The sequence below is a fragment of the Rhodoligotrophos appendicifer genome (genome assembly GCF_007474605.1).
Classification (GTDB): domain Bacteria; phylum Pseudomonadota; class Alphaproteobacteria; order Rhizobiales; family Im1; genus Rhodoligotrophos; species Rhodoligotrophos appendicifer.
The window spans coordinates 1-47634 of record NZ_VHKL01000020.1 but is presented as its reverse complement, the minus strand read 5'-3'; the positions used below and the strand labels follow the sequence as shown (position 1 = coordinate 47634).

The 47634-nt window shown below is 63.2% G+C and carries 46 protein-coding genes and 2 pseudogenes; 40 read left to right on the top strand and 8 right to left on the bottom strand.

Features of this window, described 5'->3' with window-relative positions:
• Positions 1-63 precede the first annotated feature (63 nt).
• From FKM97_RS25680 to FKM97_RS25660, 5 genes are all read right to left on the bottom strand, one after another.
• Positions 64-669 carry a DUF4391 domain-containing protein gene (locus FKM97_RS25680; RefSeq protein WP_144295310.1) on the bottom strand — a complete coding sequence of 202 codons (606 nt, stop codon included), beginning with the start codon at positions 667-669 and terminating at the stop codon, positions 64-66.
• The gene (locus FKM97_RS25675; RefSeq protein ID WP_144295309.1) at positions 666-3938 is read right to left on the bottom strand and encodes a helicase-related protein; all 3273 of its coding nucleotides are present in this window, start codon (positions 3936-3938) and stop codon (positions 666-668) included. Before FKM97_RS25675 ends, FKM97_RS25680 begins: the two co-directional genes overlap by 4 nt.
• 1 nt (position 3939) lies before the next feature.
• Positions 3940-5160, bottom strand: coding sequence for an ATP-binding protein (locus FKM97_RS25670; RefSeq protein ID WP_144295308.1), 1221 nt, complete (start codon positions 5158-5160; stop codon positions 3940-3942).
• Positions 5161-5541: 381 nt separating this feature from the next.
• Positions 5542-7407, bottom strand: a complete 1866-nt coding sequence (locus tag FKM97_RS25665; RefSeq protein ID WP_205015308.1) for a type II toxin-antitoxin system HipA family toxin — start codon at positions 7405-7407, stop codon at positions 5542-5544.
• Between the two features lie 145 nt (positions 7408-7552).
• Positions 7553-8260 carry a hypothetical protein gene (locus FKM97_RS25660; protein WP_246105272.1) on the bottom strand — a complete coding sequence of 236 codons (708 nt, stop codon included), beginning with the start codon at positions 8258-8260 and terminating at the stop codon, positions 7553-7555.
• Positions 8261-8490: 230 nt separating this feature from the next.
• On the opposite strand from FKM97_RS25660, the gene FKM97_RS25655 reads away from it, so the two are divergent.
• From FKM97_RS25655 to FKM97_RS25530, 27 genes and pseudogenes are all read left to right on the top strand, one after another.
• Positions 8491-9438 (top strand): ArdC family protein, encoded by a 948-nt coding sequence (locus FKM97_RS25655; protein WP_144295306.1) that lies wholly within the window; start codon positions 8491-8493, stop codon positions 9436-9438.
• On the top strand, positions 9435-10001 hold the full coding sequence (locus FKM97_RS25650; protein ID WP_144295305.1) for a hypothetical protein: 567 nt from the start codon (positions 9435-9437) through the stop codon (positions 9999-10001). The genes FKM97_RS25655 and FKM97_RS25650 overlap by 4 nt, the downstream gene beginning before the upstream one ends.
• The gene (locus FKM97_RS25645) at positions 9938-12073 is read left to right on the top strand and encodes a ParB/RepB/Spo0J family partition protein (RefSeq protein WP_144295304.1); all 2136 of its coding nucleotides are present in this window, start codon (positions 9938-9940) and stop codon (positions 12071-12073) included. Before FKM97_RS25650 ends, FKM97_RS25645 begins: the two co-directional genes overlap by 64 nt.
• A gap of 101 nt (positions 12074-12174) precedes the next feature.
• Positions 12175-12652, top strand: a pseudogene (locus FKM97_RS25640) (hypothetical protein).
• 197 nt (positions 12653-12849) lie between these two features.
• The gene (locus FKM97_RS25635) at positions 12850-13266 is read left to right on the top strand and encodes a hypothetical protein (protein WP_144295303.1); all 417 of its coding nucleotides are present in this window, start codon (positions 12850-12852) and stop codon (positions 13264-13266) included.
• The gene (locus tag FKM97_RS25630) at positions 13259-13903 is read left to right on the top strand and encodes an antitoxin of toxin-antitoxin stability system (RefSeq protein WP_144295302.1); all 645 of its coding nucleotides are present in this window, start codon (positions 13259-13261) and stop codon (positions 13901-13903) included. The genes FKM97_RS25635 and FKM97_RS25630 overlap by 8 nt, the downstream gene beginning before the upstream one ends.
• Before the next feature lie 128 nt (positions 13904-14031).
• Positions 14032-18387, top strand: a complete 4356-nt coding sequence (locus tag FKM97_RS25625; protein WP_144295301.1) for a strawberry notch family protein — start codon at positions 14032-14034, stop codon at positions 18385-18387.
• Positions 18388-19425: a DUF7146 domain-containing protein gene (locus FKM97_RS25620; protein WP_144295300.1), complete on the top strand. Its 1038-nt coding sequence runs from the start codon at positions 18388-18390 to the stop codon at positions 19423-19425. It abuts the gene before it with no gap.
• 339 nt (positions 19426-19764) lie between these two features.
• Positions 19765-20700 carry a DUF2493 domain-containing protein gene (locus FKM97_RS25615; RefSeq protein WP_144295315.1) on the top strand — a complete coding sequence of 312 codons (936 nt, stop codon included), beginning with the start codon at positions 19765-19767 and terminating at the stop codon, positions 20698-20700.
• A 164-nt stretch (positions 20701-20864) separates the two neighbouring features.
• Positions 20865-21419 (top strand): hypothetical protein, encoded by a 555-nt coding sequence (locus FKM97_RS25610; RefSeq protein ID WP_428977951.1) that lies wholly within the window; start codon positions 20865-20867, stop codon positions 21417-21419.
• A 551-nt stretch (positions 21420-21970) separates the two neighbouring features.
• On the top strand, positions 21971-22372 hold the full coding sequence (locus tag FKM97_RS25605; RefSeq protein ID WP_144295299.1) for a single-stranded DNA-binding protein: 402 nt from the start codon (positions 21971-21973) through the stop codon (positions 22370-22372).
• A gap of 592 nt (positions 22373-22964) precedes the next feature.
• Positions 22965-23132 (top strand): hypothetical protein, encoded by a 168-nt coding sequence (locus FKM97_RS26485; protein WP_170241146.1) that lies wholly within the window; start codon positions 22965-22967, stop codon positions 23130-23132.
• Between the two features lie 216 nt (positions 23133-23348).
• A complete protein-coding gene (locus FKM97_RS25600) occupies positions 23349-23597 on the top strand; it encodes a helix-turn-helix domain-containing protein (protein ID WP_144295298.1) in 249 nt (82 codons plus the stop codon).
• A gap of 132 nt (positions 23598-23729) precedes the next feature.
• Positions 23730-23993 carry a DNA -binding domain-containing protein gene (locus FKM97_RS25595; protein ID WP_144295297.1) on the top strand — a complete coding sequence of 88 codons (264 nt, stop codon included), beginning with the start codon at positions 23730-23732 and terminating at the stop codon, positions 23991-23993.
• Positions 23994-24110: 117 nt separating this feature from the next.
• Entirely contained in the window at positions 24111-24335 is a 225-nt protein-coding gene (locus FKM97_RS25590; RefSeq protein ID WP_144295296.1) for a transcriptional regulator domain-containing protein, read from the top strand.
• A gap of 67 nt (positions 24336-24402) precedes the next feature.
• Positions 24403-24882: a DUF2285 domain-containing protein gene (locus FKM97_RS25585; protein WP_246105271.1), complete on the top strand. Its 480-nt coding sequence runs from the start codon at positions 24403-24405 to the stop codon at positions 24880-24882.
• Positions 24883-25017: 135 nt separating this feature from the next.
• A complete protein-coding gene (locus FKM97_RS25580; protein ID WP_144295295.1) occupies positions 25018-25299 on the top strand; it encodes a helix-turn-helix transcriptional regulator in 282 nt (93 codons plus the stop codon).
• Positions 25300-25309: 10 nt separating this feature from the next.
• A complete protein-coding gene (locus FKM97_RS25575) occupies positions 25310-26431 on the top strand; it encodes a replication initiator protein A (RefSeq protein ID WP_144295294.1) in 1122 nt (373 codons plus the stop codon).
• A complete protein-coding gene (parA, locus tag FKM97_RS25570) occupies positions 26428-27066 on the top strand; it encodes a ParA family partition ATPase (RefSeq protein WP_144295293.1) in 639 nt (212 codons plus the stop codon). Before FKM97_RS25575 ends, parA begins: the two co-directional genes overlap by 4 nt.
• Entirely contained in the window at positions 27063-27329 is a 267-nt protein-coding gene (locus FKM97_RS25565; RefSeq protein WP_144295292.1) for a ribbon-helix-helix protein, read from the top strand. The genes parA and FKM97_RS25565 overlap by 4 nt, the downstream gene beginning before the upstream one ends.
• Positions 27326-27844 (top strand): DUF2840 domain-containing protein, encoded by a 519-nt coding sequence (locus FKM97_RS25560; protein ID WP_144295291.1) that lies wholly within the window; start codon positions 27326-27328, stop codon positions 27842-27844. The genes FKM97_RS25565 and FKM97_RS25560 overlap by 4 nt, the downstream gene beginning before the upstream one ends.
• Complete coding sequence (locus FKM97_RS25555) at positions 27841-28386, top strand: S26 family signal peptidase (RefSeq protein ID WP_144295290.1); 546 nt, start codon at positions 27841-27843, stop codon at positions 28384-28386. The genes FKM97_RS25560 and FKM97_RS25555 overlap by 4 nt, the downstream gene beginning before the upstream one ends.
• A gap of 68 nt (positions 28387-28454) precedes the next feature.
• Positions 28455-28793, top strand: coding sequence for a DUF736 domain-containing protein (locus tag FKM97_RS25550; RefSeq protein WP_144295313.1), 339 nt, complete (start codon positions 28455-28457; stop codon positions 28791-28793).
• Positions 28794-28796: 3 nt separating this feature from the next.
• Entirely contained in the window at positions 28797-29582 is a 786-nt protein-coding gene (locus tag FKM97_RS25545; RefSeq protein WP_144295289.1) for a lytic transglycosylase domain-containing protein, read from the top strand.
• 250 nt (positions 29583-29832) lie between these two features.
• Positions 29833-31602 carry a relaxase/mobilization nuclease domain-containing protein gene (locus tag FKM97_RS25540; protein WP_144295288.1) on the top strand — a complete coding sequence of 590 codons (1770 nt, stop codon included), beginning with the start codon at positions 29833-29835 and terminating at the stop codon, positions 31600-31602.
• A 44-nt stretch (positions 31603-31646) separates the two neighbouring features.
• Positions 31647-33638: a conjugal transfer protein TraG gene (locus FKM97_RS25535; RefSeq protein WP_144295287.1), complete on the top strand. Its 1992-nt coding sequence runs from the start codon at positions 31647-31649 to the stop codon at positions 33636-33638.
• 8 nt (positions 33639-33646) lie between these two features.
• Entirely contained in the window at positions 33647-34099 is a 453-nt protein-coding gene (locus tag FKM97_RS25530) for a ribbon-helix-helix domain-containing protein (RefSeq protein WP_144295286.1), read from the top strand.
• A gap of 321 nt (positions 34100-34420) precedes the next feature.
• Here FKM97_RS25530 and FKM97_RS25525 read toward each other — a convergent pair whose 3' ends face one another.
• From FKM97_RS25525 to FKM97_RS25515, 3 genes are all read right to left on the bottom strand, one after another.
• Positions 34421-35083 (bottom strand): transmembrane anchor protein, encoded by a 663-nt coding sequence (locus FKM97_RS25525; RefSeq protein ID WP_144295285.1) that lies wholly within the window; start codon positions 35081-35083, stop codon positions 34421-34423.
• Between the two features lie 16 nt (positions 35084-35099).
• Complete coding sequence (locus FKM97_RS25520) at positions 35100-35774, bottom strand: HupE/UreJ family protein (protein WP_144295312.1); 675 nt, start codon at positions 35772-35774, stop codon at positions 35100-35102.
• 104 nt (positions 35775-35878) lie between these two features.
• Entirely contained in the window at positions 35879-36256 is a 378-nt protein-coding gene (locus tag FKM97_RS25515) for a hypothetical protein (RefSeq protein WP_144295284.1), read from the bottom strand.
• A 93-nt stretch (positions 36257-36349) separates the two neighbouring features.
• Between FKM97_RS25515 and FKM97_RS25510 the strand changes: the two genes are divergently transcribed.
• The 13 genes and pseudogenes from FKM97_RS25510 to FKM97_RS25450 form a co-directional block, all read left to right on the top strand.
• Positions 36350-36625 (top strand): metal-sensing transcriptional repressor, encoded by a 276-nt coding sequence (locus FKM97_RS25510; RefSeq protein WP_144295283.1) that lies wholly within the window; start codon positions 36350-36352, stop codon positions 36623-36625.
• On the top strand, positions 36625-37944 hold the full coding sequence (locus tag FKM97_RS25505; protein ID WP_144295282.1) for an MFS transporter: 1320 nt from the start codon (positions 36625-36627) through the stop codon (positions 37942-37944). The genes FKM97_RS25510 and FKM97_RS25505 overlap by 1 nt, the downstream gene beginning before the upstream one ends.
• A gap of 23 nt (positions 37945-37967) precedes the next feature.
• Positions 37968-38408: a YqaA family protein gene (locus tag FKM97_RS25500; protein ID WP_144295281.1), complete on the top strand. Its 441-nt coding sequence runs from the start codon at positions 37968-37970 to the stop codon at positions 38406-38408.
• A 5-nt stretch (positions 38409-38413) separates the two neighbouring features.
• Positions 38414-39124, top strand: a complete 711-nt coding sequence (locus FKM97_RS25495; RefSeq protein WP_170241147.1) for a HoxN/HupN/NixA family nickel/cobalt transporter — start codon at positions 38414-38416, stop codon at positions 39122-39124.
• Positions 39125-39585: 461 nt separating this feature from the next.
• The gene (trbB, locus tag FKM97_RS25490; protein ID WP_144295280.1) at positions 39586-40569 is read left to right on the top strand and encodes a P-type conjugative transfer ATPase TrbB; all 984 of its coding nucleotides are present in this window, start codon (positions 39586-39588) and stop codon (positions 40567-40569) included.
• Entirely contained in the window at positions 40566-40898 is a 333-nt protein-coding gene (locus FKM97_RS25485) for a TrbC/VirB2 family type IV secretion system protein (protein WP_035102145.1), read from the top strand. Before trbB ends, FKM97_RS25485 begins: the two co-directional genes overlap by 4 nt.
• A complete protein-coding gene (locus tag FKM97_RS25480; RefSeq protein WP_144295279.1) occupies positions 40898-41179 on the top strand; it encodes a VirB3 family type IV secretion system protein in 282 nt (93 codons plus the stop codon). Before FKM97_RS25485 ends, FKM97_RS25480 begins: the two co-directional genes overlap by 1 nt.
• Positions 41180-41193: 14 nt before the next feature.
• Positions 41194-43634, top strand: a pseudogene (gene trbE / locus FKM97_RS25475) (conjugal transfer protein TrbE).
• Positions 43631-44404, top strand: a complete 774-nt coding sequence (gene trbJ / locus FKM97_RS25470) for a P-type conjugative transfer protein TrbJ (protein ID WP_144295278.1) — start codon at positions 43631-43633, stop codon at positions 44402-44404. The pseudogene trbE and the gene trbJ overlap by 4 nt, the downstream one beginning before the upstream one ends.
• Positions 44405-44424: 20 nt before the next feature.
• Positions 44425-44721: a putative entry exclusion protein TrbK-alt gene (gene trbK-alt, locus FKM97_RS25465; protein WP_144295277.1), complete on the top strand. Its 297-nt coding sequence runs from the start codon at positions 44425-44427 to the stop codon at positions 44719-44721.
• A 2-nt stretch (positions 44722-44723) separates the two neighbouring features.
• Positions 44724-46082, top strand: coding sequence for a P-type conjugative transfer protein TrbL (gene trbL, locus FKM97_RS25460; RefSeq protein ID WP_144295276.1), 1359 nt, complete (start codon positions 44724-44726; stop codon positions 46080-46082).
• Positions 46082-46765 (top strand): conjugal transfer protein TrbF, encoded by a 684-nt coding sequence (gene trbF / locus FKM97_RS25455; RefSeq protein WP_144295275.1) that lies wholly within the window; start codon positions 46082-46084, stop codon positions 46763-46765. The genes trbL and trbF overlap by 1 nt, the downstream gene beginning before the upstream one ends.
• The coding region (locus tag FKM97_RS25450) for a TrbG/VirB9 family P-type conjugative transfer protein (RefSeq protein WP_144295274.1) at positions 46762-47634 on the top strand (873 nt) is incomplete at its 3' end. The genes trbF and FKM97_RS25450, both read left to right, overlap by 4 nt.

Genomic DNA, 47634 nt, shown 5'->3' with positions numbered 1-47634 from the left:
CCAGCCTAGCCAATGGACGGCTTTTACTCCGCCCGCACCGCCATCACGTCGGCGCTCCATGGCCTAATTTGTCACCGCCCTGCACACCCGATCGAGCCGGACCTTGATGCGATCGACCTCACGGGTCTTGGCGCGGATCGCTTCCATCCGTGCCACACGTGCCTGAATATCCTCGTCTGCCGCAGCCTGCGCCGGCATCAACGCGGTGAGCATCTGTTCGTAGAGAGCGCCAAGATTGAGCGCGATGGGGAGCGGCGACCGGGTGGTCGCCTCCTCCGCCCAATTGGTCTCGAAATACTCGCTCACCACCCATTTCGCGGAATCCGCCTCGCTCGGCCGCTTGAACGCAGCGACGGCTTTCCGCTTGCCCGACCAGCTCAGCTCGAAAATCAAGGGAAACGGAATGGCGCGATCGATAGCGCGCAGCACGTTGAGGTCCAGATCCGCCCGCCGCAAGCTGATGGTGAAAATCTGGATCTCCGAAACGGAGCGCGTCGCCGCCAGATTTATCGTCTCGGGCGCCAGTTTGTACTTCCAGACGATCTGGTCGACCTGGGTGATGAACAGGTCTTTCAGCGCTGCGCCTGCGCCAGCGTGTTCATAGATCTTGTTCTTCGGGACCACGCGCCCGAAGGCGGCGCCCTTGGGATAATCGAAGAAAGCTGTCACCCCGCCGCCTCCTCGATCACAAGGAAGGCGATCAACTCGAAATCATCGAGCCCAGCGATGGTGTGAACCAGAGCCGAGGTACGTCCGCCGCTGAACAGGCTGTCGAGATCCTTCTCTTCTTTCACGTCGATCATGGACCGGATCGCGGCGCTCAGAAGGTTTGAGCAATGCTCCATTTTGCGCCCGTCCTGCGTGCGCTCGTTGAACAGGCGGCATACATCCTGGACGGGATCGGGACGGCCCTTGCAGCTTGAACGGATCAGATCGAGCAACCGTTTGACCTGGGTGTGGTCCGCCACGATCTCGCCGTTGTCGCCGATATAGACGAGATAATAGGGGTGCAGGCGGTTCTGCTGATTGACGTTCACGCTGTCGTGGATGTTCTTCAGCGCGAAAATCACGCCCGGCGTCAGACCCATAGCGGGGTTCGCCGGAACCAAGGCGTGCATGCCATTCGGCAGATGATCCAGCGCGCCATTGGCCTTGATGTAATTCAGGAGATCCATCCGGAAATCATTGAGGCCGAGGTCCGTGATCGAAACCCCCGTTCGCACATCCTCAAGCTCGATCACCTCTTCCTGAAGGCGCTGAAGCTGTTCCTTGCGATAGGCAATATCGCTGCTCTTGGACGTGAGGACGTTGTCGTCGCCAGTCGCCGTCACGTCGGCGATCATCATGCGGTTTTCGACCCGCTCCCTCAGGTTGATATACTCATCCAGCGAGATATCCGGCCAATAATTGACGAGCTGGATCTGGCTATTCGGGGAGCCGATGCGGTCGATCCGCCCAAAGCGCTGGATGATGCGCACCGGGTTCCAGTGGATGTCGTAATTGACCAGAAAATCACAGTCCTGAAGGTTCTGGCCTTCCGAGATGCAGTCCGTACCGATCAGGATATCGAGTTCGGCAGGCTCCTCGGGCAGGATCAGGTGTTTTTCTTTGGACCTCGGTGAAAAGAGCGTGAGGACCGACTGAAAATCATAGTTCTTTTTCAGCGTGGTTTTCGGCGTGTCCGAACCGGTTACCTTGCCCGTATGAATGCCGTTGGATTGCAGGAGAGCCGGCGCAAGGTGGGCATAAAGATAGTTCGCCGTGTCGGCGAAGGCTGTGAAGATGATGACCTTGCGGTTCCCCGGATTGAGCGGCTCGGCAAGCTTCTCGGCAATAATGCCCTTCAGATGCTGGAGTTTCGCATCGTCCTCAGGGCCAACCAGCTCCATGGAGGTAATCAGCTCGCGGATCAGAAACAGATCCGCTTCCAGATCGTGCTTCCAGGACGGCACGTCCATGTCCGACAGGCTGATCTGGACCTTCTTGCCGACGGTAAACTCGTCGACACCGCCCAGATCCTCATCCTCATCGTTCAGGGAAACGTCGGCCAGATAGTCGCTGACGGTCTGGGAACCGCCGGAACGCTCAAAGCCGGCGATGGCGTCCAACGTCCGGGCGATGTTTCCACTCAGCGCGCGAAGCGTGAGCCGAAATGCCTCTACCGAACTTTCGAGGCGTTTTAGAAGGTTCGTGGTCATAAGCGCCTGCAGACTGCGCTCGCGATCTGCCTGACGCAGCTTGCCTCGCCCACCTTCCACCTGGGTGTCGTAAATCTCTTCGTATTTCCGCAAACGGCTCGGCAGGATGTAACCGATAGGGGCGTACACCGCGAGTTTCAGCACCGAGAGACGCGCAAAAATATCATTGAGCCCGAGCACGTCAGGCCGGTGAGTAATCGGGCACTGATATGACAGCGGCTTGCGCCGCTGCGGGAACTTGCCGATGTCCTTGGTGTCGTAAAATGTCTCAATATGCTTGCGTGACCGGGCAATCGTCACCGCATCGAGCAACTCAAAGAAATCAAAATCCAGAGCCTTGAGGATCGCCGATGCCGTGCGCTCTTCGGGCGGCAAATCGGTCCACGCATTGAACGCCTTCTGGGCGCGGCGGAAAATCTCCTCAACGCCCGTCTTTGCCTTCAAATTCTTGCTGAGAGACTCAGACTCCCCCTCATAGGCCAGGGCCAGCTGGTTACGCAGGTCATTGAAGCGATTGTTGACCGGCGTTGCCGACAGCATGAGAACCTTGGTCTTCACGCCATCGCGGATCACCTTGTTCATCAACTTCTGATAGCGGGTCTCCCGGTCCTTATAGACATCGTTGTTCCGGAAATTATGGGACTCGTCGATGACCACGAGATCATAGTTGCCCCAGTTGACCCGGTTCAGCGGTATGCCAAAGGACTCTCCCGACGTGCGCGACAGGTCGGTATGACAAAGCACGTCGTAGTTGAGCCGGTCCTTGGCAAAAATGTTGGTCTTGAGGTTGGTGTTGTAGTTGCGCCAGTTGTCCGCCAGCTTCTTGGGGCACAGCACCAACACGGACCGATTGCGCAGCTCATAGTATTTTACGACCGCCAACGCGGTGAAGGTTTTGCCCAGACCGACGCTATCGGCAAGAATGCAGCCATTGTGCGTTTCCAGCTTGTTGATGATGCCGGTCACCGCATCGCGCTGGTAGTTGAACAATTTGTTCCAGACCTGGCTGTCTTTATAACCCGTCAGATCATTCGGTAAGGCATCCTGATCGAGATCCTCCAAAAACTCCTGGAAGATGTTGTAGAGGATCTGGAAGTAGAGGCGCTCAGGTGAATTTTCCTGATAGACAGACTCGATATGATCACAGATCGCCGAGGTGACATCTTTTACCTTTTCGGCGTCACTCCATATCTGGTTGAAGAGCTGGAGGTAGACATCCGTGTGGCTGGGCTCATCGACGCGGGTAACTAGGTTCGATACCGCGCTGCCTTTCTGATACCCGAGGTCCACCGCCGTGAAGCCGCTGATCGGCATATAGGCTGCACCCCCCGCATCAGCCGCGACGTGCATGAACTGCTGCATGGGAGAATTAGTCGAATTCGACTTGAAACGAGCCTTCTTGCGAATCCAATCTGCGCATTCCCGCGCGACGGCGCGCTGCGTCAGCTTGTTGCGTAACTGGATCTCGAACTCCGTCCCGTAGAGGCTGCTCTCCCCACCCGCCTTGGGGATGAAAAATTCGCGCCGCTCTTTGCGAAGACGGTCCGTCACCTCAGTTGGAACGAATGTCGGGGCCGTGAAGATGAAGTGCAGGCTTTCGACCTTGGAAAGCTCTGATTTCAGGGCTTCAAACGCATAGATCGAGAAGCAGGATGCCGCGATCTTCAATCGGGAGCCCTTGCCGATAGTGGCTTTGAGATCGTCGCCGAGCAGCTGCGAAGTGTTGTCGATGATTTTCATCTTATCTCCACAAGCAGGATAGGGGCGCAGCGGCCAGCTTGTCACCGAAGGGCACGAGATCGGTGCTGTCGTAGAGCACCACGCCGTAGGCGAACCGTTCCTTGCACGCCTCTGCCAAGGTCCGCAGCCCGCCGAAATCGCTCGACTTCACGGTCGCTGACGCCTTGATCTCGATCCCCACGATCATGCCGTCATCGCGTTCCAGCACGATGTCCACCTCGCGCATCTGCTGGTCACGGAAATGGTAGGGCGTCAGTCGTAGATCCGACGCCGTCATGAGCTTCAAGACTTCGGAGAAGACGAAGCTCTCCAGTAGCGAGCCGAACACGTCGCGGCTCGCCCGCACTCGTTCGAAGCTCAAGCCGCGCGCCGTGGCGAGCAGGCCCGAATCGAGGAAGTGCAATTTCGGTGTCTTGGCGATCCGCTTCAACGCGTTCGTGTACCAAGGCTGCAATGTCGCAACGAGGAACACCTGTTCGAGCAGCGCGACATATCGCTGGCCTGTCTTGTAGCTGACATTGATGCTCGAACCGAGCTGGGAATAATTGACCAACTGCCCCGAATGCTCAGCTAGAAGTCGAACGAATTTTGGCAGTTCGGTCAGCTTCTCGATCTCGGCAATGTCCCGAAGGTCGCGGGTTAGCACCGATGTCAGATAAGACCGCGCCCAATCCTGACGACGGCGCTCGCTCTCGCGGGCAATCACCTCTGGAAATCCGCCCAGCAGCGCAAGTTGGACAAGATCATCGCCAACGACCGCCTGCTTGTCGCCCTCCAGCTTTCCCGCGAAGAGACGTTCTAGGAAGGTCGACGGCCCGCCCGCTATTTCCGCGCGGGAGAGCGGCAGCATCCGAAGGGTTTCGATCCGGCCCGCCAAGCTGTCGGCAACGCGCGGCAGGGTAAGCACATTGGCAGAGCCGGTAAGCAGGAAGCGCCCGGGGCGATAGTCCTCATCGACCGTCTTCTTGATCGCCAGGAGGAGGTCGGGCGCGCGCTGGATCTCGTCGATGATGGCCCGGTCCAGACCACGAATGAAGCCGCTCGGATCGGACCGGGCGGCTTCAAGTACCGTCTGGTCATCGAGAGTGATGTACGTCCGGCCCGCTTCCCCTATCTTCCGCACAAGCGTTGTCTTGCCGGCACGGCGCGGTCCCACGATCAGCACCACCGGGGTATCTGACAGGGCTTCCTCGACCCGATGCTCCACAAATCGTTCGTACATTCCGACTCCTGATGAGCAGAACTATCGCTTATGATAATTAGAAGTCAATGGCTGGATAATTAGAACTTTCTTTCCTGCCATCTAGAACTCGAATTATAGGGAATGTCTTCCCCCTACGGCGAAGCCGTGGACTCGCCGCCCCTTCGGCGGGGGCGAGTCCACGGCCTCGTTGAGAGTGCGGAACGATTTGCCGTAACGGTTTGAAAGCTGGAGAAGGGGTCTCCGGCGCCCGTCATGGAGATTGACCCATGAACATGCAGTTTCTCGACGCGCGCCGGGATGCGAGCGGCGGCTAACCACCGAACGTGCAGGAATCCTGCTTCCACCTTTTTCTTTCCGAAGATCTGCCCGATATCTGCAATCGTCTGCCCAACGAACTTTTCAGTTTTGCCAAGCGAATGTCGCGCATCGATCCTCGACGAGGGCGGTCACCTTGTCTTGCATAGTCTTCGCCACCGCGGATTCGACCGCGAACGCAGGCAGGCGCAGCGTCTTGGCGCGCTCGGATAGTTTCCCGACAAGTTCGCTCATAGCCGCCTCGGCGTCACCGATCGTCAGACCGATCGTCCGCGCCAGCGCGAGAAAGTCCTGGCGCGTCAGTCGGTCATCCTTACCGTTCAGCTTCAGGGCCATTCGATCACCGCTGAGTCCTGGAAAAACGCGCGTGGTGACAGCGTCATAGAGCGGCGCGAAACGAACCGTCGTGAAGGCCTTGGCGCCAGCCTCAGCCGTCTTGAGCATGGCGAGGTTCTTCAGGTGCATATCGCCATCGGCAATCAGCCAGGCAAAGACCGCACGACGAAACAGGATGTCAAGGTCCGCAGCCGGTTCGGTTGAGAGCGGGCGCAACCCCCGCGCCATGCGCTCGATCGTGCCATCATATTTTGCCGAAGGTGGAAGATCTAAGATGGAACAGAAGTCCTCCATCGCGAGACGACGATCGTCCTGAGGGCCGCGCCGGATATCGAACCGTTCGACCACCAACGCAGGCGACATGCCGTCGGGCATCTCGATCAGGGCCGCGTCGGGCACCTCGAACCCGGCGGCGCGGCCAAGTTCCAGACAAAGCCACTCGACGATCGGCAGCATCTCGAAGCCTGCCGTCCCTGCGGGCTTGAGAATGTGGGAAAAGGCCTGGTCGATGGCCGGAACGAGAACGCCATCCGGCGTCAGGCTCATCGGCGCCTTGATCTGGACGCCCGACAGGCGTGGCGCTTCGGCCCGCGCGAAGATGCGTGCTAGGTTCTGTTCGAAGGTCTCCTCGATCTCGCCCCGCGCAGGTCCGGCGTACACGCCTGTGAAGTGGCCCGCATCGAGGAAGTCTGCGAGTGGGGTGGTGAGAACATCGGCAGGCAGTGTCGCCAGTTCCTCGCTGTCCTCGACGATGATGATGTTGGACATGTAGCGTCGGCCACGCCGCAACGCCTCGCGTTCGTCGCGCTCATGAAGGACCTGGGCAAGCCAGCCCTCCGGCAGCAGCGACTCGATAAACGCCGGCAGCTTGCCTGGCGTCGTCTCGCGCACCAGCGCCGGACCAACGCGTCTCTGAGCCTTCCAGCGCCATTCGAAACCATCATGGATCAGGCGACCAAGCGGTTCACCGTGCCAGGCGACCAGGAGATCGAGCGCCGCCTTGTTGACGGGAACCTTCGCCCCGCCGGGTTGGGCCAACAGGAAGCGTTCGGCGCCCTCTCCCTCACGATACCATTCATTCTCACGCGCCAGCGCCCAGACGGCGTCAGCCGCCGCGCGTGGCGTTCCATGCTCCTCCACCAGCCGGGTCGCCATTTGGGCGCGCATTTCGACGGTGACGGCGCTGGCGTGTTCGCTTCGCAGGCGGAAGGCTTCGAGGAAGCGTTGGCGTGGCGAGGACGCGGCGACGCGCAACTCTCCCAGATCGTCACCAATCACCGCAATCGCTGTCGAAGGGTACGCCGGGGCTTGGTTCTGAACGATCTCGAGCGTGCGTAACCGCGTGCGCTGGTTGCGGCGACCACTGATGAACAGGCGCCCGTCTGGCGTGGGCGCAAGCAGAACCGCGCTTGCGGACGAGAGATAGGCGTTGGGATAGAGGTAGTGGGCGATACGGATGGTATGGCCCAGGATGGTCACCTCAGCGTCGCCATCATGATCGACATAAATGCCCCGGACGAGCTGGGTCAGCTCTCCAGCCTGCGCGCGCTGATGCGCCCGCTTGGCATCGATCGTCTCTCCCACCAGATGGATAGCCACAGGATTATCCCGCATTTCAGATGAGCGTTAATCGCACATTGGGGGCGATCAGTCAAGAATTATCACGCATCTGAAATGCGTGATAATTCTCGAATTGCTGTTAGCGTCAGCGCCCGGCACCCGGCACCCGGCACCCGGCGACGGCCCCATTCTTACAGCTTTAACCTATAACAGACATTGGCTGCACATCCCTGACCTCGCCACGGCTTCCGACCAGCGCTATCTCGATGCCGGCCAGCGCACAGCGCGGCGCCAGTCGTTCGGCCAGGCGCAAGGTGCTTTGCGTGAAAGGTACGACGGCGACCTGACGCCCTTGTGATGGTGTCGCCATCAGCATGCCGACCGTCTCGCACAGGCCCTTAAAGAGCCGGGACACCTGACCCGAATGCCTGGTATTGATGATCCCGCCTTTGCATTCGGCGGAAATGACCTGGTTGCCGACCTCCGCAACCACATCCCCCAGACCCGACTCGGGGTTGACGGTGATCTCCTGGCCCGCAGCGTTCCGATATGTGCCGCCGTAGCTGGTGCTGCCGATGCTCGAAATCTTGGTGAAGCCTCGCCGGACCAGCCAACCAGAGAAGTCAAATTGTTTGCCATGTTCGCCATCGGGATGGACGCGGACGTGGCGGGTATCCTGCGTTCGCAACAGGTGCATCGCATAGGCGACCATCACCGCGCCTTCATAAAGATGGTGTTCATGCTCGCCATCGGATTTTCCGATGCGGTTGGGCGGCGGCGAAAGCGCTGTGACCAGATCTTCGAAGTCCACAGTTTCCCTCCAGCGGGTTGGAATATCTGATTGACTGAGAGTAATCTGCATCCAGCAGCTCAATCGCTCAAAGAATACCAGAAACGTATCAAACACCAGTATTTCGCCATGCCTCTATTCGGCCAGAAGCTGGAATGAAATTGCCATAGGCACTAGGTTTATTGAGGGGAAAGCCTTCCCCTGCGTCCGAGCCTCTCGTCTCCATCGACCCCTTCTGGGGGCCGGCGGCCCCGCAACGCCCCGCTAGAGTGAGAGTGCGGACAGGGTTTTCGTGACGGGTTGAAGGTCGGGAGAGAGGCTTCTGGCGCCCGTCGCGGAGAACCGCGATGTCCAAAAACACCACTCGCGCTCGCACTGGCACGGACAGATCGAGCCTCTACGACGACATCACCAACAAGATCATCGGCGAGCTGGAGGCCGGGCGCGTACCCTGGGTCCAGCCATGGAGCACCGCAGCGGCGAAGGCGCCGCTCGCCATGCCGAGAAATGCCGCCACCGGCCGCCAATATTCGGGGATCAACGTCCTGATCCTCTGGGGCGCGATGATCGAACACGGCTTTCCCGGGCAGGGCTGGCTGACGTTTCGCCAAGCGCTATCTCTCGGCGGCAATGTCAGGAAGGGCGAGCACGCCACCACCGTCGTCTACGCTGACCGCTTTGTGCCAAACCATGAGAAGAAGCGCGCGCGTGACGCTGGCGAGGAGGCCCAGGCGATCCCGTTCTTGAAGCGCTTCACCGTATTCAATGCGGCGCAATGCGATAACCTGCCCGAGGACATCGCCGCCGTTGCGCCACCGTCGCTGCCGGGTTTGATCGAACCCAGGGTCGAAGCCCTGATAAAGGCCACCGGCATCGACCTCCGCATCGGCGGCGACCGCGCCTTCTACGTCCCAGCCCACGACTATGTGCAGTTGCCGCCGCCACAAGCCTACTTTGAGGCGATCAACTGGCACCGGACGGCGCTACACGAACTTGGACATGCCAGTGGCCACCATACGCGGCTCAATCGTGATCTGACCGGCTCCTTCGGCTCGAAGAAGTACGCCTTCGAGGAGCTGATCGCCGAGATGAATGCTGCCTTCTGCTGCGCCTCACTCGGCATCGCACCGACCGTGCGTCACGCCGACTATATCGGCTCCTGGCTGGAGGTGCTGCGCGAGGACAACCGATCGATCGTGCGCGCTGCCTCGCAGGCTAGCAAGGCTGCGGACTATCTCCTCGGTTTCTCGCCGGGCCTCGTCGCCGCGGAAGACGATCAGCGGGAGGCAGCATGATGGCCGCTCACCCGCCAGGTCGGCACCTCCTCAACAATGCGCTCGGCTTCGCCGCCGGAGCGCGCCACGCGACATCGATGCCCGAACGTCACGCCGGTCAAGTCGTGCTGCAAAGCCTGGGGAACGCGATCGAGCTGTCCCTCAAATCGATCCTGCAGACGCACGGCTGGAGCGACGATCGCTGCCGGCGCGAGATTCGGCACGATCTGGTGAAAGCCTTGGCGGCGGCTGAAGATCTCGGCTTCCGGCCGAGCGATCCGGCGCTTGCGCCGTTCATCGCCCTGCTATCGCCCTTTCATCGAAGCCACTGCATGGCCGTGCTCGCCGCCTGCACATCGCAGGCGGCTTTCTATGAACATGGGGTCGGAATGACCGAGCAGTTGCTCCGCGACATCGTCCTGTGGCTGCCGAGGCATGAGAGTGAGAGGAGTGTGGGGTTTTTCGTGACGGGTTTGAGACGAGAGAGAGGCTCTCGGCGCCCGTCGCGGAGATTACCCCGATGGCTACTGCTGTTCAGAAAATCACCCTGTCGTCCTCGCGCGACATCCCCTTCAACAAGCTGATCCTCAGCCAGTCCAACGTCCGCAAGGTCAAGGCCGGCGTGTCGATCGAGGAACTGTCGCAGGACATCGCCCGGCGCGGCCTGCTTCAGGGCCTCAATGTCCGGCCCGTCGTCGATGCCGATGGTAATGAGACCGGCATGTTCGAAATTCCCGCAGGCGGCCGCCGCTACCGGGCGCTCGAACTGCTGGTGAAGGCCAAGCGTCTGGCGAAGACCGCGCTCGTGCCCTGTGTCGTGCGCGAAGCCGGCAGCGACATCCTCGCCGAGGACGATAGCCTGGCCGAGAACATCCAGCGCGCGCCGCTCCATCCCCTCGATCAGTACCGTGCGTTCCAGGATATGCGCCTCAAGGGCATGTCCGAGGAAGACATCGCCGCGGCCTTCTTCGTCCCGGTGAACGTGGTGAAGCAGCGCCTGCGTCTGGCATCCGTCGCACCCTCGCTGCTCGACCTCTACGCCGAGGACGGCGTGACGCTGGAACAGCTCATGGCCTTCACCGTCAATCCCGACCATGTCCGCCAGGAACAGGTCTGGGACGCGATCAAGGATTCGTGGTCGAAGGAACCCCACCAGATCCGGCGTATGCTGACGGAAACCACGGTGCGCGCTTCCGACAAGCGGGCGCAGTTCGTTGGTCTGCCCGCCTATGAGGGCGCCGGCGGCATCGTGCTGAACGACCTGTTCCAGTCCGACGATGGCGGCTGGCTACAGGATGTCGGCCTGCTCGACCAGCTCACGGACGACAAGCTGAAGGCGGAAGCCGAGGCGATCGGCGCGGAAGGCTGGAAGTGGGTCGATGCCAGGATCGAGACGCCTTACGGCCACGGTCATGGCCTGCGCCGGCTGATCGGCACGACCACGCCCCTGACCGATGAGGAACAGGCGACGGTCGATGCCCTCACGGCGGAATACGAGGCGCTGGAAGCCGAATACGCCGAAGCCGAGGAATATCCCGACGAGGTGGACGAACGAGTCAGCGAGATCGAAACCGCGCTCGCCGCCTTCGAGGAGCGCCCCGTCACCTACGATCCGGCCGAGGTCGGTCGCGCCGGCGTGTTCATCAGCATCAACCGCGAAGGCCGCCTGTCGGTGGATCGCGGCTTTGTCCATCCCGAGGACGAAGCCCCGCTGGTCGTGGAGGACGGTGAGGATGGCGAAGGAGCCGCACCGGACGGGGCCGCCTCTTCGATCCCGGCCGTGCAGCGGGCGGTCATCACCGTCGGCGGTCAGGCGGCCGAACCCGAAGAAGAGGAGGAAGATAGCGCGATCAAGCCGCTGCCCGAACGGCTGGTCTCGGAACTGACGGCGCACCGGACACTGGCACTGCACGATGCGCTGGCGAACAACCCTCACGTCGCCATGACGGCGTTGCTGCATCGGTTGGTGATGGAGCGCTACCACTATTCCGCGCCGAGCGGATGCCTGGAAGTCATCGTTCGTCATCACTTCTTCTCGGCCCAGGGCACGGACCTGAAGGACAGCCCGTCCGCCAAGGCCATTGCCGCGCGCTATGAGGATTGGAAGGCTGATCTTCCGACCGACGACAACGCCCTATGGAACTGGATCGCCGCACTCGACGACGCCAGCCGCATGGCTTTGCTCGCCCATTGCGTCGCCTATGGGGTGAACGCCCTCTACGAGAAGCCGAATCCGTTCAGCGGCAGCGGCCTCTCGCAGCACGGGCTTGATCAGCGCCTGTCCCAGGCCGACCGGCTCATGCGCGCTACGGGTCTCGACATGGTCGAGGGCGCAGGATGGCGGCCGACGGTCGAGAACTATCTCGGTCGCGTCACCAAGCCCCGCATCCTCGAAGCCGTGCGCGAAGGGGCTGGTGAACGGGCAGCCTCGCTCATCGAGCACCTGAAGAAGGGCGACATGGCCAAGGAGGCGGAACGCCTGCTAGCCGATACCGGCTGGCTGCCCGAACCTCTGCGGTTGTTCGAGGAGGATCAGGCGCCAGAGGATGTTGACGCACAGGACAACATCAAGGCGCTGCCCGACTTCCTCGCCGGTGACGACGACGAGACCGACCATCCCGAGGACGAAGCGGCCCATCTGATTGCGGCCGAATAAACCTCATTAGCGGGGCGGCTCCGGTCGCCCCGCTCCTTTTCCCTCCCTTCCATCCAGGTTCGGCATTCGCCGGGCCTTTCTCGTTTCTGGAGACTGAATCCATGTCCGCACACATCGTCCATGACACCGCGCCGCTTGGCTCGCTGATCCGCTATACCGATGGCACGCCCAAGCCTCCGGCGCGGTTTTCCAAGAAACTCGCCGCCTGGGAACGCCGCAACGGCGTCGGCCGGCTGGTGAAAACCGAAGCGGGCTCGCGAGCGGCCGACCTATTCCTCACCGGCTTCCATCACCCTGCATGAGGGCAATTTCGCCAGCGGCGGCGTCATCCTCGTGACCGTCATGCGCACCCATTCGGTCGATAGCGATCTGACCTTCGAAATCGCCGAACGCCCGACCATCGGCATGGTGCGCGTGCTTCAGGATTTTGGCGGGAACAGCGAGTTGCTGCACTTGGCCGAAAGCCGCGAAGCCGCCGCGTTGTGGCTGGCCAGGAACAGACACGGCAATGCCCGCCTGGAGGGCGTCACCGCCGATGAGGTCGGCGCCGATGTCGTTGAAGGCCGGATCGCTGCCTGACCACCCCCCCCCCCCACAATTGCCATCAATCTGGCCCGACCTCCCCGCAGGAGTGTCGGGCTTTTTTGTTTCAGGAGGTCCGGCGGTGACGCAGCAGCTTGAGAGGAAGAGGAACGCCGGGGCGGGTTTGAGCCGGTTGGGGTCAAGAGAGAGAGCTCCCCGGTTCGGCCCGATCCTGCTCTCCGAAAGCCCCTCTCATGGCCGACTATTTCACCCATTTTTCGTGCCTGCTCGATGTCGGTACGCCCGGCAATGCCGCTCGCGCACTCGATCTCTACAACACCCTGTCCGAGGAAGGCGCATCGGAAGACCCGCCCTCGGATGGTTTCCTGCTGTCGATCCAGCCCGAGCATGGCGGCACACAACTCTGGATGCGCGATGACGTGACCGGCGATCCCGAGCGCCTGATCCAGTTCGTCAAAATCTGCGCTGCCGAATTCAGTCTGACTGGCCGCTGGGGCTTCCAATACGCCAACACCTGCTCGAAGGCGCGCGTCAACGCCTTCGGCGGAGGTGCGCACGCTCTCGACCTCGCCACCGGCGAGACCATCGCCTGGACCTATACCGATGGCTGGCTGGCCGAAATCCTCGACGGAGGTGATCCCGATGCCTGAGATCATCGAAACCACCGTCTATCGCCTCGACGAACTCTCCGATCCGGCGAAGGACAAGGCCCGCGACTGGTATCGTGAGGCGTCCAGCGACGATGACTGGCAAGAGTTCGTCTATGAGGATTTCGAGACGATCTGCGAAACCCTCGGCGTTCGCCTTAAGACCAGGCCGGTTCGCCTTTACGGCGGCGGGACACGCCAGAAGCCGAGCATCTACTTCAGAGGTTTCTGGTCGCAGGGTGATGGCGCCTGCTTCGAGGCCTTCTATTCCTATGAGAAGGATGCTTCCGCCAAGATCAGGTCGCACGCGCCGCAGGATAGCGAGTTGCACCGCATCGCCGATGCCTTGCAGGCGATCCAGCGGCGAAATTTCTACCAGCTTCACGCCGAGGCCAGCCATCGCGGTCACTATTACCACGAATACTGCATGTCGATCTCGGTCGCGCGCGACAGTCCGACCTATCAGGACATGACCAAAGATACCGAGGATGCTGTGATCGAGGCGCTGCGCGATCTGGCCCGCTGGCTCTACCGCCAGCTCGAACGCGAATACGAACACCAGACTTCGGGTGCCGTCGTCGACGAGATCATCGCCGCGAACGACTACACCTTCACGGCGTCAGGCCGACGCTTCGGCTGAACGCCGGGGAGGCATCGTCTATGACCGCGCCTTGAGAGGAAGAGGCCGGCCGGAAGGGGTTTGAGCCGGTGGGGTCGAGAGAGAGCACCAGCCGGTTCATCCCGCTTCGCTCTCCTTGAGGTCTCCCTATGTCTTATGCATCCGCCGCCGCGCCCCTTCCGGCTGCGCCAGTTTCTGCCGCAGTCGATACGGCCTTCGCTGTTCACCAGGCTGCCCTGCTCCTCCTCCCCCATCTCGAACGCGGCAGCCGCATCGACGCCATCATCCTGCGCAGTGCGATGGAAACGGCCTTCGGTGCGTCCGACGCCTCAGGCGCCTGGGGCTGGAAGACCGCTTATGAAGCCTGCGAGGCGGCGACCGTGCTGTTCCTGCGCAGATACGGAAAGGCGCTTTTCCGTAAAGCCGGGTCGCAGGCCGCCAGCCTGCCGCTTCTGACGAAGATCGCCGGGCTTCTCCCCACCCACACGCGCCGTTCAGAAGAGAGCCAGACCTTCCAGCAGTTCTCCACACCGATCCCGCTCGGGCTGATCGCCGCGACGGCCGCCGCCATCACCCCCGCCGACCGGGTTCTGGAACCATCGGCCGGGACGGGCCTGCTCGCCATCCTGGCCGAGATCGCCGGCGGTTCGCTCGTGCTGAACGAGTTGGCAGAAACCCGCGCCGATCTGCTGTCCCAGCTCTTTCCGGCCGTTGCCGTCACCCGCTTCGACGCGGCGCAGATCCACGACCATCTCGCGCCTGGCATCGTTCCGACCGTGGCGCTGATGAACCCGCCATTCTCGGTCATGGCGAACGTCTCCGGCCGGATGGCCGACGCCGCCTATCGCCATGTCGCCTCGGCGCTGGCGCGTCTGGCTGATGGCGGACGGCTGGTGACGATCACCGGATCGAGCTTCGCACCTGATGCGCCCGCCTGGCGCGGCGCCTTCGTCCGGCTTCAGGACCATGGCCGCGTGGTGTTCACCGCGTCCATCGACGGCTCGGTCTATGCCAAACATGGCACCACCATCGACACGTGGCTGACTGTGATCGACAAACTGCCCGCAGACGATCCGGCCGCCTTTCCAGAATCGCCGGGGATCGCGCCCGATGTCGCCACCCTGATTAGCTGGATCGGCGAGCATGTTCCGGCGCGCTTGCCGGTCGATGCTGCGGTCTCGGTTCCTGTGGTGGCGCCAGCCGCCGCACCGCGCACCGTTCGCGGCTATCTCGCCCGCGCCGCCGCATCCTCCCCCGTCCGCACCGTCACGGAACCCGAGGGCGTCGAACTCGCCTATGACACGATCGACTGGACGCCCGCCGAGGACGGCCGGATCACCGATGCAATCTATGAGGAATACGGATTGCAAGCGATCCGTATTCCCGGCTCTGCGGCCCATCCGACCAAACTGGTGCAATCGGCGGCCATGTCCTCGGTCGCGCCGCCCAAGCCGAGCTACCGGCCGAGGCTTCCCGCCAACATCGTCACCGACGGCCTGTTGTCGGACGCCCAGCTGGAAACCGTCATCTATGCCGGCGAAGCTCATTCGGACTTCCTCGCGGGATCGTGGACGCTGGACGAGACCTTCGATGTCATCTCTGCGGCGCCCGACGACGCACCGAACGCCGTCCGCTTTCGCCGGGGCTTCATGCTTGGCGACGGCACCGGCGCTGGCAAAGGCCGCCAGTCGGCCGGGATCATCCTCGACAACTGGATGAGAGGGCGCCGCAAGGCCGTCTGGATCTCCAAATCCGACAAGCTGCTCGAAGATGCGCAACGCGACTGGTCGGCGCTCGGCATGGAGCGATTGCTGGTCACGCCGCTGTCGCGTTTCCCGCAGGGCAAGGACATTCGGCTGCCGGAAGGCATCCTGTTCACCACCTATTCCACGCTGCGCTCCGATGAGCGTGGCGAGAAGGTTTCGCGCGTCCAGCAAATCGTCGAATGGTTGGGCTCCGACTTCGATGGAGTGATCATTTTCGACGAGAGCCATGCCATGCAGAACGCCGCCGGCGGCAAAGGGGAACGCGGCGATGTCGCCGCCTCGCAGCAGGGTCGCGCGGGCTTGCGGCTCCAGCACGCCCTGCCGAACGCCCGGATCGTCTATGTCTCGGCCACAGGCGCGACCACGGTTCACAATCTCGCCTACGCCCAGCGGCTCGGCCTCTGGGGTGGTGAGGATTTCCCGTTTTCGACGCGCGCGGAATTCGTCGAAGCCATCGAAGCGGGCGGCGTTGCGGCGATGGAGGTGCTGGCCCGCGATCTTCGGGCGCTCGGACTCTATACGGCGCGGTCGCTCTCCTATGATGGTGTCGAATACGAACTGGTCGAGCACCAGCTCACGCCGGAACAGACCCGCATCTATGATGCCTATGCCGGGGCGTTTTCAGTCATCCATAACAATCTCGACGCCGCCATGCAGGCCGCCAACATCACCGGCGGCGGCGATGGCGGCTCCGCCACGCTGAACCGGCAGGCCAAGGCCGCCGCGCGTTCCGCCTTCGAGTCGGCCAAGCAGCGCTTCTTCGGTCATCTGCTCACCAGCATGAAAACTCCGACGCTGATCGCCGCCATCGACCGCGATCTGGCAGACGGTCATGCCGCCGTGATCCAGATCGTTTCCACCGGCGAGGCGCTGATGGAACGCCGCCTGGCGGAGCTTCCCGCTGAGGAGTGGAACGACGTCCGCGTCGACATCACGCCCAGGGAATATGTGCTGGATTACCTCGCCCATTCCTTCCCGGTGCAGCTCTACGAGCCGTTCACCGACGACGAGGGCAATTTATCGTCGCGCCCCGTCTATCGTGACGGCCAGCCGGTCGAAAGCCGCGAAGCCGTCGCCCGCCGCGACCGGCTGATCGAGAAGCTCGCCTCTCTGCCTCCCGTTCCGGGGGCGCTCGACCAGATCATCCAGCGCTTCGGCACGGACATGGTGGCGGAAGTCACGGGCCGTTCGCGGCGGATTGTCCGCAAGACCAGCGTTGGCGGCATCGACCGGCTTGTGGTCGAGAACCGGGCCGGCTCCGCCAATCTCGCCGAAACCGCCGCCTTCATGGACGATCAGAAACGCGTACTGATCTTCTCTGACGCAGGCGGCACGGGACGCTCGTATCACGCCGATGTCAACGCGAAGAACCAGCGGTTGCGCGTTCACTACCTGCTGGAGCCGGGTTGGAAGGCCGATGCCGCCATTCAGGGGCTGGGCCGCACCAACAGAACCAACCAGAAACAACCGCCCCTGTTCCGGCCGATTGCGACGAACGTGAAGGCGGAAAAGCGCTTCCTTTCGACCATCGCCCGCCGTCTCGACACGCTGGGCGCAATCACGCGCGGCCAGCGCCAAACCGGCGGACAGGGGCTGTTTCGGCCCGAGGACAATCTGGAATCCCACTACGCGCGTGACGCGCTGCGCCAGCTTTATCTCCTGCTGGTACGCGGCAAGGTCGAGGGTTGCTCGCTCCAGATGTTCGAGGACGCGACCGGTCTGAAACTCATGGACGATACCGGCATCAAGGACGAGTTGCCGCCGATCACCACCTTCCTCAATAGGCTGCTGGCGCTGACCATCGAACTGCAGGACGTGCTGTTCACTGCCTTCGAGCAATTGTTGAACGCCAAAATCGAAGGCGCCATCGCGTCCGGAAGCTATGATGTCGGGCTGGAAACGCTGCGTGCCGAGAGCTTCGTCGTCACCGACCGCCAGACCATCCACGTCCATCCCGGCACCGGGGCCGAGGCCCGGCTGCTGACCATCACGCAGCGCGAGCGCAACCGTCCGATCATGCTCACGGAAGCCCTCGACCAACTTGCCGATCCTCGGGCGAAGCTTCTCATCAATGAGCGCTCCGGCCGCGCCGCCGTCCAGATCCCGACCACCAGCGTCATGCTCGACGATGGCGAAATCGAGCGGCGCGTCCGGCTGATCCGGCCGATGGAAGCGCACAACGTCTCCATCAGGATGATGGACGAGACCCGTTGGGTCGAGGCTGACCAGACTGCGTTCACGTCGGCGTGGAATGCCGAGGTCGCCGAGGTGCCGGAGTTCGTCGACAGCACCATCCATGTCGTCAGCGGCCTGTTGCTGCCGATCTGGAAACGCCTGCCGAATGAATCGACGCGGGTTTACCGGCTCCAGACCGATGACGGCGAGCGCATCGTCGGCCGCCGTGTTTCGCCCGCCTGGGTTGCCGGTGCGATGGCCGCCGGCACATCGACGCTGACGCCCGACGCCGCCTTCATGGCGCTGTTGGACGGCAAGACCATCATCGACCTGACCGAAGGACTACAGCTTCGGCGCAGTCGCGTCATGGGCGCCAACCGTATCGAACTGTCGGGCTTCACCGACGTCATGCGCGACCGCCTTTCGGCCTACGGGCTGTTCCATGAGATCATCTCGTGGAAGCTGAGGATGTTCATCCCCACCGACGCTTCCGGCCCTGCCATCCTGGCCAAGGTGCTGGAGCTCTATCCCGTCCAGCGCATCGGTGAACGGGAGGCGGCATAGATGGCTCGCCATGACGCCGCCGAACTCGCAATCTGCCTCGGCCGACAGGCCGAGGCAGTGTGCAAGCGCTATCTGTCAAACGGCCATCGTGAAGGCCGCTACTGGCTGGTTGGTGATGTGCAAAACAGCCCTGGCCGCTCGATGTTCGTGCGCCTGACGGGACCGGAATCCGGCAAAGGCGCGGCGGGCAAATGGACCGATGCGGCGACGGCTGAACATGGCGACCTACTCGACGTCATCCGCGAGAGTTGCGGCCTCATCGACTTCAAGGACGTCGCTGACGAAGCCCGTTCCTTCCTCAGTCTGCCAAGGCCGGAGCCTGATCCGGTTCCCCGATCCCGGCCCAGGACGGCGCCGACAGGATCACCGGAGGCAGCACGGCGTCTGTTCGCCATGGCCCAGCCGATTGGGCGGACAGTCGTGGAAACGCATTTGCGGAAACGTGCGATTACGGCATTGCAAGAAACCGGAGCCCTCCGTTTCCACCCGCGCTGCTACTATTGGCCCGAGAGGCATGATCCCCCCGAAATCTGGCCCGCGATGATCGCTGCCGTCACCGACCTTGACGGCGTCCAGACCGGCGCGCATCGCACCTGGCTTTTGCCCGATGGCAGCGACAAAGCCCCGGTCGAAACGCCGAGGCGAGCGATGGGCAATCTCCTGGGACACGGCGTCCGCTTCGGTGTGGCACAGGATGTCCTGGCGGCAGGCGAAGGAATCGAGACCGTACTGTCGACCCGCTCGGGTCTGCCCCATATGCCGATGATGGCGGCGCTCTCTGCGGCGCACCTCGCCGCCATCCAGTTCCCGGCGACGCTACGGCGGCTCTATATCGTGCGCGATTCCGATCCAGCGGGAAATGGTGCGCGAGATCGTCTGATCGAACGAGCGAGAGACGTCGGGATCGAGGCGGTTGTCCTGTCGCCAGTGCTCGGGGACTTCAATGAGGATCTGTGCCAGTTCGGCATCGATGCACTACGGGCGGCCTTGCGGGTTCAGATCGTGCCTGAAGACGTCAGCCGGTTTTTCGCGGCGTGAGGCGGCATCGGTCACGTCGGAAATGAGGCGCGCAGCAGCCCAAACCTGCCATATGCGGTGATGGTGTTGTCCTGATGTGCCGGAGGGGCCGCCGCCCACGGCCTTCTGAGAGGGCGATCGAGCCGTCAAACGGCCCTGACCGGCAATGGCTGCGTCCGGCTATTTTCCGCCGCGCCCTATGGGCGCTTTGCATCGCGAAGCAAAATAGCCGGTCTGCGCCATCCAGCGCTTGAGGCTTGGCCCTCCGCTTCGCTGCGGGTGCAGGTCCGGGCCGCCCGACAGCTTTCGTCGCCTGCGAAGGCCGCGATGAGCGCGGTCGATCCGACGAAGGCAAACACCATGATGACCGAATATGATGACGCAGGTTTCGAGCCGCCGCACACTTCATCCCCTACCGATCACCTCCTCACCGAACTCCAGCTCTACGGCTACCGTCCGTTCGAGGATGAACCCGACCCAAGGCCGCTTCCCGAAGGCAATGCCGTCGCTGGCGCCGTCGCCGACATCTTCGACGCCCTGATCGTCACGCTCAGTGATACCCGCCTCGAACCCGACCTCGACGAACTGCTCTGGTCAACTGTCAATCTCTTCCACCGCGCCACCGCCCGGATCGAACGCGACCTGGACGATAACGAGCAAGCCCAGCGTCGCGGCCAGCGGGAACAGGATGGCTCGGAGGTAAAGTCCGTCGAGCTGGAACGCCTGACAGCCGAGGGACAGACCTTCATCGAGCGGCGCAACAGCATGGAACTCTTCCGCGATGTCGCCGCCGAACAGTTCGAGCGCCACACCGGATCGGCATGGCGGCCGCGCTCAGGGTCGATGGTCAACCACCGCAATCTGACCTCGGCGATGATCGACTCCAGAGACTTCCTCGCCGCCAAACGTCGGGCGGAAACCGAGGTGATGCTGCCCGCCGGTCCCAAGGTCGCCTTCACCGGCGGTCTCGACTTCAACGATCATCACCTGATCTGGGCCAAGTTAGATCAGGTCCATGCCAAGCATCCCGATATGGTGCTGCTGCACGGTGGATCGCCGAAGGGAGCCGAGTTGATCGCGGCGAAATGGGCCGACACCCGCAAGGTTCCGCAGGTTGCCTTCAAACCCGACTGGACGAAGCACGCCAAGTCCGCGCCCTTCAAGCGCAACGACGCCATGCTGGATGTCCTGCCGGTCGGCGTTCTCGTCTTCCCGGGAACCGGGATTCAGGAGAACCTCAGCGACAAGGCCCGCAAGCTCGGCATCCCGGTCATGAAGTTCGACGGCGGCGCGTAAGCGCCGCCGCTCGGCGGCTGTTTCAGCCGCCTTTACTTGACTACTCGATCACATTCTGGCTCAAATATAGCATCCTTGCAGAAACGGCGAAGTAGCATAGTCGCAGGCGGAGCGTACCCTCTGGCAACCTGTCGTGACCCTCAACCGTTCATGTGGAGGCTTCCATGACGCTGATCCTGCTTGCTGTCTCTTTGTCGATTGCGCTTTGCGTCATCGCTTATAACTTCGCCATTCATGCCTTGCCCTTCATGGTGGGGCTGACTGCGTTCCAGTTTGTCTATGGAACCGGCGCCGGTCTCCTGATGTCGGGTTTCGCCACCATCGGTGCAGCGCTGCTTTCCGTCGCCTTGGTTATTGCCGTTCTGGGATTTGCGAAGAACCCGGCTTTGCGGCCCATCGCGCTCGCCATCTTCGCCGTGCCGGCCGCTATCGCGGGATATGCGCTCGTTTATGGCGTCACGAAAAACGCCATCGATTCGACCATCGCGCTCAACCTGCTCGGCGGCATTGGAGGCCTCTTCATCGGCATTGCGGCGATGCTCAATCTACGCCCTCGGATCTGCCGTCCTCTCGCGCTGAGGCGGCGACCACGATTCGCCGTTTCCATGGAAAATGCCACGGCGGCAAACGCGATCAAGCATCCCGACTCCCCCTCGGAAACGGAGATTGCAGCGTCAGATCAACGGCGTTTGTCACTCTTGGTCTTGCCCGGAAGCTGAACATCATCTGTCGTAGTCGACCATCGACGCAGACAAGATCGTTATGCTGCTGGTCAATCCCTTGTGCCGTGATGGCCGGGGGCAGAGAACCACATTCCTTCTCGCGTACAGGCGTCGTCAAAGAGCGATTGAAGGGAATGCGGCGCCTTTCACCTTCTCCCTGACACCCCCTTCTGCCGTCCCGTGACCCTGTTCTCCATGAAGGCGAAGCACGGCGCGTGAGGATGAATGACATCCCGTTGCCGAAGGCGCCGCAGTTCCGGTGTCGTGTCTCGATGGCGGATGCCGGCAAGGGCGAAGGTTCCGCTGATCGCCCCGATTGGCTTTGCCGCAGGACTTATCCCTCCGACTGACTGATCCCCTAAGCCCGTTCAGTTTCCGCCAGCAACCCCTGTGAACCGGGCCGAGTTGGCGCTGAAGCGCCTGCCCGCACCACCCCACTTCTTCGGGGTTCGCCCTGCGCATTCGCTTCGGTGCAGTCGTCTCCCGACGGTCTTGGCCGGGTCTCGTCGGAGGGACGGTCCCTCGGGCTGAAGCAACGGAGACATCAAATGCAGAACATCGTCATTCTCGCCGGCAACATCGGTCAGGAACCCGAAACCCGCACCACCCAGGGCGGCACCGGCATCACCCACTTCACGCTGGCCACCTCGCGCCCCCGCTACTCCGAAGGCAAGGTGGTCCGGGACGAAAACGGCTATCGGGTTCAGGATACCGAATGGCACCGCATCACCTCCTTCAACGGCCTCGGCAAGACGATCCAGCAATATTGCGAGAAGGGTATGAAGGTTCTGGTCCGCGGCCGCATCCACTACACCAAATGGACCGACCAGCAGGGCAACGACCGCTACGGCTGCGAGATCATAGCCGAGACGGTGGATTTCCTCAGCCGGGCCAAGCAGACCGAGAGCAACGACGGTAAGTTCATCGACGACAATGACATCCCGTTCTGAGCCGGAGCCCGAAGCCCGGCGGCACAAGCCGCCGGGCTTCTTTCCTGTTCTCGGCAGATCGCAGATACGCGAGGTCATCAAGCCAGCACTGCGAAAGCTATCGACTTCCGCTCACCACGGCTCCGCCAGACTGACACCCGCCGTGAAAAGGGTCGCAAGCCGCCCGTCATACCAAAATGATCCTCGAAAAAAGCGCGACTGCGCGCATGGCCGTATGGTCCTCACCCTCTCAGCGAAAGTCTGACGCTCATTGTATGGCACGGCCGGTCAAAGCAGCGGCAGGGATCACCCGTCTCAGTCTCTGGGGCAGTGAAGAACGACGACCGACTATCAGGCGCTGAGAGCTGAACACCGGCGAAAGCGTGAGCAAAGAACATCACCAGCTCCTGTGGTCGAAGCCCCAACCCCGCTCTTAAAGACGCAATTCCTTGGTTTATCTCAGGGCTATTGCCCTCAACCCATGAAGGGTCCGCTACGCGAGCGTGCGGCCTCTTTGGCTACGCCTGCGAGGTGATCGCAACCCGGAGACAAACACTTCGGGCGCCTGTCGAGCGGGGGATGGTCCCCCGACTCCAAGACAGGAGCCGGAACAATGTCCTTCGCAGATGCTCACGCTTTCGCCTTCAGCCTGGCCGCCACCCTCATGGTCTCCATCGTCATCTTCCGCGCCGGAGACGGCACCATCGGCGTGATGCCCGCCTGCGAATATGACGGCGAGGACGACACCATTGTCGATGAGCTGGACCCTTTCGCCCCTTAAGGGGCGAAGGCCATACGGCCATGCGAAAGTCACCACAGGCTTTCGCCGCTGACATTCGTCAGCATGAACACGCCTTTCCAGGCGACCGAATCAGTCGCCTTTTCGGCCGTTCGTCGGCAGGTTCAAACGACGATTTCGGGTCGCTATTCGTCCATAAGCCGACTATAATAGTCGTTTTCGTGGCGTGCGTTCTGATGTCTGTGGAGGTGATCATGCATGATCACCGCCCGACAGACACGGGCCGCACGCGCGTTACTCGGCTGGAACCAGGAGACGCTCGCTGACAAGGCCCTCGTATCCCTGACCGCGCTCAAGCGTTTGGAGTCGGTCACCGATCTGCGCGTGCATGAAGGCACCCGCGATCAGGTACGCAGGGCGCTCGAAGCGGCGGGCATCATCTTCCTGTCCTCCGGTCGGCGTGAAGGCGTGATGGTGGATGATGAGGTGGCAGAGATCAGACGATAGGCTTTCAGAGCTCATGTCGGCATGTCCGACCCGCAACACCTGTTGCCCTGGACGCACCATCTCTCCAGCATGTTTCTGCGATAAGCCGCCACTCACATCCATTGTGGAGACGACAACCTGCGTCAAGCCAACATGACCACGCTCCAATTTCTCGATGAACCACCATCAAGCCCGGCCTTGACCGAATACGACCGCGCGCATTTCAAAATCTATATGCGCCTCCTCGACGCGCAGGCCGATGGTGCAGACTGGCAAGAGGCCGTGAGCGTGCTCTTCGGCATTGACCCCGAGCAGGAACAAAAACGCGCCCGACATATCCACGATACCCATCTGGCTCGCGCGCACTGGATGACCGAACACGGCTATCGGCAACTGCTGCGCGGTCGCCCGAACTGACGAGGTGTTGTCGCGGTGACAACACCTGTTGCCAGCGCCTCGGCTTCACGCGCGCTCGACTCTCTGGAATCAATTCCCGTCTGACCTGTGTATCTGTCAGTATTGGGAGTAGTGTTCATGGTCCCCGATACATCTCGGTGGAAAACAAGTCCCGACTACGACTTCATGGACGATCTCAGCGTCGGTGATCTTGCATGGGAATGCCTGCGCCGCAACGAGACCTACCAAACAGATTATTCAGGGCTGTTGAAATCAGAGCAGGCTGACCAGCCATTGCCGCAAGCGTTGCGCCAACGCTGGGGGTTGCGATTTCGCCGCCCGCCCCAGTCGCAGCAGCCATGAAGAGGCCGTCTTCTGGGCCCCGGAGGCCGATACCAGCACCCTCCACCTGACCCCTGCACCTTCGCCTGTGGGCGCTTCGCCCAAAAGCCAATCGGATCTGCGCGAGACCATCCGGCGCGACGCGCCAGAGGGCACGCACCTGCAACTCGCGATGCTTTCCCCCGCAATCCATGTCATCGTTTTGGCGTCACCTAAGGTCGGCCAGCCGCTCGCGGCGATAGTGCCGCTCGACGCCGACGGCCTTGACCGCATTGCGGCGGTCGACCGGCTGTGGCGAAGCCTCCACCACCTGCCGGTGCCAGTCGACGTACGCCTGACCCAGCAACAACGCCGCCGCCTGAAGCTGATGCTGCGCGCCGCCGATGGTCGCATGAACCATGCAACCTATCGAGAAATCGCTGATGCAATCTTCGGCGCCGCCCGTGTTGCCGACGATCCCTGGAAGACCTCGGCGTTGCGCGACGCCACCAGGGATCTTGTCCGCGACGGCCTCGCCATGATCGCAGGGGGCTATCTCAAATTGCTCCGCCATCGTCGGCGCTCCTGATCGAAGGCCCACCCGAGGGGGGAGAATTAGGCTTCCCCAAGATCCCCCTCCCTCTTCGCGGTCCTACTTCGCCACCTTGGCCCTCGTCCGCCGCTGACAGTCAGCGGCCCCAACGAACCCCACGGAGGCCCTCTCATGTCCCCCAATCTCGCCGGATTGCCGCCGCGCTATCTGCGCACGCCTGAAGCCGCCCGCTTCCTCGGCCTGTCCGGCCGGACGCTGGAAAAGCACCGGACCTATGGCACAGGCCCGGCCTATCGCAAGCTGGGCGGCCGCGTCGTCTATTCGATCGAGGATTTGCAGGCCTGGGCCAACCGCGGCGCCGTCACCTCGACGTCCGATCCGTCCGGCTCGGTCCTGCCCGCGAAACGCCGCGAAGACCACGCGCCCGAGCGCGGCGCGCGTTCGTATCGTTGAGGAGCCGTAAATGTCACGGCGTCGCCTCATCACCTCCAGCGAGCGGAGCAAGCTCGATCCCTTTATCGTAGCCACCGGCGACGCCAGCCCGCGCGATCAGCGCGACCTCATGGAACGGCCCTTCTTCTCGCTGGCCAAGGCCAAGCGCGTCGTGCCGATCCTCTATGAAACCGGCGACGTCCGCGTCGAGGTCTTCGCCGTGCCGGAACATGGCATGGCGACCATCTGGGATGCTGACGTGTTAATCTGGGCCGCCAGCCAGATCGTTGAGGCCGAAAACCTCGGCCTCAAGACATCCCGCTTCCTGCGCTTCACACCCTACCAGCTCCTCATGGCCACGGGCCGCGAAACCGGCGCCCGTGACTACCGGCTGCTGAAGGGCGCGCTGTCGCGCCTGCAATCCACCTCCATCCGCACGACCATCCGCCACGGCGAACATTGGCGTCGGCACCAGTTCTCCTGGATCAACGAATGGGAGGAACTGACCCGCGCCGACGGCCGCGTCGAGGGCATGGAGTTCGTCCTGCCCGACTGGTTCTATCGCGGCGTCATCGACCGGACATTGGTTCTGGCCATCGACCCTGCCTATTTCCGGCTGACCGGCGGCATCGAACGCTGGCTCTACCGCGTTGCCCGCAAACACGCCGGTCGCCAGCCGAACGGCTGGGTGTTCGAGATCCCTCATCTCCATGAAAAGTCCGGCAGCCTGGTGCGGGTTTCCGACTTCGCCCTCCAGCTCCGGCGCATCACTATCCGCCAGCCGCTGCCCGGCTATCGTTTGCGCATCGAGCGCCAGGGGCCGCGTGAACTGCTTAGAATCTTGCCCGCAGAGTTTTCCACAGGGCCTGTGGATAAACCTGTGGAAGCGCTCGGGACTTCGCACGCAAACGGTATCGGGACTTCACACGCAGCGCCATCGGGACTTCGCACGCACGGATCGCAGCTAACCCTCTGGCCCGAAACGGCGATTCCGACCCTTAACTTAGAGTCTAACCCAGAATCTAACTCTTCTTTTGTAGATGGCGCTGTGAACAACAGCGGCGGCGGGCGGCCAAACGGGTCTATTGCACCGATCCAGACCGATGACACCATCCGCCTGCGCGATGGCCGCGAGTGCGGGAGCGCCCGATGATCGTGGCGCTCCTCAATCAAAAAGGTGGTGTCGGCAAGACGACGCTCGCCCTGCATCTGGCGGGCCAATGGGCCAGCGAAGGCAAGCGCGTCACCCTGATCGATGCCGATCCGCAAGGCTCGGCGCTGGACTGGTCGCAGCAGCGGGCACGTGCGGGCCTGCCACGCCTGTTCGGCATTGTCGGCCTGGCCCGCGACACCCTGCATCGCGAAGCGCCCGAACTGGCCCGCGACGCCGATCACATTGTCATCGATGGACCGCCGCGTATCGCCGGGCTGATGCGCTCAGCACTTCTCGCCGCCGATCTGGTGTTGATCCCCGTGCAGCCGTCACCGTTCGACGGCTGGGCCTCCGCCGAAATGCTGGCGTTGATCACAGAGGCGCGCATCTACCGGCCCGACCTTGCTGCCCGCTTCGTGCTGAACCGCTGCGCCGCCCGCACCGTCATCGCCCGCGAAACGGCCGAGACACTGGCGGATCACGATCCGCCGTTGCTTGCGGCCACCATCGGCCAGCGCATCGCTTTCGCCGACTTGGCGCAAACCGGCCGCCTCGTCTTCGAGGCCGATGCCGACAGCATGGCCGCGCGCGAGATCGCTGCACTTGCCACCGAGGTCGGGAGGCTGTCGCCATGACGAAGCCGCCGCGAAAGCGTGGCTTCGCTGCGCGGCCTGCCGATCCCGAACACTGGATCAAATCGTCCGGCGCCGCCGCGGCAGCGCCGCCGTCGTCACCAGCGAAGGACGGCGCATTCACCGCCCGGCTGACGGTCGACGTCACGCCGGACCTGCGCGGCCGCATCAAGATCGCAGCCTTTCAGCGTGGGACGACTGTCGCCGACATGCTGCGCGAGCTGCTCTCGCGCAAATTCCCACCACCATCAGGAGACCCCTCATGACCGGAAACGCGGCTCCCCGCGTGCGCGGCGGCCCGTCACCGGCCAGCCCCGCACCGTTCACCACCCTCGTCGAACTGACGTGGATCGAAAGGAAGATCGAACACTGGATCAGGTTCGGTCGAGAGAGCTGCGACCAGATCCTCGACCGCAGGCGGCGCGTCGTCGGCTTTGCGCCGAACAGCCTGTTCGCGTTCGTCCGCTGGGCGTCAAATGACTACGGTACGATCATCTCACGCGTCGACATCGTGCGCGCCATTGGTCCCGGCGAGCCGTTCCAGACGCTGCCCTTCGTGCGTCCAGGCGGCGAAATCCTGCTCAAGATCGACGGCTGGCCGAAGGTCGAACGGGTGCTGCAACTGATCGACGCCATCGAGGCGATGGGCCTCGATCCGGTCGATGTCGCACCGGACTATTGGCGGCATGTTCACAACCGACTGACCGCCAGTCACGAGCCGCGCGCATATACCGCCGAACAGCATCAGGCGTGGCTACTGCGGCGGAGGGCGGAACCATGAGCCGCTTCATCTGGGCCGTGGCGACGTTCATCGCCACCAGCGGCGTCGCCGTCTCCACCTGGATAGACGCCCCGACCAAGCTCATCTGGAATGCGTCGGCCAGCACGCCGATCGGGTTCTACATCGTCGAACCGGTGGGACATCTTGAAGTCACCGATCTGGTCGCCGTCGATGCGCCCGAACCGATGGTGAGCTTCCTTGACGACGGGGGTTATCTGCCCCGCAACATGCCGCTCCTGAAGCGCGTGCTGGGTCTTCCCGGTCAGACCGTCTGTCGGACGGGCGTCGCCATCGCCGTCGACGGGATCGAGATGGGAACGGCGCTCGAGCGCGACCGCATCGGTCGACCGCTGCCGGCCTGGCAGGGCTGCCGTGTGATCGCCGACGGCGAAATCTTCCTGATGAACTGGGAAGTCCCCGACAGCCTGGACGGTCGGTATTTCGGCCCGATCCCGTCGGTTTCGATCATCGGTCGCGCGGTTCCGCTGTGGACCGACAATGACGGCGAAGGCCGCTTCGAATGGCGCGCGTCAACGCGGTGAACGCCACGCCTGCGGCGGGCGCACCGCTCGCCGCCAGCTCTCCCACCGCAACAGGAAGGAACCAACCCATGCCGCAGATCGGTCAATTCACCCGCGAGGAGACGGGTTTTATCGGGCGCATCCATACGCTCACTCTTTACCGCGAACTCACCATCGTTCCGGCCGAACCATCGGACGCCGAGAACGCGCCGGACTACCGCATTATGCACGGCGGTGATGACGATGCACCGGAGATTGGAGCGGGCTGGAAGCGCACCGGCGAGAAGGCTGGCGACTATGTATCACTGCTGATCGACGATCCCGCTTTCGCTCAGCCATTCCGCGCCAACCTGTTCCAGAACGGCGACGATGAAACTTCATGGTCGCTACACTGGAACCGCCAGCCCAAGCGCAGCGAGCGGGAGTGACCGATGGGCCTCCCTCGCACAAGATCCGCCAACACCATTGCGACCGGACGGCTTCCCGCCGTCCGGCGCAGCGCCCTCCTTCTCCTTTCCGGCCTTCTTCTCATCGTCACGCCGCCAGTTGTCACACAGGCGCAGAGCGTGCCGGTGACGCGATCGTCGACGGCCGATCCGCATGCCGCCTTCGTCACCGAAGCCTCGCAGCGCTTCGGCATTCCCGAGCACTGGATACGCGCCGTTCGCCGCGTCGAAAGCGCCGGTGACGTGCGAGCCATATCGTCGGCGGGCGCGATGGGGCTGATGCAGGTGATGCCCGCGACCTGGGCCGAATTGCGCGCCCGTTATCGCCTCGGCAACGACCCCTACGATCCGCGCGACAACATCATGGCGGGCACGGCTTACTTGCGTGAGATGCACGACCGCTACGGTTCGTCGGGCTTCCTCGCGGCCTACAATGCCGGTCCCGGTCGCTACGAGGAATACCTCGCAGGCCGCCCCCTCCCGGCAGAAACCCGCGCCTATGTCGCCACGCTCGCGCCCCTTGTCGGTGCGGGCGAAATCGCTCCCGACAATTCTGGTGCTGTCGTTGTCGCTGCCGTCGATCCGCATGTCTGGCGGCGCGCGCCGTTGTTCATCGCGGGCTCGGACGGCCCATCTTCTGCCATTCCCGTGCAGACTGATGCCGCTTCTGTCGACGCTCCGGCTGCAACGACTGTGCGCGACGTTTCGGGGATATTACCGCAATCGGGCAGCCTGTTTGTCGCCCGATCAGGTGCAGGAGGCCCGCAATGACGGGTTTCGCGGTGTGGCGCAGCGTGGCGTGCTTTTGGAAAGGAGGTGCGGGATGGCAGGGGTGGAGACAGGTAACGACAGGCATAGGGCAAGATAAAAGCGGCATGTCCACCGTCGCCCAAGTCTTTGACTTGGCTTGGTTTTTGGCGTGCCGGTCGGTCGGGAGCAGTGCCGCTGATCGCGTTTTATTTAATGATTACAAGGTTGTTTCCGGCACTGTGCCCGTCTTGGCCTGCTGGAGGGCGCGGCCATGAGCGAAGGCGACAGCGACTTCAATGTCCGGCCAGGGCGCATCAAGAGCACACGTGGCGGCAAGCCCAAGAGCTTCATCAATCAGGTGCTGCGCGCTGCGAAGAAGGCTGGTCACACCGGCAGCGGCGGGGTGTCACGATCTGTCGGCGGGACAGCGGCGCGTGGCCGTTCAACCTTCGGGCGCGGCCGCAACACGTTCAGCCGCAACCGCCTGTTTGGCAGCAACCGCCGTGTCGTGGTCACCGCCCGGATCGCCCGCCACTCCGGCAAGGCGTTTCGCTCCGCCCCGCTCTCGGCGCACTTGTCCTATCTGAAACGCGAGGGCGTCACCCGAGACGGGGAAAAGACGGTGATGTTCGATGCCGGCAGCGACCGAGCCGATGACATAGCCTTCACTGAACGTTGCAAGGATGATCGGCATCATTTCCGCTTCATCGTCTCGCCCGAAGACGCCGGCGACCTGACCGACATTCGCGCCTTCACCCGCGATCTCGCCAGCCAGATGCAATCCGATCTCGGCACGAAACTCGACTGGGTGGCCGTCGATCACTGGAACACCGACAACCCGCACGTCCATCTGATCGTGCGCGGCGTCGACGAAACCGGCGCAGACCTCGTGATCTCCCGCGATTATATCAGCCGGGGGCTGCGTTCCCGCGCGGAGGATCTCGTCTCCATCGAACTCGGCCCCAAAGCCGAGCACGAAATCCGCAACGCGCTGGACAAGGAAATGATGGCCGAGCGCTGGACGCGGCTCGATGTCGAAATCCGCATCGCCGCCGATGAGACCGGCTTCATCACCCTGCGGCCCGAAAACCCCGGTGCATCCGATCCCGAACTGCGGCGCCTGATGGTCGGCCGCCTTCAGCATCTGGAAAAAATGGGCCTCGCAGCACCTGCATCACCGGGCGAATGGATGGTCGGGCTGGAGGCCGAGCGATCCTTGCGCGATCTCGGCATGCGTGGCGACATCATCAAGACCATGCACCGCGCCTTCACCGAGCGCGGGCAGGATCGCGGTGTCGCCGACTATATAATCGACGGCGGCGCGGCAGGGACGCCCGTCATCGGCCGGCTCGTGGACAAGGGCCTTCAGAACGAACTGACCGGCGAAGCCTATGCCGTGATCGACGGTATCGATGGCCGCGCCCACCATGTTCGTTTCCGCGGCGTTGAGGCGTTCGAGCATTCCCCGCCCGTCGGCGGCATCGTCGAGGTACGCCGCTTTGGCGGCCCCGACGATCCGAACCCGACAGTGGCCCTGGCCGGCCGTTCCGATCTTGACCTCAACCGCCAGATCACGGCGCCGGGCGCCACCTGGCTCGATCATCGTCTGGTCGAGCGTGAGCCGACCTCGCTTGCCATGGGCGGTTTCGGGCGCGAGGTCCGCGACGCCATGACGGCCCGCGCTGACCATCTGACCGAGGAGGGCCTCGCCCGCCGTCAGGGTCAGCACATCATCCTGCAGCGCGATCTCCTCAAGACACTGCGTCAGCGCGAACTGGATGCGGTCGGCGCGAGGCTCTCGACCGAGACCGGGTTGCCGCACATGAAGGCACAAGCCGGCGAGCATGTAGCCGGTATCTATCGCCAGCGCCTGACGCTCGCATCCGGCCGTTTCTCCATGATCGACAACGGATTGGGCTTCCAGCTCGTGCCTTGGACCCCACCGCTCGAAAAGAAACTCGGCCAACACATCGCCGGCGTCGCCAACGCTAGTGGCGGCATCGACTGGAGCCTTGGCCGCAAACGCGACCTTGGCTTGTAGCGCCGGGCACGGACTTCAACAGCAACGAAGAAGGGACAACGCCAATGTCCGCGACCAAAATACTCTGGGGCCAAATCCTCGTCGTTTTCCTGATCGTCCTCATGTCGATCTGGGGCGCGACACAATGGACGGCCTGGCAGCTTGGCTTTCAACCTCAGCTCGGTACGCCCTGGTTCGAGCTGGCCGGGATACCCGTCTACTACCCGCCGATGTTTTTCTGGTGGTGGTATGCCTATGAGGCCTATGCCCCCGGGATTTTCAACATCGGCGGGATCATCGCCGCATCCGGTGGCTTTATCGCCATCACTGTCGCCATTGGCATGTCGGTGTGGCGGGCGCGCGAAGCCAAGACCATCGCCACCTATGGCTCGGCCCGCTGGGCGACCCCCGCCGAAGTGAAGGGCGCAGGCTTGCTCGGTCAGGATGGCGTCGTTCTCGGCAAGCTTGAGCGCGACTACCTCCGCCACGATGGCCCGGAGCATGTTCTGTGCTTCGCCCCGACCCGCTCCGGCAAGGGCGTTGGCCTCGTCGTCCCCACCCTGTTGACCTGGCCCGGCTCTGTCGTCGTTCACGATATCAAGGGCGAGAACTGGCAGATCACCGCAGGGTTTCGCGAGCTTCATGGCCGCGTGCTGCTGTTCGATCCGACCAACACCAAGTCCGCCGCCTATAATCCACTGCTCGAAGTCCGGCGCGGCGAATGGGAGGTCCGCGACGTTCAGAACGTCGCCGACGTGCTGGTCGACCCGGAAGGTTCGCTGGAAAAGCGCAACCATTGGGAAAAGACCAGCCACAGCCTTCTGGTCGGCGCGATCCTGCATGTCCTCTATGCCGAACCCGACAAGACGCTGGCCGGTGTCGCTGGCTTCCTGTCGGACCCGAAGCGGCCGATCGAGACGACGCTGGCGGCGATGATGACCACGCCGCACCTCGGCGAGAAAGGCCCGCATCCGGTCATTGCCTCGACTGCGCGCGAGCTGCTGAACAAATCAGACAACGAGCGATCCGGCGTGTTGTCCACCGCCATGTCGTTTCTCGGCCTTTATCGCGATCCCGTCGTCGCCGAGGTGACGAGCCGCTGCGACTGGCGCATCGCCGACCTCATCGAGGACGAGCGACCCGCCACGCTCTATCTCGTGGTGCCGCCCTCAGACATCTCCCGCACCAAGCCTCTTATCCGCCTGGTGCTCAACCAGATCGGCCGCCGCCTGACCGAGGATCTCCATACCAAGAGCCGACGGCATCGCGTCCTGATGATGCTCGACGAGTTCCCGGCGCTCGGCCGGCTCGATTTCTTCGAAAGCGCACTGGCCTTCATGGCAGGCTACGGCCTCAAAGCCTTCCTGATCGCGCAGTCCCTCAATCAGATCGAGAAGGCTTATGGCGCCAACAATTCCATTCTCGACAATTGCCATGTGCGCGTCTCGTTCGCCACCAACGACGAACGCACTGCAAAGCGGGTGTCAGACGCACTTGGCACCGCCACCGAGATGAAGGCGATGAAGAACTATGCCGGCCATCGCCTGTCACCCTGGCTCGGGCATCTCATGGTCTCGCGCTCCGAGACCGCGCGCCCGCTCCTGACGCCGGGCGAGATCATGCAGCTTCCGCCCAACGACGAGATCGTTATGCTGGCGGCGACCCCGCCGATCCGGGCCAACAAGGCGCGGTACTTCGAGGACAAGCGCTTCAACGAGCGCCTGCTGCCGCCGCCGGACCCGAGCAAGACCATAAGAACCACTCGGAAAGACGCCTGGACGGAGTTGAAGCCACAAGGGCCAGATGCTGCCCTGTTGGCTGAGATCCAGAAGGCGGAAAAGGACGCCGCCAACGGTGGACTGCGCCGTGAGCCGGAACTGCCCGACCACGTCGCCATAGCCACGGAAACTACGCCGCCCAACCCCTCCGCTGAGTTTGACATCGTGATGGATGACGAGCCTGAAGATGCGGTCCGGCAGTCTCGGGCCCTGCGCCAGCACATGCGCGGAGTCGCTCGGCAGATCGCCATGGACCCCAACGACAATATGGACCTGTGAGGAAGCCCATGCGCGATCGAATGAACGTCTATCTGCCCTCGGACCTGATGAAGGGCATATCCGAACTGGCTGAACGAAAGAAGCTTTCACGCTCCGCCATCGTCGAGGCGGCCGTCGCATCATTCCTGTCGCCCGATGGCGCCGACAAGCGGGAAGCCGCATTCGCTCGTCGCCTCGACAGGCTGTCGCGACAGGCGCAACGCATGGAGCGCGATCTCGGAGTAACCGCCGAAACTCTGGCCCTGTTCGTCCGATTTTGGCTGACGATCACACCGCCGCTTCCTCCCGACGCGCAATCCGCCGCGCAAATCAAAGGGCGCGAACGCTATGAGGGCTTCGTGGAAACGCTGGGTCGTCGGCTGCAGAAAGGACAGAGTTTCCTGAAGGAAATCCCCGATGACGTAACCGGAACCGGTCAAACGGTCGAGCCTGAAGAAGAGCCAATCGATCAGAATCTCTGACTTCCGGCTGACACCGGCAGCACCTGGAAACAATTCCGGATCGTGTCGAAAATTTCAGGGTCTCCCGCGACAAGGGAAGGTAGCGGTTGGGGTGGATTCCTGCCCAACCGCTTCTGGGCAGCGTAACTGGAAACCCCGCCATTTAGGTGGCGGCGCACCTCGACGGCAACGCGCCCGATCTTCGCCGTTCCAGCGAGCATCTCGCGATACCAAAAGCGGTCGTTCTCTTGCAAGGCTGCTCGACCAGACGCGACAAGCGCCTCGCAACGCGAGCGCGACCCGGCCGGACCTATATGGCCCGACCGGCCGTAACATGGCTGCCTACATCATCCGCTTGATTTCGGAATAGGCACCGTTGGTCTTCAGCGTCACGGTCACGGGAGCGTCGGTACGGTTGCGCCAAAACCAACCGTGATTGCCATCGAACGCCGCCTCTAGAACCCCCTCGTCGTCGGCAACACCGCGGCCCTTCTCGTAGGAGATGTTCTCGCCGCCGCCGTCGCCGTGCGTGTCGAAGTTCACCGCCGCTCCGTTCGCGGTCCAGGCGAAATTCGCCTGCGCGCCCTTGACCATGACGAGCTTGATCTCCGCCCCTTCGCCGGGCGCGAGTGTGACGGACATCTCGTCGGAGCGCGTTTCCTGCGCCTGCGCTCTGCCAACGAGGAATTCGGCATAGATGCGATCGAGAAGGCCTGAGCCCTGCAGCGGCTTAGCCGGAGAAGGCGCAGGTGCGAACGCCGGCACGACATTCGGTTGGTCGCGAATGCGGTCCTGCTCGGCTTCCTCGGCGAGCTGCGTCTTGATCTCGCCCATTTCGGTCAGGCGGAGCAGCCGGCCCGCGCCGGTCGGGTCGATCCCGTACTCGGAAGGCAGGACGATAGCGACGAGGATCGCGGCGGCCGCAAAGATCGCAACGGCTGTGGACTTGAGCAGTTGCGCCGAAGTCGGCAGTTCGGCGCGGGTGGGCGTATCGGAATTGTACATGGGAGATTCTCCTTGGTCAGGCGACGAAATAGCCGGTGAGCTGATATCCGATCAGCACGAATCCGGCGGTCATCATGAGGACGTTGGCGGTGTAGGCGTGTTTCCAGAAGCTGTCCGTGCGCCGCCAGTACCCCATCATGATGAGGATCATGGCGAGCGCGATGAGCTGGCCGATTTCGACGCCGACATTGAAGGCGAGCAGGTTGGGCAAGAGCCCCTCCTGCGCGATATCGTATTCCAGGATCTTGGTCGCCAGACCGAGGCCGTGGAAGAAGCCGAAGATCAGCGTCGCAAGCTTGGTGTTCGGCTGGTAGCCGAACCAGCGCTGATAGGCGCCGAGGTTGTCGAGCGCCTTGTAAACGACCGACAGGCCGATGATGGCGTCGATCAGGTAGGAACTGACGTTCCACCCGAACCATACCCCAAGGATCATCGTCGTCGAATGGCCGATCGCGAACAGACTGACATAGATCGCGATGTGTTGCAGCCGATAGAGGAAGAAGACAACCCCGAGCAGGAACAGGAGGTGATCGTAGCCGGTGACCATATGCTTGGCCCCCAAATACATGAAGGGGATGAGGTGGATCCCCGTGATCTCCTGGATGTAGCCCTTGTCCCCCTCGGCGACGGCGTGAGCCGCGGCGAGGCCGGTGGACAGGAGCATTGCCAGGACGACCGACAGGATGGCCATCGGAAGGACGAACGGTGCGCGCGCGGCGAACCGTCCGCCCTCAGGCGGATAAAGTGTCATGTGATCGTTCCGCGATTGCGTGAAAATGTCGGCCGAAGCCGGATTCAGCTTGTCACGCGTCGCGGAGGTCGGTCGCCCGGTGGATTAGACAGGGAGGCGACCCGATCGTCCGGCATTCCAGTTCCGAAATCCCGGGGCGATGCCAACCGAAAGCCGATCGATACGGCGGCGCTCGGCGTGTCGTGGCTGTGGTCACCGACATGGAAGCGATCGTGGTCGTGGCCGGACGGCGCGGAGGTTTGCTCGTCGTCGTCATGCGAATGGCCATGGTGCTCGTGTGAATAGCCGTGATTGACGCTGGTGACCGTGCTGACCTGCGTCACGCCCGAAGGGTCGGTGACCGGCGCACGGAAGCCCAACACTGCGAGCGCAAGCAGGCAGATCAGCATGATCCTGACGGTGGCGATTCGATTCCGCATCATTCCCAGCGGTATAAACCATTGGTTAAGGCAAGGTAAAGGCATAGGAGGATTATGAATTTGACAGTATCCTTTGTGGGAGGATAGGACAGAAGCATGTCCGAACACCGCCACGCCTCCCATCCCGACATCGTCAAGCGCCTCAAGCGCGCCGAGGGCCACCTGCGCAGCGTCATCGCGATGATCGAGGGCGGCAAACCCTGCCTCGACATCGCACAACAGCTCCATGCGGTGGAAAAGGCGGTTGCGCAGGCCAAACGCACGCTGATCCACGATCATCTCGAACACTGCCTTGAAGAGACGATCGGACCCCTGCCGCTGGAAAAACGCGGTTCGGTCGACGAATTCAAAGAAATCGCGAAGTACCTCTGATGCTCGCCGTCCTTGCGAACCGCACATACCGCCATCTGTTCGCCGCGCAAGTGATCGCGCTGCTCGGCACCGGGCTGCTGACAGTCGCACTGGGACTGCTTGCGTTCGAGCTTGCGGGCGAGAGCGCCGGAGCCGTTCTCGGCACCGCGCTCGCCATCAAGATGATCGCCTATGTAGGCGTCGCGCCTGTCGCGTCTGCCTTCGCGGAGCGCGTGCCGCGCCGGGCCATGCTGGTGGCGCTTGACCTCGTGCGGGCGGGTGTGGCGCTTTTCCTGCCCTTCGTCACAGAGATCTGGCAGATCTACATCCTGATCTTCGTGCTGCAGTCGGCATCCGCCGCTTTCACCCCAACCTTCCAGGCGACGATCCCGGACGTGTTGCCGGACGAGAAAGAATATACAAGAGCGCTTTCGCTCTCCCGGTTGGCCTACGATCTCGAAAGCGTTGTCAGCCCGATGCTGGCGGCGGCGCTCCTGACCGTGATCTCCTTCCACAATTTGTTCGCCGGCACCGTCATCGGCTTCCTCGTCTCGGCGGCGCTGGTCGTCTCGGTCGTCCTGCCGAGCCCGAAGCCTGCCAAGCCGCGTGGCATCTACGACCGAACCACGCGCGGCATCCGAATCTATCTAGCGACGCCGCGCCTGCGTGGTCTGCTGGCGATCAACATGGCAGTCGCGGCGGCAGGCGCTCTGGTGATCGTCAATACCGTCGTCTACGTGCAAGGGTTCTTCGGCCTCGGCCAAAGCGACACCGCGCTGGCGCTCGCAGCCTTCGGTGGAGGCTCCATGCTGGTAGCACTGGTGCTGCCCCGGCTACTCGACACCATCCCCGACCGGACGGCGATGCTGGCTGGCGCGTCAGCCCTGGCAATCGCCACGGTCGCCGCGGCGGCGATCCCTTCCTATGGCTGGCTGCTGCCGCTCTGGTTCGCGATCGGCGCAGGCTATTCGATGGCGCAGACGCCATCGGGACGGCTGCTACGACGCTCCGCGCACGCGGAAGATCGCCCGGCGCTGTTCGCCGCACAGTTCGCCCTCTCGCACGCATGCTGGCTCCTGACTTATCCGCTTGCAGGGTGGGCGGGAGCGACAATCGGACTTCCTGCAACGTCCGTTGTCCTGGCGCTGATCGCAGCGGCTAGCGTGACGCTTGCCGCATGGCTGTGGCCCGCGTCCGACCCGGAGGTGGTCGTGCATTCCCATGACGGGTTGCCCGCCAGCCATCCGCATTTGAACGAAGGCGTCGCCGGCGGCCGGAACAGCCATGCCCATGCCTACGTAATCGACGACCTCCACGCCGTCTGGCCGCATGCGCGGTGAGGCCACCCGGACGGTCCGACATCATGGATGACGTCGCTATTCTCGGTGGTCTGTTCGCGATCGCCTTTGTTGCCGCGACGATCCTTCCAGCCCAGTCGGAAGCAGCTCTGGTCGGCCTTCTCGTCGCAGGGACGCATTCACCCGTCGTGCTTGTCACTGTCGCCAGCCTCGGCAACGTTCTTGGTGCGGTCGTCAACTGGGCGCTCGGGCGCGGCGTCGAACGATTTCGCGACCGGAAGTGGTTCCCGGTGAGTAATTTCTCACTCGACCGGGCGACGCGGTGGTATCGGAAGTGGGGACGCTGGAGCTTGCTGCTTTCGTGGGCGCCTATTGGCGGGGACGCGCTGACAGTCGCCGCAGGAGTCCTCCGAGAGCCGCTCTGGAGCTTCGTCGTCCTCGTCATGATCGCCAAGACGGCGCGCTACATCGTGCTTGCGGTCGCCACGCTGGGCGTCATCGCATGATGGGCCTGTTCCAGGACCTCGTCGCCATCCAGCGCGAGATCTACCTCGCCTTTGCCGATCGCATCGGCGACTTCGCGAAGACCGGGGACTGGACATTGCTCGCAGCCTACCTGCCGATGGGAATCCTGTTCGGCGCGGTGCATGCGCTGACCCCGGGTCACAGCAAGGCGGTGCTCGCCACATATCTGACGGGATCGACCGCGAGCATACCGCGCGGGCTGGCCGTATCGCTCATATTGTCGTTCGTCCATGTCGGGATGTCCGTCCTGATCGCGCTGCTTTCGCTGCCGCTCGTATCGGTGGCGCTCGGCAGCGTCGGCCGCGCTCCGATGCTCGAAGACCTGAGTCGGGGACTGTTGGGCGTGATCGGCATCTGGATGCTTTGGCAAGCCGTCCGGGGAACCGGACACGCCCATGGCCAGGGGATGGCTGCAGGGTTCGCCGCCGGCCTCATCCCTTGCCCGTTGACCCTCTTCGTCATGACCTTCGCCATCTCGCGCGGAATGCCGGAAGCGGGCATAGCCTTCGCCGCCGTCATGATGATCGGCGTCGCGCTGGTCCTTTCGACCGTGGCACTGGCGACCGTGCTGTTCAGACAGCAACTCCTGGGCCTCCTGGCAAGCAGGCCGCGCACCGTGGATGCCTTCACGCGCGCGATCCAGATCGTCGCCGGGCTGGTCCTGGTCGCGGTCGCCTTGAACGCTATCCGCAACTGATGCGCTTGTCCCTACGACCGCTTCCACGCGCGAGGTATTCGATAAGAGAGCGCCGGAGACAGGGTTGCGGGAATGGCAGGTCCTTAACTTTTGGCACCGCAAACCGCCGGTCCGTTTTAGGCCCCCATTCACGCCGAAATTGGTCTCTGACCGTACGGCAGGTTTTGGACAGCGACAGTGAAAGCGGAACGACCGAGATGAGGTGGTGGATTCCTGCCGTCTGCCATGCGCAAAAATCTCGAGTAAATATCCAGTTATACGACTGATATTTGCAACGTCTTAGAATGCCAAATTTTGCGACAACCAACATAGCCGCCAACTCGCACTTCCGCAGTCTTCCTGTCTTTCTACGCCAGACCACTACTACGCCCTTGACCCTGTTGCGCGGGCCTAATTCCTGCCTCTCTTACTCATCCCCGATCCAGGGCTGGCCGAACGGTCCCTGAACGCAAGGGGACGACATGGCGGAATCTTTTCAGACATCACAGGCGACGACGCGGGGCGCGCGCATGCTGCGCACCGCCCTTGGCCCCGCCATCGCCCGGTTTCTTGAAGACCCGTCGATCGTCGAGGTGATGCTCAATCCTGATGGCCGGCTCTGGATCGACCGGCTCTCCGAAGGCCTGTCCGATACGGGCGAGCGGCTGTCGCCAGCGGACGGCGAACGGATTGTGCGTCTGGTCGCGCACCATGTCGGCGCCGAGGTCCATTCCGGTGCTCCGCGTGTCTCGGCGGAACTTCCCGAGACGGGGGAACGGTTCGAGGGGCTTCTCCCTCCCGTCGTCGCGGCGCCGAGCTTTGCCATCCGCAAACCCGCAGTCGCAGTCTTCACCCTCGACGATTATGTCGCTGCTGGGATCATGACAAGCGATCAGGCGGAGGCCCTGCGCGTCGCAGTCATCGACCGCAAGAACATCCTCGTCGCCGGTGGCACCTCCACCGGAAAAACCACGCTCACCAATGCGCTGCTCGCCGAGGTCGCCAAGACCTCCGACCGCGTGGTGCTGATCGAAGATACCCGCGAGCTTCAGTGCGCCGCGCCGAACCTCGTGGCGCTGCGCACCAAGGACGGCGTGGCGTCGCTCTCAGATCTGGTTCGCTCGTCGCTGCGCCTGCGGCCCGACCGCATCCCCATCGGCGAGGTGCGTGGCCCGGAAGCCCTCGATCTCCTCAAAGCCTGGGGCACCGGCCATCCCGGCGGCATCGGAACCATCCACGCCAGCACCGGTATCGGCGCGCTTCGCCGTCTCGAGCAGCTCATTCAGGAAGCCGTCGTCACGGTCCCGCGCGCGCTGATCGCCGAGACCATCGATCTCATCGCCGTGCTGTCGGGCCGCGGATCGAAGCGCCGCCTCTCCGAACTCGTCCACGTCGAGGGCCTCGGTCCCGACGGCGACTACCGCGTCGTGCCATCAACCCCCAACCTCACAGGAGAACCAACATGATCCGCCGTGCCCTGCGCGTCCGCCGCCATATCGCGACGGCTGCCGCCGTCACCTATGCCAGCCTGATCCTCGCCCCCGCTGCCCACGCGTCCGGCTCGTCCATGCCATGGGAAGCGCCGCTGCAATCGATCCTGCAATCGATCGAAGGCCCTGTCGCCAAGATCATCGCGGTCATCATCATCATCGTCACCGGCCTGACGTTAGCCTTCGGCGACAGTTCGGGCGGCGCCCGCAAGCTGATCCAGATCGTCTTCGGCCTCTCGATCGCCTTCGCGGCCAGCTCGTTCTTCCTCAGTTTCTTCTCCTTCGGCGGCGGGGCGCTGGTTTGATGACGGGCCTCAATGACCAGTCCGACGAAGTGCCAGGCTTCTCCGTCCCCGTTCACCGAGCGCTGACCGAGCACATCCTGCTCGGCGGCGCCCCGCGTTCGATCGCCATCGTCAACGGCACGCTGGCCGCAGCCCTCGGCCTGGGCCTGCGCCTCTGGCTGGTCGGCATCGCGCTTGGGCTCCTCGGGCATTTCGCGGCCGTCTGGGCGGCCAAACGCGATCCGATGTTCGTCGATGTGGTGCGCCGCCATCTGCGCATCCCCGGTCATCTCGGCGCCTGAGGAGAACAACCATCATGATGAACCTTGCAGAATATCGTCGCACCGTCACACGACTCGCCGACTTCCTGCCCTGGGCGGCGCTGGCCGGAGACGGCGTCGTGCTCAACAAGGACGGCAGCTTCCAGAGAACGGCTCGGTTCCGTGGCCCGGATTTGGATTCCGCGGTGCCGGCCGAACTGGTGGCCGTCGCGGCGCGACTGAACAACGCCTTCCGCCGCCTCGGCTCCGGCTGGGCCATTTTCGTCGAGGCGCAGCGCCATGCCGCCGCCACCTATCCGGCAAGCCGCTTTCCCGATGCGGCATCGGCACTGGTCGATGCCGAGCGCAAGGCCGGGTTCGAGGAAGCCGGCACGCATTTCGAATCCAGCTATTTCCTGACCTTCCTCTATCTGCCGCCCGCCGAAGACGCGGCGCGTGCCGAGAGCTGGCTCTACGAGGGCCGCGAACAATCCGGCGTCGACGCTCGTGAGATCCTGCGCGGCTTCATCGACCGCACCGACAGGGTGATCCAGCTCATCGACGGTTTCATGCCGGAATGCGCATGGCTCGATGACGCCGAGACGCTGACCTATCTGCATGGCTGCATCTCGACCAAACGCCACCGCGTCCGCGTTCCTGAAACGCCGATGTATCTCGACGCGCTGCTCGCCGATCAGCCGCTTACCGGCGGACTGGAGCCGCGTCTGGGCAATTCCCATCTGCGCATTCTCACCATCGTTGGTTTCCCGACCGCAACCACGCCCGGCATTCTCGACGAGTTGAACCGGCTGGCCTTTCCCTATCGCTGGTCGACGCGGGCGGTGATGCTCGACAAGACCGACGCGACCAAGCTGCTGACCAAGATCAGGCGGCAATGGTTCGCCAAGCGCAAAAGCATCGCCTCCATCCTCAAGGAGATCATGACCAACGAGGCCTCGGCCCTGGTCGATACCGATGCGTCCAACAAAGCTGCCGACGCCGATCTGGCGCTTCAGGAGCTGGGTGCCGATTACGCGGGGCAGGCTTACGTCACCGCGACCGTCACCGTCTGGGACGACGATCCGCGCATCGCTGACGAGAAGCTGCGGCTGGTCGAAAAAATCATCCAGGGCCGCGACTTCACGGCAATGCCTGAGACCATCAACGCGGTGGACGCCTGGCTCGGCTCCTTGCCGGGGCACGTCTACGCCAATGTCCGGCAACCGCCCATCAGCACACTGAACCTCGCCCATATGATCCCGCTTTCAGCGGTGTGGGCGGGGCCGGAACGGGACGAGCATTTTGCAGCGCCCCCTCTGCTCTTCGGCAAGACCGAGGGCTCGACCCCGTTCCGGTTTTCCCTTCATGTCGGCGATGTCGGCCATACGCTGATCGTCGGGCCAACCGGCGCGGGTAAATCCGTACTGCTGGCGCTGATGGCCTTGCAGTTCCGGCGCTATCCGGGCGCACAGGTCTTCTCCTTCGATTTCGGCGGTTCGATCCGCGCAGTTGCGCTCGCCATGGGCGGCGACTGGCACGACCTTGGCGGAGGTTTGAGCGAAGACGCCGCGACGACAGCGTTTCGCTTCAACCTCTGGCCGGCATCCATGATGTCCCCGAACGCGCCTGGGCCGCCGACTGGATCGTCTCGATCTTGACGCGCGAGGGTCTCGGCATCACGCCCGAGGTGAAGGAATACATCTGGACAGCACTGACCTCTCTGGCGTCCGCGCCGGTGAACGAGCGCACCATCACCGGCCTCGCAGTCCTGCTGCAGTCCAACGATCTGAAGCAGGCGCTGCGACCTTATTGCGTCGGAGGTCCCTATGGCCGTCTGCTCGACGCCGAGGCCGAGCATCTGGGCGGGGCATCCGTACAGGCGTTCGAGACCGAGGGGCTGATCGGCACGGGCGCGGCGCCCGCCGTCCTGTCCTATCTGTTCCATCGGATCGGCGACCGCCTCGACGGGTCTCCGACCCTGCTGATCATCGACGAGGGCTGGCTGGCGCTTGATGATGACGGGTTCGCCGGCCAGCTCCGCGAATGGCTGAAGACCCTGCGCAAGAAGAACGCCTCCGTGATCTTCGCCACGCAGTCCCTGTCCGACATCGACGGCAGTGCCATCGCGCCCGCGATCATCGAAAGCTGCCAGACCCGGCTTCTGCTCCCGAACGAACGTGCGATCGAGCCGCAGATCACCGCCATCTATCGGCGCTTCGGACTGAAAGACCGGCAGATCGAGATTCTCGCGCGGGCAACGCCGAAGCGGGATTATTACTGCCAGTCCCGGCGCGGCAACCGCCTGTTCGAGCTGGGTCTGTCCGATGTGGCGCTGGCGCTCTGCGCCGCCTCTTCCAAGACCGACCAGACCGACATTCAGCGCATCGTCGCCGAGCATGGGCGCGAGGGCTTCCTCGCCGCTTGGCTGCGGCACCGCGACGTGGCCTGGGCCGTCGACCTCATCCCCGGCCTCAACAACCTGGAGACACCCTCATGATGATCCGCCGTTCCCGCGCGGCCCTTGTCGCCGCGACGATCCTTGCCGCACCGCTGGCGGTCTCACCCATGCTGACCGCCCCGGCATATGCGCAGTTCGGTTTTGGCGGCATCGTCTACGATCCGACCAACTACGCGCAGAATGTCCTGACAGCGGCGCGCACCCTGCAACAGGTCAATCAGCAGATCACCCAGCTTCAGAACGAAGCACAGATGCTGATCAACCAGGCTCGCAATCTGGCGAGCCTGCCTTACTCCTCGATTCAGCAGCTTCAGCAATCGGTCCAGCGTACCCAACAGCTTCTGAATCAGGCGCAGAACATCGCCTTCGACGTCCAGAAAATCGATCAGGCGTTCCAGACCCAATATGGGGCAGCCTCGCTCTCTGCAACGGACCAGCAGCTCGTCGCCGGCGCGCGTGAGCGTTGGCAAAACACTGTGGGCGGTCTTCAGGACGCCATGCGCGTACAGGCCGGCGTCGTCGGCAATATTGACGGGCAGCGCGCCGAGATGTCGGCCCTGGCCGGCCAGAGCCAGGGCGCGACCGGTGCGCTTCAGGCAACCCAGGCTGGCAATCAGCTCCTCGCCCTTCAGGCCCAGCAACTCGCCGATCTCACAGCACTTCTCGCTGCCAATGGCCGGGCCGAGGCATTGTCGGCGGCTGAACAGGCCGCGGCTGCCGAACAGGGCCGTGAGCAGCGCCGCCGCTTCCTGACGCCCGGCACGGGCTACCAGCCGGGCAACGCCCAGATGTTCAAAAACGGCAACTGAGACCCGGAAAGGGGAGCACCATGGACGGCAAGATGCTGGCCCGGTTGGGCGCCATCATATTCGTCGCCGTCGCGATCACCGCGACTGCCATCGAAATGACCCGCAAGGAAGAAGCACCGGCGGCCCCCTCCGCCCGGCAGCTTCAGCCGTCCACCCCCGATCCGCTGCGCGCCGGTCAGCGCCGCTGCCAGCAACTCGGGCAGAAGGCCACCGAAGATCCCGAGTGCCGGCGCGTCTGGACCGAAAGCCGTGATCGATTCCTCGGCACCCCGACGCCTGTCGTGCCGGTCGCTCCCCGTCAGAACGAAGGACAATAATCATGGGCGGCACCGGAGTCATTGACCAGTTCCTGCAGGTCTTCACCAGCTACATCGACAGTGGCTTCGGCCTGCTCGGCGGTGAGGTCGCCTTCATCGCCACGACGCTGATCGTCATCGACGTGACGCTGGCCGCGCTGTTCTGGAGCTGGGGCGCTGATGACGATATCATCGCCCGCCTTGTAAAGAAGACCCTGTTCGTCGGCGTCTTCGCATATTTGATTTCCAACTGGAACAATCTGGCGAAGATCATCTTCGACAGCTTTGCCGGTCTCGGCCTCAAGGCTTCCGGCACCAGCTTCACGACGGCCGATCTGCTGCGACCCGGCAAGGTGGCGCAGACAGGCCTCGATGCTGGGCGGCCCCTGTTGGAGTCGATCTCCGGCCTGATGGGCTACTGGTCCTTCTTCGAGAACTTCATCCAGATCGCCTGCCTGCTCTTCGCCTGGGCCCTGGTGCTGCTCGCCTTCTTCATTCTGGCCATCCAGCTCTTCGTCACGCTGATCGAGTTCAAACTGACCGTCCTCGCAGGCTTTGTTCTCATCCCCTTCGGCCTGTTCGGTAAATCAGCGTTCATGGCCGAGAAGGTGCTCGGCAATGTGATCTCCTCCGGCATCAAGGTGCTGGTGCTGGCCGTCATCATCGGCATCGGCTCGACCCTGTTCGGCCAGTTTACCGCAGGTTTTGGCGGGGCGACGCCCACCATAGACGACGCCATGGCGATCGTTCTGGCCGCCCTTTCCCTTCTCGGCCTCGGCATTTTCGGCCCCGGCATCGCCAATGGTCTTGTTTCCGGCGGTCCCCAGCTTGGCGCGGGCGCCGCAGTCGGAACCGGCCTCGCCGTCGGCGGGGCGCTAATGGCCGGCGCCGGAGCGGCCGGTCTCGCCGCTAAGGGAGGTGCTGCCGCGCTTTCCGGTGGCGCGGCCGCCGTTCGGGGAGGCGCGGCTGCCGCTGGCGGCGCCTCCACCGCCTATAGCCTCGCCTCCGCTGGCCAGTCGGGCGCATCCGGTGTGGCATCCGGCCTCGGCGGTGTAGCGAAAGCGGCAGGCAGCGCCGCCGTCTCGCCGCTGAAGCGCGCCGCATCTAAAGCCACTGAAAGCGTCCAATCCAGCTTCTCGGACGGCGCCAAATCCGCCTTCGAGACCGCTGGTGGTTCCTCGACCATGGGAACGATCGGCGGCGGCGCTGACGCTGCCGGTTCCCCCTCGTCACCCGCAGGCAACGGCCCGCCCGACTGGGCCAAGCGCATGAAACGCTCGCAGGGCATGTCCCACGGCGTCTCCGCCGCCGCCCACGCGGTGCGCTCCGGCGACAGCCATGGCGGCGGCTCCTCCATCAACCTTTCCGAAAGTGACCGCTGATGTTCAATCGTCCCGCAATCCATTACGGCAAGACACCCGAACCCGAGACCCCGTACCAGAAGGCCGCGCAGATCTGGGACGAGCGCATCGGCTCGGCCCGGGTCCAGGCGAAAAACTGGAGGCTGATGGCCTTCGGCTCGCTGCTGCTAGCGGGCGGCTTCGCCGCTGCCCTCGTCTGGCAGTCGGCGCGCGGCACCATCGTTCCCTGGGTCGTGCAAGTCGATAATCTCGGCCAGTCGCAGGCCGTCGCCCCGGCCGTTGCCGATTACCGTCCGACCGACCCTCAGATCGCTTTCCATCTCGCCAGATTCATTGAGCAGACACGCTCGATCCCGGCCGACGCCATCATCGTCCGCCAGAACTGGCTGCGCGCCTATGAGTTCACGACCGATCGTGGCGCCATGGCGCTAAACGATTACGCCCGCACCAACGACCCTTTCAGCAAGGTCGGCCGCACACAGGTCGCGGTCGATGTTTCGAGCGTCATCCGCGCCTCGCCGGATTCGTTCCGTGTCGCCTGGGTGCAACGCACCTATCAGGACGGCTCTCTCGCCTCGACCGAACGCTGGACCGCAATCCTCACCATCGTCGTGCAACCCCCACGCGACGCCGAGAAGCTCCGGGCCAATCCGCTCGGGATCTACGTCAACGCCATAAACTGGTCGAAGGAGCTGGGACAATGATCCGGCAGACTACTCAGCATGCCGGAATGCCGGCTTTCCTCGAACCCGCACTGTCGCAGTTCCGCAGAAGCGGCCATACGCTTTTTCGCAAAATCGCAATCCTCTCGGTGATGCTGGCGACGACCGCGCTGGCCGGTTGCGCCACCATGAACAAGCCCCCCGAGATCAGCTATGACGATGCGGCCCCCGCCGTGCAGACGGTCGAAGCGGCGGCTCCCGTCACCGTCGTCGAACTGCCGCGCCCCTTGCCGCTGCCCGGTCAGATGAAGCCGGTCGAAGAATCTCGCCGCGCGGCCGAGCCGACCGACCCCGCCGCCCGCGTCAATCAGGCCAATGCGGCCGCCCGCATCCAGCCGGTGCGCGACGGCTTCATCAACGCCATGCAGGTCTACCCCTATACGGGCGGCGCCCTCTATCAGGTCTATACCGCCGTCGGCCAGATCACCGACATAGCGCTGCAGCCGGGAGAAACCCTCGTCGGCGCTGGCCCCGTCGCCGCTGGCGATACCGTGCGCTGGATCATCGGCGACACGATCAGCGGCGCCGGCGCCACCCAACAGGTTCATATTCTAATCAAGCCGACCCGCGCCGATCTGATGACCAACCTCGTCATCAACACCAATCTTCGCACCTACCACATGGAGCTGCGCTCGACCGAGCGCACCTATATGGCCTCGGTCTCCTGGCAATATCCGCAGGATCAGCTCATTGCGTTGCGCCGCCAGAATGCACAGGCGCAGGCCCAGCAGCCGATCGCCACCGGCGTCGATCTGGCCAACATTGTCAACGGCGGAGCAATTCCAGGCCACTGCGGCGGAGTAAAAGCAGGCCACTTGCGTGAGGGTGCGCCGAAGCAGAGAAGGGTCCCG

Excerpts from the sequence above, each read along its gene's own strand:
- trbJ (WP_144295278.1), top strand. The coding sequence starts at position 43,631 with ATGATGATCCGCCGTTCCCGCGCGGCCCTTGTCGCCGCGACGATCCTT.
- FKM97_RS26485 (WP_170241146.1), top strand. The coding sequence starts at position 22,965 with ATGTCCTTCGCAGATGCTCACGCTTTCGCCTTCAGCCTGGCCGCCACC.
- FKM97_RS25565 (WP_144295292.1), top strand. The coding sequence starts at position 27,063 with ATGACGAAGCCGCCGCGAAAGCGTGGCTTCGCTGCGCGGCCTGCCGAT.
- FKM97_RS25665 (WP_205015308.1), bottom strand. The coding sequence starts at position 7,407 with ATGCGGGATAATCCTGTGGCTATCCATCTGGTGGGAGAGACGATCGAT.
- trbL (WP_144295276.1), top strand. The coding sequence starts at position 44,724 with ATGGGCGGCACCGGAGTCATTGACCAGTTCCTGCAGGTCTTCACCAGC.
- FKM97_RS25635 (WP_144295303.1), top strand. The coding sequence starts at position 12,850 with ATGGCCGACTATTTCACCCATTTTTCGTGCCTGCTCGATGTCGGTACG.
- trbB (WP_144295280.1), top strand. The coding sequence starts at position 39,586 with ATGGCGGAATCTTTTCAGACATCACAGGCGACGACGCGGGGCGCGCGC.
- FKM97_RS25580 (WP_144295295.1), top strand. The coding sequence starts at position 25,018 with ATGTCCCCCAATCTCGCCGGATTGCCGCCGCGCTATCTGCGCACGCCT.
- FKM97_RS25515 (WP_144295284.1), bottom strand. The coding sequence starts at position 36,256 with ATGATGCGGAATCGAATCGCCACCGTCAGGATCATGCTGATCTGCCTG.
- FKM97_RS25510 (WP_144295283.1), top strand. The coding sequence starts at position 36,350 with ATGTCCGAACACCGCCACGCCTCCCATCCCGACATCGTCAAGCGCCTC.
- FKM97_RS25520 (WP_144295312.1), bottom strand. The coding sequence starts at position 35,774 with ATGGCCATCCTGTCGGTCGTCCTGGCAATGCTCCTGTCCACCGGCCTC.
- FKM97_RS25555 (WP_144295290.1), top strand. The coding sequence starts at position 27,841 with ATGAGCCGCTTCATCTGGGCCGTGGCGACGTTCATCGCCACCAGCGGC.
- FKM97_RS25650 (WP_144295305.1), top strand. The coding sequence starts at position 9,435 with ATGATGGCCGCTCACCCGCCAGGTCGGCACCTCCTCAACAATGCGCTC.
- FKM97_RS25630 (WP_144295302.1), top strand. The coding sequence starts at position 13,259 with ATGCCTGAGATCATCGAAACCACCGTCTATCGCCTCGACGAACTCTCC.
- FKM97_RS25590 (WP_144295296.1), top strand. The coding sequence starts at position 24,111 with ATGGTCCCCGATACATCTCGGTGGAAAACAAGTCCCGACTACGACTTC.
- FKM97_RS25550 (WP_144295313.1), top strand. The coding sequence starts at position 28,455 with ATGCCGCAGATCGGTCAATTCACCCGCGAGGAGACGGGTTTTATCGGG.
- FKM97_RS25485 (WP_035102145.1), top strand. The coding sequence starts at position 40,566 with ATGATCCGCCGTGCCCTGCGCGTCCGCCGCCATATCGCGACGGCTGCC.
- FKM97_RS25500 (WP_144295281.1), top strand. The coding sequence starts at position 37,968 with ATGGATGACGTCGCTATTCTCGGTGGTCTGTTCGCGATCGCCTTTGTT.
- FKM97_RS25480 (WP_144295279.1), top strand. The coding sequence starts at position 40,898 with ATGACGGGCCTCAATGACCAGTCCGACGAAGTGCCAGGCTTCTCCGTC.
- FKM97_RS25540 (WP_144295288.1), top strand. The coding sequence starts at position 29,833 with ATGAGCGAAGGCGACAGCGACTTCAATGTCCGGCCAGGGCGCATCAAG.
- FKM97_RS25625 (WP_144295301.1), top strand. The coding sequence starts at position 14,032 with ATGTCTTATGCATCCGCCGCCGCGCCCCTTCCGGCTGCGCCAGTTTCT.
- FKM97_RS25670 (WP_144295308.1), bottom strand. The coding sequence starts at position 5,160 with ATGTACGAACGATTTGTGGAGCATCGGGTCGAGGAAGCCCTGTCAGAT.
- FKM97_RS25645 (WP_144295304.1), top strand. The coding sequence starts at position 9,938 with ATGGCTACTGCTGTTCAGAAAATCACCCTGTCGTCCTCGCGCGACATC.
- FKM97_RS25595 (WP_144295297.1), top strand. The coding sequence starts at position 23,730 with ATGACCACGCTCCAATTTCTCGATGAACCACCATCAAGCCCGGCCTTG.
- trbK-alt (WP_144295277.1), top strand. The coding sequence starts at position 44,425 with ATGGACGGCAAGATGCTGGCCCGGTTGGGCGCCATCATATTCGTCGCC.
- FKM97_RS25505 (WP_144295282.1), top strand. The coding sequence starts at position 36,625 with ATGCTCGCCGTCCTTGCGAACCGCACATACCGCCATCTGTTCGCCGCG.
- trbF (WP_144295275.1), top strand. The coding sequence starts at position 46,082 with ATGTTCAATCGTCCCGCAATCCATTACGGCAAGACACCCGAACCCGAG.
- FKM97_RS25535 (WP_144295287.1), top strand. The coding sequence starts at position 31,647 with ATGTCCGCGACCAAAATACTCTGGGGCCAAATCCTCGTCGTTTTCCTG.
- FKM97_RS25545 (WP_144295289.1), top strand. The coding sequence starts at position 28,797 with ATGGGCCTCCCTCGCACAAGATCCGCCAACACCATTGCGACCGGACGG.
- FKM97_RS25620 (WP_144295300.1), top strand. The coding sequence starts at position 18,388 with ATGGCTCGCCATGACGCCGCCGAACTCGCAATCTGCCTCGGCCGACAG.
- FKM97_RS25655 (WP_144295306.1), top strand. The coding sequence starts at position 8,491 with ATGTCCAAAAACACCACTCGCGCTCGCACTGGCACGGACAGATCGAGC.
- FKM97_RS25525 (WP_144295285.1), bottom strand. The coding sequence starts at position 35,083 with ATGTACAATTCCGATACGCCCACCCGCGCCGAACTGCCGACTTCGGCG.
- FKM97_RS25575 (WP_144295294.1), top strand. The coding sequence starts at position 25,310 with ATGTCACGGCGTCGCCTCATCACCTCCAGCGAGCGGAGCAAGCTCGAT.
- FKM97_RS25600 (WP_144295298.1), top strand. The coding sequence starts at position 23,349 with ATGATCACCGCCCGACAGACACGGGCCGCACGCGCGTTACTCGGCTGG.
- FKM97_RS25605 (WP_144295299.1), top strand. The coding sequence starts at position 21,971 with ATGCAGAACATCGTCATTCTCGCCGGCAACATCGGTCAGGAACCCGAA.
- FKM97_RS25675 (WP_144295309.1), bottom strand. The coding sequence starts at position 3,938 with ATGAAAATCATCGACAACACTTCGCAGCTGCTCGGCGACGATCTCAAA.
- FKM97_RS25610 (WP_428977951.1), top strand. The coding sequence starts at position 20,865 with ATGACGCTGATCCTGCTTGCTGTCTCTTTGTCGATTGCGCTTTGCGTC.
- FKM97_RS25530 (WP_144295286.1), top strand. The coding sequence starts at position 33,647 with ATGCGCGATCGAATGAACGTCTATCTGCCCTCGGACCTGATGAAGGGC.
- FKM97_RS25560 (WP_144295291.1), top strand. The coding sequence starts at position 27,326 with ATGACCGGAAACGCGGCTCCCCGCGTGCGCGGCGGCCCGTCACCGGCC.
- FKM97_RS25615 (WP_144295315.1), top strand. The coding sequence starts at position 19,765 with ATGATGACCGAATATGATGACGCAGGTTTCGAGCCGCCGCACACTTCA.
- parA (WP_144295293.1), top strand. The coding sequence starts at position 26,428 with ATGATCGTGGCGCTCCTCAATCAAAAAGGTGGTGTCGGCAAGACGACG.